Origin of the sequence: Amycolatopsis pittospori (assembly GCF_013870525.1) — a bacterium.
In the GTDB taxonomy this organism is placed as follows: domain Bacteria; phylum Actinomycetota; class Actinomycetes; order Mycobacteriales; family Pseudonocardiaceae; genus Amycolatopsis; species Amycolatopsis pittospori.
In genome coordinates this window covers 1-57,671 of the sequence record NZ_JACBXD010000022.1, presented here as the reverse complement: position 1 = coordinate 57,671, position 57,671 = coordinate 1, and the positions used below count along the sequence as shown (strand labels likewise).

General features: G+C 69.8%; 30 protein-coding genes and 3 pseudogenes (1 of these 33 running past the window's edge). 9 read left to right on the top strand and 24 right to left on the bottom strand.

Annotation, left to right across the window (positions count from 1 at the left end):
* Nucleotides 1-131, bottom strand: the start of a protein-coding gene (locus H5J31_RS15010; protein WP_181773174.1) for a flavodoxin domain-containing protein. Its footprint begins 397 nt before the window's first position; 131 of the gene's 528 nt are visible here — the first part of the coding sequence; its start codon is at nt 129-131; the stop codon falls past the left edge of the window.
* Nucleotides 132-599: 468 nt separating this feature from the next.
* Here H5J31_RS15010 and H5J31_RS15005 point away from each other — a divergent pair, with 468 nt between their 5' ends.
* The gene (locus tag H5J31_RS15005) at nt 600-860 is read left to right on the top strand and encodes a hypothetical protein (protein ID WP_207898075.1); all 261 of its coding nucleotides are present in this window, start codon (nt 600-602) and stop codon (nt 858-860) included.
* 156 nt (nt 861-1,016) lie between these two features.
* Here H5J31_RS15005 and H5J31_RS15000 read toward each other — a convergent pair whose 3' ends face one another.
* The 4 genes from H5J31_RS15000 to H5J31_RS14985 form a co-directional block, all read right to left on the bottom strand.
* Nucleotides 1,017-1,238 (bottom strand): DUF6480 family protein, encoded by a 222-nt coding sequence (locus tag H5J31_RS15000; protein ID WP_181773173.1) that lies wholly within the window; start codon nt 1,236-1,238, stop codon nt 1,017-1,019.
* 90 nt (nt 1,239-1,328) lie between these two features.
* Complete coding sequence (locus H5J31_RS14995) at nt 1,329-2,567, bottom strand: protoporphyrinogen/coproporphyrinogen oxidase (RefSeq protein ID WP_181773172.1); 1,239 nt, start codon at nt 2,565-2,567, stop codon at nt 1,329-1,331.
* The gene (locus tag H5J31_RS14990) at nt 2,554-3,582 is read right to left on the bottom strand and encodes a DUF5914 domain-containing protein (protein ID WP_181773171.1); all 1,029 of its coding nucleotides are present in this window, start codon (nt 3,580-3,582) and stop codon (nt 2,554-2,556) included. Before H5J31_RS14990 ends, H5J31_RS14995 begins: the two co-directional genes overlap by 14 nt.
* An 80-nt stretch (nt 3,583-3,662) precedes the next feature.
* Complete coding sequence (locus H5J31_RS14985; RefSeq protein WP_181773170.1) at nt 3,663-4,553, bottom strand: MerR family transcriptional regulator; 891 nt, start codon at nt 4,551-4,553, stop codon at nt 3,663-3,665.
* A gap of 386 nt (nt 4,554-4,939) precedes the next feature.
* Here H5J31_RS14985 and H5J31_RS14980 point away from each other — a divergent pair, with 386 nt between their 5' ends.
* From H5J31_RS14980 to H5J31_RS14950, 7 genes are read left to right on the top strand one after another with little or no spacing between them, the layout of a single operon-like run.
* Nucleotides 4,940-6,040, top strand: coding sequence for a polyprenyl synthetase family protein (locus tag H5J31_RS14980; RefSeq protein WP_181773169.1), 1,101 nt, complete (start codon nt 4,940-4,942; stop codon nt 6,038-6,040).
* Complete coding sequence (gene crtI, locus H5J31_RS14975) at nt 6,037-7,554, top strand: phytoene desaturase family protein (RefSeq protein ID WP_181773168.1); 1,518 nt, start codon at nt 6,037-6,039, stop codon at nt 7,552-7,554. The genes H5J31_RS14980 and crtI overlap by 4 nt, the downstream gene beginning before the upstream one ends.
* Nucleotides 7,551-8,513: a phytoene/squalene synthase family protein gene (locus H5J31_RS14970; protein ID WP_181773167.1), complete on the top strand. Its 963-nt coding sequence runs from the start codon at nt 7,551-7,553 to the stop codon at nt 8,511-8,513. Before crtI ends, H5J31_RS14970 begins: the two co-directional genes overlap by 4 nt.
* Nucleotides 8,514-8,855 carry a lycopene cyclase domain-containing protein gene (locus tag H5J31_RS14965; protein ID WP_181773166.1) on the top strand — a complete coding sequence of 114 codons (342 nt, stop codon included), beginning with the start codon at nt 8,514-8,516 and terminating at the stop codon, nt 8,853-8,855.
* Nucleotides 8,852-9,172 (top strand): lycopene cyclase domain-containing protein, encoded by a 321-nt coding sequence (locus tag H5J31_RS14960; RefSeq protein ID WP_181773165.1) that lies wholly within the window; start codon nt 8,852-8,854, stop codon nt 9,170-9,172. The genes H5J31_RS14965 and H5J31_RS14960 overlap by 4 nt, the downstream gene beginning before the upstream one ends.
* Nucleotides 9,169-9,900, top strand: a complete 732-nt coding sequence (locus H5J31_RS14955; protein WP_181773164.1) for a class I SAM-dependent methyltransferase — start codon at nt 9,169-9,171, stop codon at nt 9,898-9,900. Before H5J31_RS14960 ends, H5J31_RS14955 begins: the two co-directional genes overlap by 4 nt.
* Entirely contained in the window at nt 9,897-11,429 is a 1,533-nt protein-coding gene (locus H5J31_RS14950; protein WP_181773163.1) for an FAD-dependent oxidoreductase, read from the top strand. Before H5J31_RS14955 ends, H5J31_RS14950 begins: the two co-directional genes overlap by 4 nt.
* 150 nt (nt 11,430-11,579) lie before the next feature.
* Here H5J31_RS14950 and H5J31_RS14945 read toward each other — a convergent pair whose 3' ends face one another.
* Nucleotides 11,580-14,282 carry an AfsR/SARP family transcriptional regulator gene (locus H5J31_RS14945; RefSeq protein ID WP_181773162.1) on the bottom strand — a complete coding sequence of 901 codons (2,703 nt, stop codon included), beginning with the start codon at nt 14,280-14,282 and terminating at the stop codon, nt 11,580-11,582.
* A 156-nt stretch (nt 14,283-14,438) separates the two neighbouring features.
* Between H5J31_RS14945 and H5J31_RS14940 the strand changes: the two genes are divergently transcribed.
* Nucleotides 14,439-15,518, top strand: a complete 1,080-nt coding sequence (locus tag H5J31_RS14940; protein WP_181773161.1) for a hypothetical protein — start codon at nt 14,439-14,441, stop codon at nt 15,516-15,518.
* Between the two features lie 125 nt (nt 15,519-15,643).
* Here H5J31_RS14940 and H5J31_RS14935 read toward each other — a convergent pair whose 3' ends face one another.
* From H5J31_RS14935 to H5J31_RS14855, 18 genes and pseudogenes are all read right to left on the bottom strand, one after another.
* Nucleotides 15,644-17,392, bottom strand: a complete 1,749-nt coding sequence (locus H5J31_RS14935; RefSeq protein WP_328701490.1) for a hypothetical protein — start codon at nt 17,390-17,392, stop codon at nt 15,644-15,646.
* A gap of 1,010 nt (nt 17,393-18,402) precedes the next feature.
* Nucleotides 18,403-18,780, bottom strand: a complete 378-nt coding sequence (locus H5J31_RS14930) for a hypothetical protein (protein ID WP_181773160.1) — start codon at nt 18,778-18,780, stop codon at nt 18,403-18,405.
* Complete coding sequence (locus H5J31_RS14925) at nt 18,777-20,285, bottom strand: RHS repeat-associated core domain-containing protein (protein ID WP_328701489.1); 1,509 nt, start codon at nt 20,283-20,285, stop codon at nt 18,777-18,779. Before H5J31_RS14925 ends, H5J31_RS14930 begins: the two co-directional genes overlap by 4 nt.
* A gap of 15 nt (nt 20,286-20,300) precedes the next feature.
* Nucleotides 20,301-20,957 carry a response regulator gene (locus H5J31_RS14920; protein ID WP_207898073.1) on the bottom strand — a complete coding sequence of 219 codons (657 nt, stop codon included), beginning with the start codon at nt 20,955-20,957 and terminating at the stop codon, nt 20,301-20,303.
* Complete coding sequence (locus H5J31_RS40430; RefSeq protein WP_181773159.1) at nt 20,951-22,132, bottom strand: sensor histidine kinase; 1,182 nt, start codon at nt 22,130-22,132, stop codon at nt 20,951-20,953. The genes H5J31_RS14920 and H5J31_RS40430 overlap by 7 nt, the downstream gene beginning before the upstream one ends.
* 7 nt (nt 22,133-22,139) lie before the next feature.
* Complete coding sequence (locus H5J31_RS14910) at nt 22,140-23,855, bottom strand: thiamine pyrophosphate-requiring protein (RefSeq protein WP_181773158.1); 1,716 nt, start codon at nt 23,853-23,855, stop codon at nt 22,140-22,142.
* Complete coding sequence (locus H5J31_RS14905) at nt 23,855-24,844, bottom strand: zinc-binding dehydrogenase (RefSeq protein WP_181773157.1); 990 nt, start codon at nt 24,842-24,844, stop codon at nt 23,855-23,857. The genes H5J31_RS14910 and H5J31_RS14905 overlap by 1 nt, the downstream gene beginning before the upstream one ends.
* A gap of 69 nt (nt 24,845-24,913) precedes the next feature.
* Nucleotides 24,914-25,774, bottom strand: coding sequence for a 3-hydroxybutyryl-CoA dehydrogenase (locus tag H5J31_RS14900; RefSeq protein WP_181773156.1), 861 nt, complete (start codon nt 25,772-25,774; stop codon nt 24,914-24,916).
* Nucleotides 25,771-26,769 carry a 3-oxoacyl-ACP synthase III family protein gene (locus H5J31_RS14895; protein ID WP_181773219.1) on the bottom strand — a complete coding sequence of 333 codons (999 nt, stop codon included), beginning with the start codon at nt 26,767-26,769 and terminating at the stop codon, nt 25,771-25,773. Before H5J31_RS14895 ends, H5J31_RS14900 begins: the two co-directional genes overlap by 4 nt.
* A 1-nt stretch (nt 26,770) precedes the next feature.
* Entirely contained in the window at nt 26,771-28,099 is a 1,329-nt protein-coding gene (gene ccrA, locus H5J31_RS14890; protein WP_181773155.1) for a crotonyl-CoA carboxylase/reductase, read from the bottom strand.
* A 128-nt stretch (nt 28,100-28,227) separates the two neighbouring features.
* Nucleotides 28,228-29,169, bottom strand: a complete 942-nt coding sequence (locus tag H5J31_RS14885) for a quinone oxidoreductase family protein (RefSeq protein ID WP_181773154.1) — start codon at nt 29,167-29,169, stop codon at nt 28,228-28,230.
* Complete coding sequence (locus H5J31_RS14880; protein WP_181773153.1) at nt 29,169-30,368, bottom strand: FAD-dependent oxidoreductase; 1,200 nt, start codon at nt 30,366-30,368, stop codon at nt 29,169-29,171. The genes H5J31_RS14885 and H5J31_RS14880 overlap by 1 nt, the downstream gene beginning before the upstream one ends.
* Nucleotides 30,365-32,842 (bottom strand): annotated as a pseudogene (locus tag H5J31_RS40630) (SDR family NAD(P)-dependent oxidoreductase); the annotation flags it as partial. The pseudogene H5J31_RS40630 and the gene H5J31_RS14880, both read right to left, overlap by 4 nt.
* Before the next feature lie 864 nt (nt 32,843-33,706).
* Nucleotides 33,707-39,214 (bottom strand): annotated as a pseudogene (locus H5J31_RS40625) (type I polyketide synthase); the annotation flags it as partial.
* Nucleotides 39,211-45,579, bottom strand: a complete 6,369-nt coding sequence (locus H5J31_RS14870; RefSeq protein ID WP_407925045.1) for a type I polyketide synthase — start codon at nt 45,577-45,579, stop codon at nt 39,211-39,213. The gene H5J31_RS14870 and the pseudogene H5J31_RS40625, both read right to left, overlap by 4 nt.
* A 68-nt stretch (nt 45,580-45,647) precedes the next feature.
* A pseudogene (locus H5J31_RS14865) lies at nt 45,648-50,912 on the bottom strand (SDR family NAD(P)-dependent oxidoreductase); the annotation flags it as partial.
* A complete protein-coding gene (locus H5J31_RS14860; protein WP_181773149.1) occupies nt 50,909-56,464 on the bottom strand; it encodes a type I polyketide synthase in 5,556 nt (1,851 codons plus the stop codon). The pseudogene H5J31_RS14865 and the gene H5J31_RS14860, both read right to left, overlap by 4 nt.
* 11 nt (nt 56,465-56,475) lie before the next feature.
* Nucleotides 56,476-57,671: beta-ketoacyl reductase (locus H5J31_RS14855; protein WP_181773148.1), on the bottom strand; the 1,196-nt coding region annotated here is incomplete at its 5' end.

Sequence of the window (57,671 nt, the reverse complement as noted above, 5' to 3'; positions counted from 1 at the left end):
GCGACGTTCTCGGCGAAAAGCACCTCCACGACGGCCCGGGCACCCAGTTCCGATCGGAGACATCGGCCGATCTCGTCGGCGATGTCCCGCGTCGCGCCATGGCGACTCGCCACCGCCACGAGGATCTTCATCTTCGCCCTCCCGTCTGGTCGCTTCCAGCTTCGACCAGCGCGGGAGCGCACGGGAGGGCCCGAAGTCCCGTCGCCCCGGACCGAGGGTCCCGCGACGCGCCCAGACGAACAAGCCGACAGATGCGGAGGGATCACGACCGCCGTGCCGCCCCTGTCGGCCCGACCGGCGGAGCGTCGACGGGCGCCTGATCCCTCAAAGAGAGCAGATGCCAGCCAATGACGACTCTGTTTCACGGTAACGCCACTGCCACCATCCGAAGGACGCTTTGCATTCGCTCCTCAGCCGAGCCCCGTCGCGCCCGACGTTCTCGCGCACCCCGGTTCCGCTGCCCGAGCGCTCATCCCGAACGTTGGTGTTGTCCGCGACGACCTACGCCACCCGATAAAGGTGTCGATCGGCAGACCAGAACCGGCTTTGCTACGTTGCGTAACGTGTTCAATTCATCACGAATCGCAACCGTTCTTCTCATGGTCGCCGGCGCGGCCGCCGTCACGGCGGGCTCCGCGTCGGCCGACGACGACGTCCAGCAGTTCACCGAGGGCGGCATTCAGGCGGCCAACAATTTCGACCACGCGACCTGCATCTGCCCCGTGCCTCTCACCGGCGGCCAGCAGATCGCCGTCGTTCCAGTGCTCAGCAACTACAAGGGCACGCACCAGAACAACCTGTCCAACGGCAATCTGGTGCACGTCGACGGCAGCGTCGTCGACAGGCTCGTTCAAAACTGAGGCCACTCCGCAGACCCACTCCCCCGAGGGCCTGGCGTGTTCGTGACGCCAGGCCCTCGTTCAGGGTCCTGCCGCAAGCTTCACGTATCCGGCCGCCCTGTCCGACGAAGTGGGCCAAGGGCGGTCACAGAGTTCGTCCGGCAAGTCCTGGATCGGTCAAAGCAGATCCAAGGCGCGGAGGACGAAGAAGCCGGCGACGCCTACGACGAGAATGCCGATCACGACGAGCGCCAAGACCGCGGGCTTGCGCGAAGGTATCGGCTGAGGATGGGACAGCCCCGAGGTCTGCCCTGCGTCCGGCGGGGTGTCGCCGGGCGAAACGGAACCGCCAGGCTCCAACCCGGGTGCGTCCTGTGGCTCGGGTCCGGGTGTGGTCATGCCGTCCACGGTGACAGACCCGCCGCGTCCCGGCAGCGTGGCAGGGACCGGCGCTCTTTCTTCGCCCGCGGCGCGGGCTGAGTCGTGCACTCAAGACCGTCTCGAACCGAGGTCGCGGAGCACGGCTCGGGCTGTCCGGCCGCCGGACGCGAGAGCACCTTGCAGCGAACTGGTGTCCCGATGGTCGCCGCAGACGTAAAGCCCTTCACCGAAATGGATCTCGCGGCGGAGGTCGTGCGGTGCCGGCATCACAGGGAGCGCGTCGGGGATCTCGTAGCGCCCGACCAGTGGCCACCGGGACGCGTCCGTGCGGTACATCCGGCTCAGCTCTCGCCGCACTTCCTGTTCCTCGAGCGGTATCAGGGCCGAGGCGCTGACGAGCGCGGCGTCGTCCGGGGCGTAGGTGGGACACACCTCGCTGAGCACGGCGGTGTTGAGGATCGGTCCGCCGTGGGCGTCGATCATGATGACCGGTTCCGCCAAAGGTGACCGCGGCGGCGCGAAGTACCACGTCGTGACGCTGTTCCACCGTGGTTCCGGAACAGCGGGGACCAGGCGCGCGGCGGCGGATCCGTCCGTGGCGACGATGACCGCGCGGGCGTTCCAGACGTCGCCGCCGGCGGTACGCACCCGGCCACTGTCGACCCCCTCGACCACCGTGCCGGTCCGAACGGCGTCGACGGGCAGCCGCCGAGCCAGCTGTCTCGGCAGGTCTCCCATCCCGAGCGCGGGCAACGACGGCGCGGACCGGAGGAAGCTTCGCCACACGAGCCGGAAGAAGCGCGAAGAGGTACTCAAGCCGGATTCCAGGAAAACCCCGGCGAGAAACGGGCGGAGCACGGTTTCCACCGCTCGGTCCGACAGACCGGCCCGGTGAAGTTCGTCGGCTGTCGTGCCGTCGGCGCTCTGGACGATCGACCAGACCGGACCGCCCGCGACCCGCGCCGTGAATGCCCCGAGAGCGGCGAGGTCCTTGGCCGACAGGTAACGCCGTGCCGCGACGTCGCGTAACGCTTTGGGCGCGTCGAGGGGATTTCCGAGCAGGCTGAGACGATCGCCGTCGGACACCCGGACCGCACGCCAGAACTTCCCCAGCCGCAGCGCGTCGACATCCACCAGACGCCGAATGGCGGGATAGGCGGGGTTGAGGATCTGAAAACCGCGATCCAGCCGAAAACCGTCGACGAGGTCGGTGCGCACCCTGCCACCGACCTCGTCCCCCGCTTCGAGGACGACACAGGCGATCCCGGCGCGGTGCAGGTGCAGTCCGGCGGAAAGGCCGGCGAGCCCGGCACCGACGACCACGACGCCGGTTTCATACGAGGCCATCGGCGACACTTCCGGTTCGCAAGGCGTAACGCCGTTCGGCGTAGGCGAGGTCGTCCCGCCACAGACGTGCGGACGCACGGCGCATCAGGGGCCGCAGGACCGGTGCGATCCGGGCGGCCTTGGCGAACCCTGGCCGCCCGGACGTGGCTATCGTCGCCTCGATCACAGCGGTACGAGGGAGGCCGTCGGGACCCTTCCCGAGCGGGGTGGCATGGGTTTCGACCACGCTGCCCGCCCCCTCGCCGTCGACGATGGTCATCAGCACCGTGCGGGGTTCGGGACAGGTGAACTCGGCGATCACCGGCACGCCCAGTTTCCCGGCGAGCCGGAAGGTCACTTCGACCACGAACTTGTCGTCGGCGTCGGTGACGTCGTTCCCTTGTGGCGCCGACAGAACCCGCAGCCGCGTGAACGAGTACGGATGGAACCAGGCGCCGTGCCAAGGATCGAGCCGGTTGGCGACGATGTCCACCGGTTCGCAGGTCCCGGTCAGGGTCGCGACCGCGTCGACCGTGACGTCGCCTCGCGGGCGCTCCGGCACGATCGGCCGCTCTGTGGGGCTTTCGCCGCCGAGACCGTCGAGGCGGACCCAGGCGAGCACGCCGTCGTCGTAGGACGGCAACCGCGACCAGCCCGGCCGCTCGGGCCCGACCCGCATTCCGTGCCATCGGCAGACCAACTCTCCACAGTGGACACGAGCCTGGTCCAGCGGGGCGCCGAGGTGAGGGCAGGCGCCGGGGCCGATGACCAGATCACCGTCCGCTTGACGCCAGGCCACCAGTTCCCGGCCGCCCACCCGCGTTCCCAGCGGCTGGTCCTCGCCGATCTCCCGGCTGGCCGCGACGACGAACCAGTTACCGGCGGGCCGGACGTCGGCGCGTTTGACGGCGGCGTCGATCAGCGCGGGGCTGCATTCGCGGTAGGTCGGCTCCTGCCGTGCCCAAGCCGGTTCACGGAACGGCTGGACCGGCCATTTCGCCGGCCAGCGCTCGACCACCTGACGCCTGAGATCCACCGGAAATCCTTCCGCTCCGCGTTGCCTGCACAGTCATCCTCAGGTACTTGGAGCGTTCCCGCAACGGTTTGGGGCGCGATTCAGATCTTGAGGCGCGCGGCGGCGAGGTCCAGCGCGGCGGCCAGATCGTTGACCCAGGGGGCGCCATGGACGTTGAGTCCCTCCCAGCCGGGACCGGCGACGACGACCTCGACCCCACCGCGCTGAAGACGTCGGCACAGCAGGTCGTCGACGGTGGTGGCGGACATCGACCACAGCACGACCAGCACCGGATCCAATTTGGACGCCAGACCGGCCAAGGTCTCCGCGGGCACCATCTGCCCCAGGTAGACGGCGGGGATACCGACCTCCGCCAACGACGCGCGGAGAACCTCGACCGGCAGGCTGTGCCGCTCGTCCGGGCAGCAGGCGATCAGCACTCCACGCTCGGACGGCGCGGAGGCGAACCGGGCGACATAGCGGTGGAGTGCCAGGGAAATCTCGCTGGTGAGCACCCACTCCGACTCGAAGCACACGTCACCCCGGACCCAACGGCCACCGAGGCCGCGCAGGATCGGCAGGAGCACGTCGACCCACGTCGCCGCCGCGCCGATCGAGTCGAGGGTCTCGTCCAGCAAGGCCGCGACGGAGGCGAACTCGAGGTCTTCCGCCGCCTGCTCGAGTTCGTCGGCCAGCCTGTCGGCGGGCACACCGGGAGCCGTCTCGTCGGGGCCGGCGAACGCCGCCGCGGCCGCCTCCCTGGCGCGCATCCCGCGGTCGATCAATCGCCGCATATGCTGCAGCCGACGGACATCCGCGTCCGAGTAGCGGCGATGACGTCCGCCGGCCCGCAAGGTGGGCCCGATGTCGTAGCGCGCGGCCCAGGTCCGGAGCGTGACCGGCGAGACGCCCAGCACTTCGGCGACCTTGCCGGGCGTCCACGAACCGCCGGCCGGGGCGCCGCCCCGGCCGCTCATCTCGTCGACATCCATCCAGTACCACATTTCCGGCGTAGTGCCGCGCTCACGCGGATATCCACTACGGCCAGCTTACGAGGTCACCGGATGGAGGCCGGGCGGGTGTTCGACCGGGTCGTGACAGCGAAAGTCCGACGGCACCAGGGCGCGACCAGGAGGGGACCGTCCACGCCGGGACACCGCCGGACTCCGGAGGGTGGCGGGGGCTCGACCATCCTCATTTCACAAGGCGGGTTCTTCGCCGATCCGGGTTTGAGTGGAGCACCGCCGGGAACCCCGGACTCCTTGCACTACAGGCAATATCGCCCAAGTTGCGGGGGTGCCGCCGGATCTAGTAGACAAGGTACACCAACGTGAAACGGTTATGAAACGAATCACCGGATCGGCGGAGGGACACTCGGATGGCGTCGATCATGGCGGCCGAAGCGACGCCATCGGAGAGGACGCCTACCGCGTGGCTGGACGCCGTGGCTGAGCGGTGCCTTGCCGAAGCACTCGGCTTCGTCGCGGCACGTGCCGTCGAGCACTTCTCCGGCCGAAACGAAGGCCGGCTCGCGGAATCCGTTCTTCCCCAGTTCCTCGCCGGCGGGAAATTCCTCCGCCCGATGTTCGCCTACGTGGGTTGGCGGTGCGGCGGCCCGGACTCGATCGCCGCGGTGCGGGCGGCGTCGAGTTTGGAGTTGCTTCATTGTTTCGCGCTGGCACAGGACGACGTCATGGACGGTTCGGACCTGCGCCGAGGCCGTCCGTCGCTGCACATCCGGTTCGCGCGATGGCACGCCGAACAGGGCTGGAGCGGTTCCGCCGACCGGTTCGGCGAATCCGCGGCGACGTTGTCGGGCGATCTCTTCCTGGTCTGGTCGGAGCAGCTGCTCCGGGAATCCGGTCTTGACGCGGACACGTTGTCGCGGGGCTGGCCGAGATACGATCAGATGCGCGCGGAGCTGGCCGTCGGGCAGCTCGCCGACCTCGTGAACGACGCCCGGTCGCTCCCCCGCTGGGACGAGCTGCTCGATGTGCTGCGCCGGAAATCCGGTAACTACACCGTCCGCAGACCCTTGGAGTTCGGCGCGGCGCTGGCCGGTTGCGATCGGGACGTCCTGGCCGCTCTCGCCGAGTACGGCGGGCTGGTGGGTGAGGCGTTCCAGTTCAAGGACGACCTCCTCGGCGTGTTCGGCGACCCCGCGGTCACCGGTAAACCCGTCGGCCAGGATCTGCGCGATCGCAAGGCGTCCAGCGTGGTGGTGCTCGCCACCGAGATGGCCGACCGGTCACAGCGCCGCGAACTCGACGAACTGCTCGGACTGACAACGGTGGACGACGACGCCGTCTCCCGCTGGTGCGGGCTGATCACCGCGACCGGGGCACGCGGACGACTCGGCGAACTCATCCGGGAGCACGTCGAGAAGGCACTGGCGGCGATCGATCCGGCCGTGTTCCCACGAGAAGCCGCAGACGCCCTGGCCGTCCTCGCGACCAGGTGCACGGAGCGCGAACAGTGAAAACGGTACCGGGGCGGACGGACCGGATCGTCGTGGTGGGGGCGGGGCTGTCGGGGCTGGCCGCGGCCCTGCACCTGGCGGGCCGCGGCCGTGAGGTCACCGTCCTCGAACGCGACTCCGGCCCGGGCGGACGCGCGGGCCGCGTCGAACGCCAGGGCTACCTGCTCGACACCGGTCCGACAGTGCTGACCATGCCGTCGATCCTGCAAGACACCTTCGGCGCAGTCGGTGCCGAGCTGAGCCGGGAGTTGCCGCTGACCCGGCTCGATCCGGCCTATCTGGCGCAGTTCGCCGACGGCAGCACCCTGCCCGTGCACACCGAGGCCGAGGTGATGACGGACGCGGTCCGGGAGTTCGCCGGTCCCGCCGAGGCCGCGGGCTACCTCCGGCTGCGCGAGTGGCTGACCCGGCTCTACCGGACCGAGTTCGGCCGGTTCATCGACTCCAACATCGACTCACCGCTGGGCATGCTCAACCCGGACCTGGCCCGGCTGGTGGCGCTCGGCGGATTTCGTCGCTTGGATCCCAAGATCGGGTCGTTCCTGTCCGACGAACGACTGAAGCGCGTGTTCACCTTCCAAGCGCTCTACGCGGGCGAGTCGCCGATGCGCGCGCTGGCCCTCTACGCGGTCATCTCGTACATGGACACCATCGGCGGCGTGTACTTCCCGCCCGGCGGTGTCGCGGCACTCCCCCGGGCGCTGGCCAGGGTCGCCGCCGAGAACGGCGTCACCTTCCACTACGGCGATCCCGTCCACGCACTCGAACGCGACGGTACCCGGATCCACACGGTCCGGACGGCCGCCGGCGTCCGTCATCCGTGCGACGCCGTCGTCCTCACCACCGAACTCCCCGAGAGCTACCGTCTGCTGGGCCGGCACCCGAAACGGCCGGTTCCGCTGCGGCCGGCGCCGTCGGCGTTGATCCTGCACACCGGAGGCCGCGACGCCCGACCGGCGGTGGGGCACCACACCATCTCCTTCGGGCGGGGGTGGCGCTCGACCTTCGACGAGCTCATCACCTCCGGCCGCCGGATGTCCGATCCGTCCCTGCTGATCACCCGGCCGACCGCGACCGATCCGGGCCTCGCGCCGCCAGGTCGTCAGCTCTATTCCATCCTCGCGCCGGTACCGAACCTCGACCGCGGACCCGCCGATTGGACGACGGACGCGGGACCGTACGCGGAGGAAATCCTCGCCGTCGCACGACAGCGAGGACTGCCCGACTTCGACTCCGAGTTCACCGAAATCATCAGCCCCGCCGACTGGGCCGACCGCGGGCTGGTGGCCGGCACTCCTTTCAGCTACGCGCACTCGTTCGTGCAAACCGGGCCCTTCCGGCCACGGAACCTGCCGCCCGGCACCGAAAACGTCGTCCTCGCCGGCGGCGCGACGGTACCGGGAGTGGGGGTACCGACCGTGCTGATCTCAGGGAGGCTGGCCGCCGACCGGATCACCGGGACATCCGGCCGTCGCTCACGGGTACTCGACCTGGCCGCGGAGGCGAACCGATGACGCGACGCGAACTCGACGCCGCCGAGATCCACGATCCGAACCTGCGCGCCGCCTATTCCTGGTGCCGCGACGTCAACGCCAGGCACGGCAGGACCTACTTCCTGGCGACACGGATGCTGACCCCGGCCCAGCGGCCCGCCGTCCACGCGCTCTACGGCTTCGCCCGGTGGCTGGACGACATCGTCGACGAGCCGGATCCCCGCGACACACCGGAATCCCTGGCCGTTCGGCTGTCCGAAGTGGAGGATCGTTTCCTCGCCGACCTGACGGCGGGCACCAGCGACGATCCCCTGCTGAGGGCGGTGATCGACACGGCGGCCAGGTACACGCTGGACGAGCAGCTCTTCCGCGACTTCTTCACGTCGATGCGGATGGACCTGAGCGTGACCGACTACGCCACCAGGGACGACCTCGACACCTACGTGCACGGCTCGGCCGAGGTGATCGGCCTGCAGGTGCTCCCGATCCTCGGCGCGGTGGCCCCTCGCGAGGAGGCCGCGCCGCGAGCCGCCGCACTCGGCAAGGCCTTCCAGCTGACCAACTTCCTCCGCGACGTCGCCGAAGACTTCGCGCGCGGACGGGTCTATCTCCCCGCGGACGAACTCAAGGACCACGACGTCGACCGCGAACGGCTGTCCTGGTGCGAGGAGCAGGGCCGGGCCGACGCACCCGTACGGGCCGCGATCAGAGAGCAGATCGCCACCACACGAAGGATCTACGCCGAAGCCCGGCCGGGGATCGCGATGCTCCATCCGGTCTCGCGCCCCTGCGTGGCCACCGCCGCGACCCTCTACGGGGAGATCCTCGACCGAATCGAGGACGCGGATCACGACGTCTTCGCCGGACGGGCCAAGGTGTCCCGTCGCCGTCGGATCGGTGTCGCCTGCGGGGCGCTCGCCCGTTCGCAGTGGGCTCGCACACGGCATCCCGCCCCCGCTCCCCCGTCGGCGGTGGGCTGAGTGGGCAAGGTCGAATACCTGCTCGTGCTGGCGGCGTGCGTCCTGTCGACGCTGCCACTGGAGATGGCCGGTGCCCGCGTCTACCGGCGGCCGAAACGGCTCGCCCGCGCACTGCTCCCGGTGGCCGCGGTGTTCCTCGTCTGGGACGCGGTGGCGATCGCGGGCGAGGTCTGGGGTTACGCGCCGGAGTTCGTCACCGGTGTCCACGCACCGTTTTCCGTTCCGCTGGAAGAGATCCTGTTCTTCGTCGTCATCCCGATCTGCGGATTGCTGACCTACGAGGCCGTCCAGCTCGTCCTGACCGCGGTCCGGCGGCGCGAGAAAACGGCGGTCCGGCGATGATCCCCTGGGGCTACACCGTTCCAGCCGTCGCCGCGGTGATCGTGGTCGTACTCGTCGAAGCCGCCGTGCTGAAGACCGGTCTGTTCCGCAAACCCGCCTACTGGCTGACGATGGCCATCGTCACCGGCTTCCAGATCCCCGTCGACGGCTGGCTGACGAAGTTGTCCGCCCCGATCGTCCTCTACGCGCCCGAGCACATCACCGGCTGGCGCTTCCCGTGGGACATCCCGGTCGAAGACTTCTTCTTCGGCTTCGCGATGGTGACGGCCGTACTGCTGCTGTGGGAACGAGCCAAAACACGCGAGGAGACACGATGAACGCGATGGCCCGAGACGGCTTGCCGCGCGAGACCGTCCCCTCGGCCTTCGACACCGAAGCCCGGTTCTACGACCGCCTCGTGGGCGCGAATCCCGGCTACCACGAACATTTGCGCCTGTCCGCCCGCAGACTGGAGCTCCAGACCGGGGACCCCGGATTGCGGGTGCTGGACGCCGGTTGCGGAACCGGCGCGTCCACCGCGGCACTTGTGTCGGTGGCGCCGCACGCCAGGATCACCGCCTTCGACGCCTCCGGCGAGATGCTGGAGCGAGCCCGGAGCAAGACCTGGCCCGACGGTGTCGAATTCGTGCATACGCCGGTCGAGGACCTGGCCGGGATCGACGGCCCCTTCGACGCGATCCTGGCGGCGTACCTCCTGCGCAACCTCACCGACCCGACCACGCAGCTGCGCCGGCTTCGCGCGCTGCTGCGGCCGGGTGGACGGATCGCCGTGCACGAGTACTCCGTCCGTGATTCCCGGCGCGCCCGCTGGGTCTGGAACGCCGTCTGCGCGGGCGTGATCATCCCGCTGGGGAAGCTCGCCACCGGCGACGCGACGCTCTACCGCCATCTTCGCCGCAGCGTCCTCGAGTTCGACGGAATCACGTCACTCGCCCGGCGCCTCACCGACGCCGGATTCACCGACGTCCACACCGCGACCGTCGGCGGCTGGCAGCGGGACATCGTGCACACCGTCGTCGGCATCGCCCCACTGGAGAAACCGTGACCTCTCCCCGGGATCCCCGCCGCGTCACCCTGCCCGCACCGCGAGGCCTGCCCGATGCCGGACTGCTCGGACGGCGTCCCACCGCGGCGGTGGTGGGCGGTGGCATCGCCGGGCTCACCGCGGCGACCGGGCTGGCCGAACGCGGCGTCGATGTCACCGTCTTCGAGCGCGAGCACCATCTCGGCGGAAGGGTCGGCGGCTGGCGGGAACGGCTGCCGGACGGCACCGCGGTGACCATGAGCCGGGGTTTCCACGCGTTCTTCCGCCAGTACTACAACCTGCGCACCCTGCTCTCTCGCACCGATCCGCGGCTGGATCGGCTCATTCCCTTGACCGACTACCCGCTGCTCGACGCGCACGGCCGCATCGACACCTTCGCCGGGCTTCCGCGTACTCCGCCGTGGAACGCGGCGGCGTTCGCGTGGCGGAGCCCGACCTTCACGCGTAAGGACCTGCTGCGTCTCAGCGGACGTAACGCCCTGCCGCTGGCGACGGTCAGCGTGCCGGAGACCTATCACCTGCTCGACCGCGTCGACGCCTCCTCCTTCCTCGAAACGATCAACTTCCCGGAAGCGGCCAAACATCTCGCGTTCGAGGTCTTCTCCCGCAGCTTCTTCGCCGACCCGCGAGAGCTGTCCGCCGCGGAGCTGGCGACGATGTTCCACCTGTACTTCCTCGGGTCCAGCGAAGGTCTCGTCTTCGACGTGCCGACCGAGCCGTTCCCCCAAGCACTCTGGGACCCGCTCGCGAGCTACCTCTCCAGCCGTCGTGTCGACATCCGCACCGGTACGCCGGTCACCGGCATCGGCCGGACCCGGGACGGCTTCGCGATCGAATCCGGCGGCCGCACGAAGAACTTCGACGGTGTGGTGCTCGCCTGCGACGTCCCCGGCCTGCGGAAAATCGTGGACGCTTCCCCAGACCTCGGCACCGAAGCCTGGCGTGCCTCCATCGACGGTCTGCGCACCGCACCGCCGTTCCTGGTCCGGCGACTCTGGCTCGACCGCCCGGTCGAGCCATACCGGTCGTCGTTCCTCGGTACCGGCAGCATCCCGCCGCTGGACAACATCAGTCTGCTCGACCGGTACGAGGGAGAAGCACGCAGCTGGGCCACCCGCACCGGCGGGGCGGTCGTGGAACTGCACGCCTACGCCGCTGCCACCAAGGACTCGAGCGGTTTGGAAAAGGCCTTGGAGAAACGGCTCCACGAGATCTACCCGGAGACACGGGACGCGCGCGTCGTCGGCGACCTCACGCTGTGGCGCGAAGACTGCCCGTTGTTCGGAGTCGGCGATTTCGCGCGCCGTCCGACTGTCGAAACCCCCGAAACGGCACTGGCACTCGCCGGGGACGGCATCCGCATCGATCTGCCGGTCGCCCTCATGGAACGCGCCGCCGCCACCGGCTGGGCCGCGGCCAACTCCCTCCTCGGGCATTGGGGCCTTGCCGGGCACCCGATCCGCTCGGTTCCCAACCACGGCCGGATCGGCCTGCTGAACCGGCTGGCGAGGTCAAGGTATCCGAAATGATCATGGCCCGACTCGGCTGCCGCCCACTTCATCGCAGCCGGCTCGGAGCGGTTCGGCGCCGCGGCGTTCATCGACCGGTGGATCTTCACCACCGAACACACACGCTGCGAACCCCACATCGTGCTAGACCGGAAGACCACTTCGCGGACTTCAGTTTTCCGACGCCGTTAGTTTGGCCCGGGCGGCTGCGGCGTCCGGGTGCCCGAGGCCGCTGAGCAGCGTTTCTGCCCGCTGCCAGGCCTGACGTGCCGCGTCGATGTCTCCTTCGTGATGCCGGGCGTCGCCGAGTTGGTCGGCGGTTGCCGCTTCGCTGTATGTGTCACCCAGGGCGTGGAAGAGGTCGCCTGCCAGCGCGTGATACTCGGCGGCGAGGCCGTATTCGCCGCGGCGGTGGTGCACGTAGCCGAGGGTGCGCAGGACGTGGGCCTCGCAGTCGCGGTCGCCGACGTCGCGCAGGAGCTCCAGCGCTTCCGAGCTGTAGGCGAGCGCGGGTTCGTCCTGGCCGAGCCGGGCGCTGTACCAGCCGAGGGCGCTCACACTGAATGCCTCCCAGGGGCGGTTCTCCTTGGCGCGGAACAACTCCAGCGCTCGGTGTGCGTGATTCAGCGCGGTCTCGTGGTCTTCGCGACCCGCTCCGGCGAGGCCGAGGGAGAAGTGGGTCGTGGCTTCTCCGGTGAGGTCACCGATCTCTTGATACAGCGTCAGCGCGCCGGTCAAGTCCGCCAAGGCCCGCGGATGGTCACCGGCCATGCTGTGCACGCGGCCGAGCAGGTGCAGGGCGGCGGCTTGCGCGGCGCGATCACCGAGGCGCTTCGCGGCGTTCAGGGCGGTCTGCTGGGTCGCGGCCCGCTGATCCCAACGGCCGGTGCGGGTGAGGAACGTCGAGATCGTCCACGGTATCTGCCACGCGTGCGTGTCGAATTCCCCGGAGACGACGGCGAGTTCGGTCGCCGCGAGTATCGCGGCGTGCTCGGCGGTGAACCAGTCGATCGCCTCGTCGTAGGTCTCGATCGCGCGGGGCGCCGCCCCGGCGCGCGGGGTGGCGAGGGTGATCGGCGGCCAGTGCGGGGACAGTCGCCGTTCCGCGGCGAATCCGGTGTGGAGGTAGTGATCCAGCACACGCCCAAGCGCTTCTTGTGCTTCGTCGTCGGACGCCTGTTCCCGGGCGAAGGCGCGGAGCAGGTCGTGGGAGCGGAACCGGCCAGGTTCGCGCTCGTCGACCATGTGGGTCCGGTTCAGCTCCGCGAGCAGTGGCCGCACATGGGCGATGGTCACGCCTGCCAGCGCGGCCGCGGCGGCCAAGCCGATGTCCGGTCCGGCGTGGAGGCCGAGGAGCCGGAACAGCCGGGCCGCTTCCGGGGAAAGCCCGTGGTACGACCACGAAGTCACCGCACGCACGCTGGAGGCCGGGTCGCCCGCGTCCAGACGTCCCTGTTCGTCCCGTAGTTCCGCGACGAGCGCCCGTAACGGGAACCCGGGATGCGCAATCGCCCTCGCGGCCACCACGGCCAGCGCCAGCGGCAGTCCCCCGGTGAACCGGACCAGGTCCTCGACGGCGGCCTCGTCGGCGAGCCCTCGCCGGTCGATCCGGTGGGTCAGCAGCGCCGCGGCGTCGGACACCTCCAGCATCGGCATCCGGAGAGGGTGGGCCTGCTCCACGGCGACGAGCCCGGTCAGCTGGCTGCGGCTGGTGACCACCACCAGGCAGTCGCCCCCGCCGGGCAGCAGCGGCCGAACCTGGCTCTCGTCCCGCGCGTTGTCCAGCACCATCAGCAGTCGCCGTCGCGCCACCAAACCCCGCAACAGCGTGCTGCGCGCGTCGACGTCGTCCGGAATGCGCTCCGCCGGAACCTGGAGCGCGTCCAGGAAGCTCCGCAACGCGACAGCGGGTTCGAGGGGTACCGCGGTGGGGTCGAAACCCCGAAGGTTGATGTACAGCTGGCCGTCGGGGAACCGGTCCAGCCGGTCGTGGGCCCAGCGCAGCACGAACGACGTCTTGCCGACCCCGCCGGGGCCGCCGACCACCACCACTCCGGACGACCTGGCGTCCAACGCCGCGAGTTCACTCGCGCGACCGACGAACACCGGTGGCCGGGCAGGCAGCTGACACGGCGCGGCCCGCCCCACCGGGGCGGCGATCGCCGCATCGGCGGAAAGGACCTGCAAGTACAGGCTTTGCAGGGGCGGGCTCGGGTCCACACCCTGTTCGTCGGCGAGACGACGACGCAACCGGTCGTACAACGACAGCGACTCGGCCTGGCGGCCGTCCCGATACAGCGCGAGCATCAACTGGCCCGCCAGCCGTTCGTCCCGAGGACATTCGGCCGTCGCGGCCAGCAGGTCGGGAATGAGTTCCGCGTGCCCGCCGCGACGCAGCACGATGTCGTTGCGGTGCAACCGCGCGGCGAACCGTTCCTTGACCAGCCGGCCGCGCAAGGCCGCGAACCACGGGGTGTCCAGCGCACCGAACGGCTCGCCGCGCCAAAGACCCAACGCCTCGTCGAGCAGAACGAGAGCCTCGGCGTCCGCCAGGCCGCGCGCCTCATCGAGCAGTGCCCGGAACCGGTGCAGGTCGACGGCATCAGGAGCGACGTCGAGCAGGTAACCGCCCTGCCGGCGGACGATGTCGACACCTTCGATCCGCCGCAGCCGAGAAATGTAGGTGTAGAGGTTGTCCACGGCTCGATGCGGCAGGCGGTCGCTCCACACCCGATCGAGGATCTGATCTGGCGGCACCACCTGGCCGGCCTCGACCAGCAGGGCGGCCAGCACACCCTGCTGTACCGCGTGGCCCAGGTCCACCGGCCGCTCGTCCACGTAGGCCTCGATCGCCCCGAGAACAGCGAAACGCATGATCACTCTCCCCCGTCGGACACATCCTAGGACGGGCGCACCGGAACCGCGTCCCGGTCTTGCCGAAACCTTGAATTCGCAGCTCAGAGGCACGGGACCGGATCACTGAGTGTCAATAAACTTAAGCCCACTCACCACGAAGGGAGCCCATTTTCCGTGAATCGCACAATACTGAAAACACCGCTTTTGGGGCGCACGCCGTACAACCAAATAGCGGCGGCTCTCTCACTCGCCTTGTTCATCGCGACGCTGGCGTACGCGGGGTGGACCGGCTTTCTCGTCGTCTTCAGCCTGTGGTCGGCGGCCCTGATGTACGGAGGATTCGCCTCCAGCCGCCGGGAGTTCGCCAAAGTGGCGCGAGCCCGCGAGGAGGACCGGCACGCCCACGACGAACTGATCGCCCGCCGCGGAAGGCTGGTCGAGTTCGCGGACACGACCTTCCAAGAGCGTTCGACGACGCTGGCCGCCCGTTTCGGGCGCGTCGACCAGGACGTCGCGGGCGTGGTGGTCCCACGGAAGGCGGTCCGTGCCCGGCACGCTGCCGAACTCGCTGCCGAGGGGGTGACCGGCATGCGGTTCTGCGGCTTCCCAGTCACCGTCTTCGACCTTGATGTGATCAACGAGGCCGATTTCGACAGCCTCGTCAAAATGGGCAAGGCCGAACGGGCGATCGAGGCCGCGACGGGGTATTTGACCGTGTGCGCAGTGACGCTGCCCTATCCCCTGCCCTACCTGTCGTCGCTGGCCGCCTGGGAACCCGGCATGCTCGCGGAACTCGAGGAATCGATGGACAGCGACGTTCCCGCGGAGCTGCGGCATACCGACGACCCGGATTTCGCAACCCTGCTTCTGTCCGTACCGAAGGTTCTGCGGGCGGCGCACGACCTGGATCTGCTCTGGACCATCAGCGGAGATCAACTGGTCGCGGCGGCGATGAGCAACACCGGGATCAGCCAGGAGAGCGCGTTGCGGCGCGCAACCGACCTGACCGCGGTGGCCGCCGCCCTCCCGTGGGACCGGCTGGAACCGTTCCGGCGGCGCACCGCCGACGTTCCGGTGCCGTGGCCGCTGCACCGAAGCCGCTTCGTCGCCCACCAGTGGTGGGTGGGGGACACCGAGTCCGGCCCCACCGTGCGTCGCTGGGCCCATTACCCGATCGGCAAGACCGGTACCTACGCCTTCGTCGGCGTCGGGACGGACCTCGCCCAGCCGCGCGGCGCGTTCCCAGTGTCCTGATCCGGCCGAGCAACGGCACCTGGCGCGGAGTTCCCCAGCGAGGAACGCAGCCGCAGAAGACGCGGCGCTACCACGAGATAGCGGCTGCGCCCAGCGAAGCCCCCAGAATTGGGCACCGTTACAGGTCAAGGAGTGGGTGTCTGGCCGGGGCGAAGCCTGTCCCCGCAGGACCGCAGGTGCGCAACCGAGTTGGATGCGACGACTTTCCCGGTCTCGATGGTGACGTAGTTCTGTGCCTCGGCCAGCAGCGCGGAGTCGTTGCGCACGAGGTCCTTGCGTACCCACACCCCGACATCACCAAACGCGGCCGCGTTCCGAGGGCTGCGGTAGAGCACCTCGTACTCCTGCGCGAATCGCGGATCCTGGGCGAAGCCGAGCGTCGTGTCCCATGTGCCGATGAGCGAGATGAGTTCAGGCCGGACCTCGTTGAAGACGTACTGCCGCTCGCCCGCGAAATCGGCTGTGCGCAGATAGTCGGCGATGACTCGGTCGGCGAGACCGGCGAGGTCGATCACCTGGAGCCTGCTGACCAACGCCATCCCGCCGAGGTCGATCACGCCGATCTTCGCCGAGTTCGGCAACTTCAGGAGATCCGCAACGCCGTTGGCGACCCTGGCATCACGCTCGACAACGCTGCAGAACGGTGTCTTCGGGGCTGCGCGGTAGCTCTTGCCTTGGGTATAGAAGCCACTGACCGACGACACTGTCGCGACGACGAGCGCACATGCCAACAGGGCCCGTCCGCGGATACGCGCCTTCCGTACCGTCTCAACGATCACGATCGCCCCACCGAGCGTGCCGAGGGCCCAGATCGGGGTGGCGAACCGCAGCTGTCCCATCCAGTCGGCTTGGAGCACGCAGAAGGCGACCACCGACAAGCCGAACGGGACCAGGAGCGCCACCATGCTCGCGCGGAGCTTGGACGGCTTCTGCATCACCAGCGCGAGGCAGACGATCGCGACCGCGACCAACAACCAACCCGCGTACTGAAGAACCGTTCCGGCCTTCGCGATGTCCTCGATGGTCGGGAGCGGTTGTGCCTTGGCGATCGCAGTGTTGGGCAGCAGGCGTCCGTACTCGATCCAGCGGAACAGCAGATAGCCTCCGAAGGGAACGATGAACCCAGCGGCGGACAGCAGTACAGCCCGGATAGCGGCGGGGAGGCCACCGCGGCGGGTGAACAACGCGACCACGATCGGGAACGCGGCCGCGTAGATGACACCGTCCGGACGGCTCAGTCCTGCGAGTGCGGCGAGCGCACCGGTCGACACGGCGATTTTCGTGGTCAGAAGAGTGCCAGAGTTCACGCCGCACAAGATGACCACGGCGAGCGCAGTGGCCACGAGGGCGTAGACCGAGTTCTCCAAGCCGGAGAAGCACCAGATGATGAACGAGGAGTTAACGGCGAGCGCCACGCCGGCGATCAGGGTGACCAGAGCCGGCCGCGGCGTCACACGCTTCGCCGCGACGTAGACCAAGGTCAGGATGGCCGCGCAGCACAGCAGCGCCAGCCCCTTAGGGAACAGGACGTAGTCGGGCACACCGAAGACCGTGCCGTGGTCGAACAGGCCGACCAGCTTCCCGAAGGCCAGCAGCAGCATCCACACCGGGTTCGAGAAGCCCTCGACCGGCTCAACTCCAGGCTGCAGCACCGGTCCGAATCCGTCGGCGAGGTTGCGGGAATAGGCGAAGGTGATAGCCGCGTCGTCGATCATCCAGTTGCCGTAGAAACTCGCGTGGACGGCGATCAGCGCCGTGCCAGCGATGACGGAGGCAAAAGCGCCAAGGAAGTCTCGACGCACGAACGCACGGCCGTTACCCATCGACCGCGCCTGGGCGCGGTCTGGTTCCGCCACCGAGGGCGGGTCGGTCACCTTAACACTGCTCACGTGATGAACCCCCATAGCCAAGTTTGAGAACCCCGCAGCTGCGCCCCGCGTCACTACGCTCCGGCCACATCGCCCAGCTCGGCACCCACACGGGTAACCCCAGGAACCCGTCGACCTCGACGGATGCGCCAACTTCAGAGTTTGAGTCTTACGTCAACACCCAGAAGCGTGATTCTACCGCACGAGATAGTGCTCTTTGAGACGCGGGCTTGACGTCGCAGTGAGGCCCACGGCCTCAGGTGAATTACTTACATTCAGAACGGGTTTCGCGGTAAAGATTCACGTTGCCGGTTCTCGCGGGCCTGAAAATCGGAGAATTTCGGATTTTTCGCACGAACGGTTGACGAGTCACGGCTTCCAGCAACCCGCTCGCGCGGACAAATTCACTGAATTATAAGTGCCGATTCCCAACCGGCGGATTATCGACAGTGCTCGGCAAGAATGACGAAGCCGCCGCGTGCATGACGTTATACACTTGGATAGGTCCGCCGACGGGCTGCCAGCGAGCGTCAAATGCGCTATCCGGACCTGATGATGACTACGCTTCACCGTCGTCACGAGTGTGTCCAGATCAGCGCTACGGCACCACATCGCCGCGCCCCGGCGTCCGGCAAAGCCTGAGCCTGCCCCTCACCCAGGCGCTACCCCTCGGCGACGGCAAGCAAATCTCTCCTGCGATCAGCAGCTCGGCACGTTCAACGCCAACAGTCACCGCGCTCGCGAAAACAAGGACCCGCTCCATGTGCCGCCAAGCGGCGAATCGCCAAGAGCAACGCCACGACCGTCAGGTCTACCGCGGGCGCAACCAACGGCGCGACCCACACCGCAGACTCTTCACAACCGAACGCGACCACGACTCGGCGACTATCCGCAAGGCGCTGCTGCTCCAACAGCCGGTCAACTGTCTCGCGGAGCTCGCCCCTGTCCGACAGCACACAACTCTCGGCGCACGCCGCATCGCAGAGATCGTCAGTACAGGGCGAGACAACCGACCCCTAAATCTTCCTAATGTTCTCAAGCAAGTCGACCAAGTCCTCATTAGCCAATTTGCAAAACTCTTGATCAGCATGAGCAAGGTCGGCTACAACATCAACATAAGTCGGGTCAGCGTTATCAAATTCATCCTGAAGAACTACTGGCATCAGAGTCCAGTTAACGCCGTTCAAATTCATCGACCACTTAACATTTCCGCTAAATTCTTCAACGCAAGACCTGAGCTTACTTTTCACACGCTCATCAGGCTCTACATAGCGCCAGACAACAAGGGGTGGATTGATAAGCCCGCTCAACTTATCGCGCCCCACCGAAATTCGATACCATCCCACCATGCCGTGCACGGTAAGCGACTCGACCACAATCTTGCTATCAATCACGAGAACATCCCCGCGAATCCAGGGTTACCCCAGCGCAAGCCCGGATTCAATGATTTCATCGTTCGCATATAGTCTCCCCACGGTATGGCATCCGCACTCATGCGAGGATCATACGCGTAGCGCCCGTCGGTATACACATGGTGGTAAGAGTAGTTGCTGACCGAGCTTCCCTCTCGAACCAGCAGGTCATCTCCCGCACCTTTGAACGAGACAACCTTCCCTTCACCCCCGGCAGCTCGCTGAAGATTTGTGGCAATTTCAGAACAATCGAATCCGAACACATTGATTGGCTGCTCCTTCATCGCGCCCATCACTCGCGCATCGGGGGGAAACGCCGGATTCGGAGCTCGAAACCCGCCTCCTCCCCTGCCTGCATCTTCGGCGAATCCGGCACCTCGCCCAGCGTTGGCCGCGCTGAAGGTTCTCGCTCCGGCAGGTATGGTGCCACCAGCTATGACAGAGCTTGCCCGGGCGCCGACCGCCGCAGCTACCAGCTCTCCACCGATTCTGGCAGCCCCACCCCAAGGCAAGAAGAAGATCGCCGCCTGGAGAGTTTCCTCCCAACCAGGCGGGCTGGGATCGCAGCTGCGGACGTCAGGGAACTCAGAACAGAAGGCGAATTCGAACTGGGCAAAGTCGGCGGGGCGTTGAGCGACCGGTAGGTGTTTCCAGGAAGAGAAGCGGTTCTCCCACGTCGCGCGACGCTGTTTCGGCGACATCTTGGGCGTGTCTTTGCCCACCGAGGTCGGGTAGGCATGCTTCGTGTCCTTGGGTGACGGAGGTGGGGCCACTGGAGGTGTCCATCCGCCGCTGCCACCGCCGCAGTTGCCGGTGTACATACAGTCGCAGTTGGTGCGGCACGGCTCCGTGCCACTTGGGTCACTCAGGCTGACCGGGGAGTTGTTCGCATAGTTGTAGCCGTTGATCTGCTGTGGGTCGGTCGGCCGCATGATCGGGTCGAGAGAGATGAACCGGCCTAGGTCGGCGTCGTAGTCACGGGCCCCGAGATGGAGCAGGCCGGTGGAAGCGTCGTTCGTGCCACCGACGAAGGCACGTTCGCCAGGCATCGAGACAGCCGGACCACGCTGGGCTCCGAACGGCGTTTGGCGTCTTTGCCTGACCGTCAGGTCGTTGGCGTTGATCGCGACCTGCGTAGTCCCTTGATGGTCGCCGGCTAGCCAGCTCAGGGTACCGGCCGAGCGCATCGCGATGGTCAGGCCGCCGTGGGTGTAGTAGCGGGTGGTAGTCGCGGTCCCGCTCGCTTTGTCGAGCCGCACTTCCTGTGGCCCGAGGTACAGGGTCGTCCCGGTCGGGTCGCGGCGGACGAGCCGGTCGCCGTCAGCGGCGTGGAATGATCTCACGGTCGTTCCGGCGCCGGAGTCGGTGCGGGACTGGACCACGATGTCGCCGAACCCCGGCAGCGGCAGTTCCTGTACCGCCGAGGCGGGAGGCACCGCGAGGGTGGAAACCGGCATGGCCACCACCACGCCCGACTCCGCCGGCACACTTTGTCTCGTTGCTCAGCAGCCCGGCAGGACCAGGCCGGTCTCGTAGGCGAAGATCACCGCCTGAGTACGGTCCCGCAGCTCGAGCTTGCCGAGAATCCGGCCGACGTGCGTTTTCACCGTCTGCTCGGCGATACCCAGGTCCGCGGCGATCTCCGCGTTGGAGCACCCGCGGGCCAGCAGAGAGAGCACGTCGGTCTCGCGATCGGTGAGTTCCTCGACGCGCTGCCTGCTCGACAGGCGCATCGGCCCCTGCCGAGCGAACTCGACGATCAACCGCTTGGTCACCGAGGGCGAGAGCAACGCACCGCCGGTGGCGACCACCCGGACCGCTTCCGCGAGTGTCCTGGCGGAAGCGTCCTTCAGCAGGAACCCGCTGGCGCCCGCCCGCAACGCCTCATAGACGTACTCGTCCAAGTCGAAGGTGGTCAGCACGAGAACCTTCGTAGCGTCCCGGTCGGTGATCATCCGGGTGGCCCGCAAGCCATCGAGCACCGGCATGCGGATGTCCATCAGCACCAGATCCGGGGCCAGCGTGCCGACCTGCTCCACCGCGTGCCGCCCGTCGACGGCCTCACCGACGACCTCGATGTCGGGCTGTGCGGACAGCACCACCGAAAGCCCTTCCCTGACCAACTCCTGATCGTCGGCGATCAGGACCCGAATCAGCATGTCCCCTCCCCCGGCGGCACCGGCAAGACCGCCGACACCCGATAGCCACCCTCCGGCGTCGCGCCGACCTCCAGCGACCCCCTGAGCATGCCCACCCGTTCCCGCATGCCGACCACACCGTGCCCGGAGCCCGCCCCGCCCGAACCGGGGCCACCCGGGCCGTTGACCACTTGGAGCCGCACCTCCTCATGCCGGTATTCCAAGTCCACCCGGACCGCCGCGTCCGGTGCGTGCCGCATCACGTTGTTGAGCCCTTCCTGGATGATCCGGTAGGCGGACAGCTCGAGTCCGGACGGCAGGGCGCCGGGCTCGCCGGTGACCACGGTGGTCACGGCCAGGCCGGCCTCCCGCACCCCGGCGATCAACTCCGGAAGGCGTCGCAGACTCGGCTGCGGCTGGGAGTCCGGACTTCCGCCCTCGGCGCGAAGAACGCCCAGAACCCGGCGGACCTCGTCGAGCGCGTCCTGCGCGTGATCACGAATGGTGGCGAAACTCCTGGTCAGCGGCTCGGGCGAGGCTGCCACCCGATAGGGCGCGGCCTCGGCGAGGATCGCGATCACCGACATGTGGTGCGCCAGCACATCGTGCAGCTCGCGCGCGATCCGGCTGCGTTCCTCGAGTACCGCGCGGCGTTTCCGTTCGGTGGCGTTGATGTCGAGCTGCTCGGCAAGGCGCCGCCACGCCTCGCCGCGGCTGCGCAGGGCACCCGCGGCGATCAGCACCACGGCGGACAACGCGGTCATCTCCTCGACGTCGGCGAGGTCTTCGGCGGCCGGGAGGCGGAGCACGAGACCGGCGGCGAGCGTGAGGATCCAGATCTCCAGCAGCACTCGCGGCCGCACCCGCCAGCCGGCGAAGGCGAGCACGCACAGATGCGACAGCAGGCTAACCTCCGTCCACATCGCCTCGCTGAGCACCGGGTTCAGCACCAGCGAAAGCCAGACGCCCGCCAGCGGACGGTAAAGACAGGCCAGCAGCGGTACGCCGTGCAGCACACCGGCGAGCGTCCATGCCGGATCGATCTGCGACAGCCGCGCGCAGCTCCCCACCCCGAGCACCACGGCGATGGCGGACACCAGCAGGTGCGGCGCCCACCCGAGCCGGGCATGCCGAGGCAGCGCCGCACCGGCCAGCGGATTCAGGTCGCGCCCCAGCGCGACGATCCAGGGCCTCACCCGTTCCTCATACCGGCTCACACCGCACGGCCAGCACTGCTCCGCGTCCACTCCGCACCATCTCGACCGCGTCCTTCAGCAGCACCGGCAACTCCGCCGGATCCGCCACCGTGCGACCCCAGGCGCCGCCCGCTGCCATCGCGATCCCCGGCAGATCCGCCGACGGCGCGAAGCTCACACCGAAATCGTCGTTCCGTGCCGCCGCACCGGTGGGATGTACCGCGAGGGTGGACTGTTTCGGCGCCTTCCAGCCCTGGTTGTCGATGATCACCGTCAGACTCGGCGCGCCGTAGCGACGGGCCACCCACTGGGCCGAGGACGGCACGCCGAAGAGATAGGTGCCGTCACCGACCAACGAGACCACCAGGCTGTCCGGCGCGGCCAATTTGACGCCGATCGCCGCGCCCGCGTGCCAGCCGAGCGAACCGCCGCCCGATCCGAGCAGGGTGCCGGGTACCGACCGGCGCAGATGTTCGTTCACCACCTGGAATCCGGTGATCGCCTCGGAGAGCACGATGGTGTCCTCGGTGATCGCTTCCCGCACGCAGGACACGAGATACTCCGGGGTGATCTCGTCCGGCAGCGCGGTTTCCGCAAGGCTCCGTTCGACACCCTGACGTTCGTACCCGGCGACAGCGGCGGCCCGGCGCGTCGCCACCAGCTCGGCGTCGATCTCGCTCGTGGCGACGGCGTCGGCGAGCTGGCCGAGCGCGGCGCGAAGATCGGCGCAAGCGAACAGTTCGGCGGGAACCTGCCACAGTGGCATCTGTTCCTTCAACGGATCGATGTCCACGACGAACACCCGCGCGTCCGCCGCGGGACGATTACTCACCGGGATCCACGGTACGTCGCTGCCGAGCACCAGCACCATGTCCGCCTCGGCCAGCACCGGATTCGGTTCGCGGGTGTTCCACTGGTACCCGGCGTGCAAGGGATTCGACGCCGGGAAATTGACGTAGGTCGGTACCGATTCGAGCACCGGGATCGCGAGCTGTTCGCAGAGCCGGACCAGTTCCGGCACGGCGAGGGGATCCCGTCCGGCGTACGAGGTGACGACCACCGGCTTCTTGGCCGTCGTCAGGGCTTTCGCGATATGCCGCACGGTCGACGGCGCCAGCACCGCGGGTTCCACCGCGGGCAGCGGGACCCCCGGCCGCGAGTCGAGCACCTGCTCCATCACCTCGCGCGCGCCGACCAGGTAGACCGGACCGGCCGGTGAGCTGCGGGCGATCTGCAACGCCCGGTGCACCAGTTGTTTGACGTTGTGCCCAGTCCGGATCTCGTTGTCGTACTTGGTGTAGCCCCGGACGATTCCCCGCTGATCGTGCACGTCCTGTATCCAGTGGATGAACTCGTTGCGCCCACCGGGAAGCTCGCCCTCCTGGGTCACCGGGGAGGCACCGGCGAACAGCAGCACCGGGATCCGCGCCTTGGCGGCGTTGTGCAGCATTCCGCCGACGTTCTGCGTGCCACAGTCCACATGGACCACCACGGCCTGCGGTTCGCCGGTGACCTGGGCGTATCCCTGCGCTGCCGAGAGTGCGACACTCTCATGTGGACAGATCACGATCTCCGGGAAACGGTCCGCCCGGCCTTGGGCGCGCGCCAACGCGTACGCCTCGATCAGCCCGGGGTGATCGCTGCCGAGGTTGGCGAACAGGTACCGGACCCCGGCCTCCCCCAGCGCTTCGAGAAAGGCCGTGCTGGTCGTGTACTCCGGCATCAGGACTCCTCCGGGCCGGGTACGACGAGCACTTTGCCCCGCGCGCCCGATTCCAGCGCGCGAAAGGCATCGGCGGCCCGGTCCAGCGGAAAACGTCCGGCGATCGGGCCCGCCACCCCCGGCTGGGCGACGGCCAGTTCCAACGCCTCGCGGATCAGCGCGGCCACGTCCGCGTAACCGTCCACATAGGCCCCGGCGTTGAACTTGGTGACGAAAACCCCGCCCGCCTTGAACAATTCGCCGAATTCCGCACCGACCGGTCCGGTGAGCTGCCCGTAGTTGATCAGACAGCCCCTCGGCGCGAGCATGGCCAGGCTGGTACGGAAGGTCTCTCCGGCTACCGGGTCGAAGATCACGTCCGCGCCACGGCCACCGGTGACCGCGCGCACGGCCGCCGCGACGTCCCCGGCGTCGCGGTCGATCACGTGCTTGGCACCGAGATCGCGCGGGATCGCCACCCGGCTCCCGCCGGCGACACCGATCACCTCCGCGCCTTTCCGGCTCAGCCAGGTGACCAGCAGCCGTCCGACCGCGCCTGCCGCACCCCACACCACGGCCCGGGCCCCGTCCAGCGGCCACACCCGGAGCAGCGCGCCCGCCGCAGCGCCGGCGTGCGCCACGGACGCGGCCTCCTCGAAACCCAGACCGTCGGGAATGGGCACGAGTCTCTCTTCGGGCACCACGACGTGGTCCGCGCAGGAACCGAGCCAGCCGGTACCGCACACCCTGGCCCCCACCTCGGCGGCGACCCCCTCACCGGTGGCGATCACCGTGCCCGCCGCCTCCACGCCCACCGCGAGGGGAAAGGGCATGGTCACCACGTAGTCGCCACCCCGGATCAGGCTGTCGGCGTGATTGAGCCCGGTGGCCGCGACCCGCACCAGCACCTGCCCTGGTCCGAGCGGGGGCAGATCCTCGGTCACCGTCTCGATCACCTCGGGGCCGCCGGGTCGGCCCGCCACCGCGACACGCCGGGTTTTCGGTTCCATGGCTCGTTCCGTTCGATCAGGTCGCCTCGGCCGTGTTTCATGCCTCGGCGAGGGATTTCGATGACGCTGTCACGGGTAGGCGTAGAAGCCTCGGCCGGACTTCCGGCCGAGGAGTCCGCCGTCGACCATGCGGCACAGCAGCGGCGGGGCGGCGTAGAGCGGTTCCTTGAATTCGGCGTAGAGTCCGTCAGCCACCGCCACCAGGGTGTCCAGCCCGATCATGTCCGACAGGCGAAGCGGCCCCATCGGATGCGCGCAGCCCAGCATCATGCCCCGGTCGACGTCTTCGGCCGAAGCGAAGCCGGACTCCACCATCCGCATCGCGGAAAGCAGGTACGGCACCAACAGGGCGTTGACGACGAACCCGGCCCTGTCCGGTGAACGGATCACCTCCTTGTCCAGGAACTTCGTGGCGAACAAGGAGAACCGCTCGAAGGTCTCCTCGGTGGTGAGCAGTGAACCGGCCAGTTCCACCAGTGGCAGCACGGGTACCGGGTTGAAGAAGTGCGTGCCGAGAACCTGCCCGGGGCGGGCGGTCGCGCCGGCGATACGGGTGATCGGCAGCGAAGAGGTGTTGGTGGCGAAGATCGCCGAGGGCGCCTCGACGATCCGGTCCAAGGTGGCGAACAACGCCACCTTCTCGCGCTCGTCCTCGGTGATGGCCTCGATGACCAGTTCACGGTCGGCGAAGGCGGCGAGTTCGGTGGTGAACTCGATCCGCCCGAGGATCGAATCCCGCTCGTCGGCGCTCATCTTCCCCTTGCCCACCGCGCGGTCGAGCGAATCGGTGATCCGCCGCCGTCCCGCCACCCCGGACTCGGGCGAGCGCACCGCGACCAGCACGTCCAGCCCCGGCCGCGCGCAGATCTCGGCCAGTCCGGCGCCCATCAACCCGCAGCCGACCACGCCGACCTTGCTGATCTCGTTCATCCCGGCTCCTCCGCCTTCCAGCGCAGCAGGCAGGTGCCCACCGCCATCCCGCCGCCGAATCCGGCCAGCAGCACCAGATCCCCGTCCTTCAGCGCACCCGAACGGGCCGCGTGGTCGAGCGTGACGGCCATCGAGGCCGCGCCCGAGTTCCCGTACTCCTCCAGCGTGAGATGCGTACTTGCCCGCTCGAACCCGATCTGCTCGGCGAGTTTGCCCAACAGCACGCCATTCGCTTGGTGTGGGACGAAATGCGCGACGTCGTCGTGGTGGACGCCGGTGCGCAGGAGCAGTTCCTTCACCGCCTGCGGCACCGTGCCCAGCGCGAACTCGGTGACCTCCCGGCCGCGCATCCGCAGTACGTGACCGATTTCGTCCACGGTCTCGTGCGAAGCGGGCCGCCTGCTGCCCCCGGCCTCGACCACCAGCAACGAGGACTGCTCCCCGTAGCCGACGAGGTCGGTGCCGAGAATCCCGTACGGCTCGGCCACCGGACCGACCAGCGCCGCACCTGCCCCGTCGCCGAGCAGCACCGTGGTGGACCGGTCGGCCGGGTCGATGAACCGGGACCACAGATCCGCGGCGATCACCAGCGCGTGCGCACCCGGCCGGGTCGCCACCAGGCCATTGGCCACGGCGAGCGCGTAAGCGAACCCGCTGCAGGCGATGTTGATGTCGAAACAGGCCGCCCGGCGCGCGCCGATCCCGACCTGTACCAGTGAGGAGGTCGGCGGGAGCGGGGCGTCCCCGGTGGACGTGGCGACGATGAGGAAGTCCAGCTTCTCCGCCGGAAAACCGATCCGGTCGAGAGTGGCCCTGGCGGCATGCACCGCGAGGTCCGACGTGGCCTCCTCCGGCGCGGCGTAGCGCCGCGCGCGGATCTTCGTCTTGCGCTCGATCCACTCGCCGGTCACGCCGAACCGAGGCGCCAGCTCCGCGTTGGTGACCGAACGGGCGGGCACGTAGGACCCGGTGGCGAGAATCCCGGTGGCGACCATGTCAGCCACCCGCCAGCGGGTTGATCCGGTGTTCCCCGATCCGGGCGCGTTTGGCCGGGTCGGTGACGCCGAGCCCGCGTTCCGGAGCCAGGCACAGGACGCCGACCTTGCCGATATGCCCGTTGGTCTGCACCAGGCGGCCCGCCTCGCCGATCTCCGCGAGCGGGTACACAGTGGACAGTGCGGGCTGGATCCGGCCGAGGTCGATCAGCCGGTTGCTCTCCCACTGCTCCTGCAGGTTCGCCGCGTGGCTGCCGATCACCCGCTTCAGCTTCATCCACAGGTACCGGTTGTCGTACTCGTGGTGGTAGCCGGTGCTCGACCCGCAGGTGACGATGACGCCGCCGCGCCGCACCACGAACATGGAGATGCCGAAGGTGGCCCGGCCGACGTACTCGAAGACGATGTGCGGGTCCTCGCCGGTCTCGCGGCGGATGGCCTTGCCGAGCCGCTTGCCGGCGGCGATCACCGCCTCGGGACTGTCCGCCGCGTCCGCGATGTCGATCTCCTCGCGGTTGATCACCACATCACAGCCCAGCCGCCTCATCCGCTCGGCCTTCTCCTCGGAGCTGACCACTCCGACGGGAATGCCGCCGCCCTGCTTGACCAATTGGGTGGCGTACACACCGAGCCCGCCTGCCGCACCCCAGATCAGGACGACGTCGCCCTGCTTCATCCGCGCGCCGCGGTCGCTGATCAGCATGCGGTACGCGGTCCCGGCGCAGGCGGGCGTGCTGGCCGCCTCCTCCCAGGTCAGATGCGCCGGTTTGGGGATCAGCTGGCTGGCGCGGACCACGGCGTACTCCGCCAGCCCGCCGAAGTTGGTCTCGTAACCCCAGGCCTTCTGGCCCTCGCCGAGCATTCCGTCGGCGTGGGTCATCGCCTCCTGGTCGTCCACCTGGATCGGGCTGGCCAGCACGTGGTCGCCGACCTTCCACCGGCGCACGCCGACGCCGGTGCGCACGATCACCCCGGCCGCGTCCGAGCCCAGTACGTGGAAAGGCTGATCGTGGCGGGTCTCCCAGCGACCGCGCTTCCCGTACGCCTTCAGGAACTCGAAGGTGGAGACCGGTTCGAAGGTGCCGGACCAGACGGTGTTGTAGTTGATGGAGCTGGCCATCACCGCGATCAGCACCTCGTCCGGCGCCAGCTCCGGCATCGGCACCGCGCTCACCCTCAGCGACTTCCGGACGTCCTTGTCCTCCACGCCGCGGAACATGTCCACGTCCTCGATCCGGGTATGCGCGGCGACGTACTCCGCGGGCACCGGGTGACGTTCGAGTTCCTCGGGTCCGGCCCCGCGGACGGCGGCCTCGGCCAGGGAATCCATCTCTACCTACTTTCTCCGACATACGGTCCTGAGTCGTTGGTTCGTACCGCGAGTTCGTCCGTGCACCCGACGACCCAGCGCGCTCCGATGGGAAACGGTGTTGCGAAGGGGCGCGATCGGGCCGGTGGTCAGGGGACGAGGACCAGACGGCGGCCCGGCGACTCGCGTCGCCATGCCTCGGCGACCTCGGCCAGTGGCACGGTTTCGGTCTCCACCCGCACTTCACCGCGTACGGCGTGGGTCATGACGGTGGAGTGCAGACCCTGGATGAACTCGATCGGCGGTGGGCTGCCCGCACCGAGGGTGACGCCGGCACGGCGCAGGACGTTGGCGTGTACCGAGACCTCGGTCCCGGCGCTGCTTCCGAGTTGCAGATAGCGGATCTCCTTGCGCGCCAAAAAGGTGCGCGGCAGGGAGTCCAGCAGCACCTGCGCCGGGCGGCCCCACAGGTAGTCCAGTACCACGTGGTAGCCGTCCACCCCGGCCTGGGCGCGGAAGTCCTCCGCCAGTGCCGCGTCCTCCTGTCCTAAAAGGATAGTCGTGTCGGCACCGGTTTCGCGGAGCACGCTTTCGTTACGCCCGGCGGCGACCACCCGGCCGGCGCCGAGCAGCTTCGCGATCTGCACGGCGGTCCGGCCTGCCACCCCGGTCGCGCCGAGCACCAGCACCGTCTCCCCCGGCTGGAGTTTCGCGCCCCAGGACAACGCGCTCCATCCGGAGAGTCCCGGGTTCATCAGCGCAGCGGCGGCGATGTCGTCGATCTCGCCGGGAATGGGGGTGCACAGCCTTTCCGGTGCCACGGCGTATTCCGCCATCGCACCGTACGGCCCACGCGGAACACCGAAGGAGACCCTGGTGCCGTTCTCCAGTTCGCCGATTCCCTCGGTGCCGCAGACGAACGGCACCTCGCGGCCCCTGGCGTAGTCGGGGTCCTTCGACACCCAGCGGGAAAGCTGGGTGAGCGCGGCGGCCTTGACCCGGACCAGCACCTCGCCGTCTCCGGGGACCGGCCTGCCGAACTTCTCGTAGCGCGGCACGGCGCCGAACTCGTGCAGCACCGCCGCGCGCATCACGCGACCTCCTCGGGCAGGTCGTTGTTCAGGTAGTTGCTCGATCCCCTGACCTGCGCCATGTTGAGCTTGGTGACCGGCAGCAGGCGACCGAACGCCCGGAGCAGCCACGGCGGTGCGGGCACGGTCTTGCGTCCCAGCGCCCGCGCGGCCTTCTGCATACCGCGCACCCGCTTGATCCGGACCTGCTCGTAGGCCCGGACCCTGGCGATGGGGTCTCTGCCGCCGCCGGCGAGCGCGCGGCTGAGCACCCACGCGTCCTCCAGTGCCTGGCTCAGCCCCATGCCCACCCGCGGCGGCACCACATGCGCGGCGTCGCCGACCAGGGTGATCGGGCCTTCGCCCCACTGCGGCAGCTCCCGGTGGATGATGTGGGGGAAGACGCTGACGTCCTCGTCCTTCATCGCGTCGAGCAGATTCCGCAGACCGGGCGCGGTCCACTGCCCGAACCGGGCACGCAGGTTGGCCACCGCCGAGCCGGGCTCCTTGAGCGAGGCGGTGTCACCGGGCGCGCCGGGCGGCAGGATGTCGCCGTCGTCGAACGGCAGCTCGAAAGCCCAGTAGACCTTTCCGTCGCCTACGGGGTGCATCACGCAGATGCCCTCATTGCCGAAGATGCTGTGGACCGCGTGCCCCTCGGCGAAAGCACCGGGAAGTTCGGTGATCCCGTGCCAGGTGGCGTCACCGAGATAGACCGCCGGATCCTCGCCGAACAGCTTGGTGCGGACGACCGAACGCTGCCCGTCCGCGCCGATCACGAGATCGGCCTTGACCTCGGAGCCGTCGGCGAAGGTGACGCGCACCGGCCCGTCGCCGTTCTGCTCGATGCCGGTGCAGCGCATGTTCAACCGCAGCGAGCCGTCGAGCAGGCACGCGGCCATCCGCTCGACGATCAGGCCACGCGAGCCCACGAGCACCGGCGAACCGAATTTGGCGGCGATCTTGGACAGCTGCACCCTCAGCGACAGCGATCCGTCATGATAGAGCCCGTCCACGGAGTCCATCCGCGCGCCGAGCCCGGACAGCTCCACACCGAGATCACTCAGCAGGCCGGTGCCGTTGGGCAGCAACAGCACCCCGTTGCCGCTGGTGCGCAGCTGAGGGGCCTGCTCGTACAGCTCGACCTCGTGCCCGGCCTCGGCCAGCCAAATGGCACAGGCCATACCGCCGAACCCGGCGCCGATGATGACGATTTTCATGCGGGGGAACCTCCAATTCGAACCGGATTCTCTTGGAGCCACTGGTCGACGGCTTGAGCCGTGGAATCGGCGTGCTTCTCCAGAATCGTGAAATGGTCACCAGGAACGTCCACGGCGGTATGCGGCAACTCCCAGAAAGACCGCCAGTCGTTCTTGTGCGGGTTGTCCTCGTCCAGCAGGGCCGGGGAGAACGGATTGAGCGCGCTGAGCAGCAGGGTCGGCGCGTCGATGGGTTTCGGCCGCCAGCCGTCGAAGATCCGCGAGTAACCGCCCATCGCCGCCAGCCGGATGTCGCTGAGCAGATCGAATCCGCTCTCCCGATCGGCCATCGCGCCACCCATCGCGTTGGCCACGCCGGTTTTCGCCATATGTTCCGGCGAAGAGCTGTCCATCAGCACCACCGCCCCGGCCAGAAGCCCGCGCTTTTCAAGCTGATAGGCGATCTCCTGGGCGAGCCAGCCACTGGCGGACCGTCCCACGAGGACGAACGGGCGGCCGTCGGCACGATCCACCACCGCTTCGGCGTGCATCAGCGCCAGCGCCTCGATGGTGTCCGGCAGCCGCTGTCCCTTCATGAACCCCGGCTGCGGAATGGCCCAGACCTCACGGGGCTCGGCGAAGGAACCGGCGAACCGGGCGAACTCGTGCGGTCCGGCGACCGGGGCGAAGGACGGGAAGCAGATCAGCAGCGGGTCCGCCGCGCCGCGGGCGAGCCGGACCGTGGGCGGCGCCTCGTCCAGCTCCCGGGCGGTGAACGCGGGACGCAGCCGGGAGGCGGCCTCCAGCAGTTTCACCGACTCCTCGACCTTGCCCAGTTGCGTGGCCTGCCAGTACAAGGCGGCCAGCGGACCGGCGACGTCGGAATCGAGTGTGACCGCGGCAGAGGTCGTCACCGGGGACGCGGCACGTTGCACCTCGGCCGCCAGATGCTCGGCCAGCGCGGCGGGATCGGGGAAGTCGAAGACCAGGGTGGCCGGCAGGCTCAACTCCGTCGCGGTGGTGAGGTGGTTGCGCAGCTCCATCGCGCTGAGCGAGTCGAAACCCTGTTCCAGGAAGGCCGCTCGCGGTTCGACGGCCTCGGCGGACGCGTGCCCGAGCGCGGTGGCGGCGTGCGTGCGCACCAGCTTCAGCATCGCGGCGACCCGGTCCTCTTCGGACAGTGCCGCCATCCCCTCGGTTACGGAGGCAGTGGTCTCGCCACCGGCCTTCGAGCGTGCGACCCTGCGGGTGTTCACCAGTCCACCGAGGACCGGGGGCAGGGAGCCCGCGCGAGCCTGCTCGGCCAGCACGGCCAGGTCCACCCGCATCAGCACCGGCGCCGGGTCCGCACCCCGGCAGGCCAGGTCGAATTGCTCCAGCGCTTCGCCGGTCTCCCAGGGAATCGCGCCGCCTCTGGTGATCCGGGCGCGGTCCTTCTCCGCCAGCCGGCCGGTGATACCGCCGGGTTCCAGCCAAGGTGCCCAGGCGAGCGACGTGCCGGGCAGTCCCTCCGCCCGGCGGCGGCGGGCCAGCGCGTCCAGAAAGGCGTTGGCAGCCGCGTAGTTGCCCTGCCCCGGGCTGCCGACGGTGGCTCCAGCGGAGGAGAAAACCACGAACGCCGAGAGGCCCAGGTCGCGGGTCAGTTCGTGCAGCACCAGCGCGCCGTCCACCTTCGGACGCAGTACCCGGTCGAACTTCGCTGTGGTAAGCGAGCCGATCAGACCGTCGTCGACCACTCCGGCCAGATGCACCACACCGGTCAGCGGCCGGTCGGCGGGAATCTCAGCCAGCACACGGGCCACGGTCGGGCGATCGGCGACGTCGCCGGCCACCTGCCGGACATGCTCGGTCGAGAGCGCGGGATCCGCGCTGCGGGAGAGCAACACGAGATGACGCACCCCGTGTCGCTCGGCCAGATGCCGGGTGAGCAGGCGGCCGAGGCCACCGGTCGCCCCGGTGACCAGCACCGTGCCCGCCGGGTCGAACACCGGATCTTCCCGGCCGCTCTCCTCGGCGAGGGTCACCCTGGTGAACCTGGGCACTCTGATCTCTTCGCCTCGCACCGACACCTGGGGCTCGCCGAGACCGCAGGCCTGTGCGAGCGCAGTCGGCGACCAGCCGTCCCCGCCGACATCGGCGAGCACGAACCGGTCCGGGTGCTCCAGCTGCGCGGATCGCAGCAGACCCCAGATCGGCGCCGCCACGAGGTCCGTGGAGGCATCCCTGGTGACGAAGACCAGCCGCGAGTGCTGGAAACGCTCGTCACCGGCCCACTGCCGGAGCAGGTCGAGTACGGTCGCCGTGGCTTCACGCACGTTCGCGCCGATGTCGCCGGACCACGGCCCGCAGGGCACCAGCACGAACTCGGGCACGGGCTCCTGCAACTCGACCAACTCGGCCGGCTCGGGCGCCGTGCGGACCGTGATGCCGGCCCCTGCCAGCCCGACTGCCAGCTTCAGCTCGTCGAACCCGAGAACGGCAAAGGAATCCGGTGTTCCCGAAGCGGCGCGGACCGTCCACTCCAGACTCAACGTCGACCTCGCGACCCGGTGCTCGGCCGGCAGGTCCCGCAACGAGACGGCAGCGGCCGTGAGCACGGGAGCACCGGTCTCATCGGCCAGCAGCAGCTCGAGAACGCCGGGTTCCGGCTCGGTGATCCGGGCGCGGACGGTGGTCGCGCCGGTCGCGTGCAGCCTCACGTCCTGCCAGCTCCCCGGCATCTTGCCCTCGGCTCGCACCAGGACGTCCAGTATCTCCGGGTGAATGCCGAAACCGCCGGCCTCGTCCTCGACGGACACTTCCGCGAAGATCTCGCCGTCGCGCTGCCAAGCGGCGGTGGCGCCGTCGAGCCAAAGTTCCCCGGATCCGGCGGGAGGCCATTCGGTCAGATCGGTCGACGAAGCCGTCCCGGCCGTCAGGAATCCGGTGGTGTGTCTGGACCATGACCCGTCGCCGTCCGCCCGGGAGTGGACGCTCACCGCACGCCTGCCCGCCTCCTCGGCGCCCAGGAGCACTTGGAGCCTCCGGTTCTCACCGGCGATCGGGCTGTCCACGGTCAGCGTCTCGATCCGGTCGAGCCCGACTTCCTGCCCGGCGCGGAACGCCAGTTCCACCAGTGCGGAGGCGCTCAACGCGGACGCCGTCCGGCCGGTCAGCATCAACCCGTCACCTTCGGCGAACCCGACCGCCGCCCCCAGCAGGGGGTGCCCGGCCGAGGCCAGGCCCAGTCCGTCCGCGTCGGCGGCGACCGGCTCACTGTCCTCCAGCCAGTAACGCTGCCGCTGGAACGCGTAGGTCGGCAGGTCGACACGACGCGCGCCGGTCCCGGCGAACACGGCCGCCCAGTCGACGGAAGCACCGTCCACATGCAACAGGCCGACCGCACCGAACAACGCCTCCACTTCCGGACGATCCCGGCGCGCGGTGGCGACGGCGAGCTCCGCCGAGCAGTCCAGTGCCATCGCGGTCAGGATCCCGTCGGGGCCCAGCTCGACGAAGCGCCGCACGCCGTCGCTTCGCAGCCGGTCCACGGCCTGCTGGAAATGGACTCCCCTGGACACGTGCCGGACCCAGTGGCCGGCATCGATCCGCACCGGCGCGCCGTCCATAGTGGACATCAGCGGGATCTTCGGTTCGGCGTGGTCGAGGGATTCGGCGACCCGGCCGAACTCCTCGAGCATGTCGTCCATCAGCGGCGAATGGAACGCGTGGCTCACCTTGAGCCGCTTGGTACGACGGCCTCGCGCCGCCAGGGCCTCCGCGACGGCCAGCACAGCGGCCTCCTCGCCGGAGAGCACCGTGGCGGCCGGGCCGTTGATCGCGGCGATCGCCACACCGTCCCCGAGCAGCGGGAGAACCTCGGCCTCGGACGCCTGCACGGACACCATCGCCCCGCCACGCGGGAGTTCCTGCATCAGCCGTCCGCGAGCGGCGACCAGCTTCGCCGCGTCGTCGAGGCCGAGCACCCCGGCGGCGTGGGCGGCGGCCAGCTCGCCGATGGAATGGCCGAGCACGTGGTCGGGACGGACGCCCCAGCTCTCCAGCAGGCGGAACAACGCGATCTCGAAGGCGAACAAGCCCGTTTGCGTGAAGACCGTTTCGCCGAGCTGGTCGGCGTCCGTACCGAAGACGACCTCGCGCACGGACGCGCCGAGGTGAACTTCGAGGCGTTCACAAACCTCGTCGAAGGCCCGAGCGAAAACGGGGAACGTGTCGTAGAGCTCCCGTCCCATTCCCGGCCGCTGGGAACCCTGACCGGAGAACAGGAACGCGGTCCCACCGCCCACGGTTTCCGGCAGGCTCGCCCCGGAAGCGAGCGCGTCCAGCCCGGTGAGCAGGCTTTCCCCGTCGCCCACGACGACAGCGCGATGAGTGAACCGAGATCGGGTGGTGGCCAGTGAGAAGGCGACGTCCAGGGGATTCATCCCCGCCACCGCGGACCGCAGCCGGGCGGCCTGCGCCCGCAGCGCCACCTCCGACTTGGCCGAGAGCAGCCAGGGCACCGCGGGCAGATTCGCCGTGGTCACCGGCTCCTCCCGCTCGGGCGCCTGCTCCAAGATCACGTGGGCGTTGGTGCCGCTGACCCCGAAGGACGACACCGCCGCCCGCCGTGGACGGCCCGTCTCCGGCCAGGGAGCCGACTCGGTGAGCAGCTTCACCGCACCCACCGACCAGTCGATCTCCGGTGAGGGCTCGTCCACGTGCAGCGTCTTCGGCCAGACGCCGTGTCGCAGCGCGAGCACCGCCTTGATCACCCCGCCGACACCGGCGGCGCCGAGGGTGTGCCCGATATTGGACTTCAGCGAGCCGAGACCCACGGGCTCGTCACGGTCCTGGCCGTAGGTGGCGAGCAGGGCCTGTGCCTCGATCGGATCGCCGAGCCTGGTGCCCGTGCCATGCGCCTCCACGAGGTCGATGTCTCGCGGTTCAAGTTTCGCGGTGGCCAGTGCCTGGCGGATCACCCGCTGCTGCGACGGCCCGTTCGGCGCGGTCAGGCCGTTCGACGCGCCATCGGAGTTCACCGCCGAACCCCGCATCACCGCGAGGATCTCCCGCCCGTTGCGCAGCGCGTCGGAGAGCCGTTCGACCATCACCACGCCGACGCCCTCGCCCCAGCTCGTTCCGTCGGCCGCGGCGGCGAAGGATTTGCAGCGGCCGTCCACCGCGAGCCCGCGCTGGCGGCTGAACTCGATGAACGCGGCCGGGGTGGACATGATGGTCACCCCGCCGGCCAGCGCGAGCGAACACTCCCCCGATCGCAGCGCCTGCGCGGCCAAGTGCAACGCGACCAAGGACGACGAGCACGCGGTGTCGACCGTCATGGCCGGTCCCTCGAAGCCGAACAGGTACGAGATCCGTCCGGAAAGGACACTCGCCGCGCTGCCGTTGCCCAGATAGCCCGCGAGCTCGTCCGGCACCACCCGCAGGCGGCTGGCGTAGTCGTGGGACACGACACCGGCGAACACCCCGGTCCGGCTGCCCCGCAGGGACACCGGGTCGATACCGGAGCGTTCCACCGCCTCCCAGGCGGCTTCCAGCAGCAACCGCTGCTGCGGGTCCATCGCCAGCGCCTCACGCGGGCCGATACCGAAGAAGCCGCTGTCGAAGTCGGCGGCGTCCAGCACGAATCCGCCGTGCTCGGTGTAGCTCTTGCCCGCCTTGTCCGGGTCCGGGTCGAACGACCCGGCCAGATCCCAGCCGCGGTCGGCCGGGAAACCGGAGATCGCGTCGGTGCCCGAGTCGACCAGCCGCCAGAGGTCTTCCGGGGTGGCCACCCCACCGGGATAGCGGCAGCTCATGCCGATGATGGCGATCGGCTCGTTTTCGACGGCGCCGGTGGTGGTCACGGTGATCTCGCCGGTCTCGCCCGCGAGCACCGAACGAAGATGACGAGCGAGCACCTCGGACGTCGGATAGTCGAACACCAGCGTGGCGGGCAGGGCGACGCCGGCGGCGTCGGCTAGCAGGGTGCGGAACTCGACCGCGGTCATCGAGTCGAAACCGAGGTCGGCGAACGGTTCCGCCGGGTCGATCTCGTCCGGCGAATCATGGCCGAGCACGGTGGCCGCGCTCCGGCGCACCAACGCCAGCAGTTCGGGAAGTTCACGTGGTGGCGACGTCACCCTAGGCTCGGGAACCTGCTCGGCGGACGCGATCGGCTCGTGGGAACCGAACTGCGCCGCCGGCCAGTAACGCTTGCGCTGGAAGGCGTACGTCGGGAGATCGACCGTGCGGCCCGCGTCGCCGAGCACGGCGAGCCAGTCGACCTTCACCCCGTCGGCATACAGCCGCCCGAGCGCCCTCAGCAGTGTGAGCGGTTCGGACCGGTCCTTGCGGCAGGTCGCCGCGAGCACCGCCTTCCGCCCGCCTTCCGGTTCGACGACGCAATCACGCGCCATGGCCGTCAACACGGCGTCCGGCCCGATCTCCAGGAACCGTCCGGCGCCGTGAGCACGCAGCCAGTCGATGCCGTCGTGGAACCGCACGGCCTCGCGGACATGCCGTACCCAGTGCCCTGCGGAGAACGCGGTCACCGGCTCACCGGTCAGATTGGACACCACAGGGAACCGAGGCCGATAGAAGGTCATGCCCTCGGCGACGCGACGGAAGTCCTCCAGCATCGGTTCCATCAAGGGTGAGTGGAACGCGTGGGAGACGTTGAGGCGCTTGCATTTGCGGCCTTCACCGGTCCAGTGCGCGGCGATCCGCTCGATCGCCGTCGCCGCGCCGGAGACCACAGTGGACCGGGGACCGTTCAGCGCAGCGATCGACACCTCGCCATCCAGCAGCGGCAGCACTTCCGCTTCGGACGCCGCCACCGCCAGCATCGCTCCCGCGTCGTGCCCACCGGGCAACGCCTGCATCAGCCTGCCGCGGGCCGCGACGAGCCGGGCCGCGTCGGAGAGGGAGAGCACTCCGGCGACGTGCGCGGCGCTCAGCTCGCCGATCGAATGTCCGGAGACGAAATCCGGGCGGACGCCCCAGTGCTCCACGAGCCGGAACAGCGCCACCTCGAAGGCGAACAGGGCGGCCTGCGTGTACTCCGTGCGGTGCAACGCGTCCGAGTCCACCACCGTGTCCAGCGGCTGGTCGAGATGCCGGTCCAGCTCGGCACGGACCTCGTCGAAGGCGGCGGCGAAGACCGGGTACTCCCCGGCCAGTTCACGTCCCATGCCCAGCCGCTGGGAACCCTGACCGGAGAACAGGAACGCCAGCTTCCCGGAACCGGCCGAACCACGGACCACGGCCGCGTCCGGCTCGCCCGCGGCCAGTGCGGCGAGACCCCGGCGCAGCTCGTCGCGACTCCGGCCGACCACCACCGCACGATGGTCCAGTGCGGACCGGGTGGTCAGCAGCGAGCGTGCGATGTCCACGATTGAATCCACAGTGGACTGTCCATCGGCGGCGAGCAGCCGTCCCGCTTGGGCGTCGAGCGCCTTGGCGCCGCGCGCGGACAGCACCCATGGCACCACGCCGTCGGGCTCCGGCGAGGAGACCGCCGCCTGCTCCGGCACCTGTTCGAGGATCACGTGCGCGTTGGTGCCGCTGATCCCGAACGAGGACACCCCGGCCCGGCGCGGACGTCCGGTCTCCGGCCAGTCCCGCGCCTCGGTGAGCAGTTCGACCGAGCCCGATTCCCAGTCGATGTGCCGCGAAGGCTCGTCGACGTGCAAGGTGCGCGGCAACACGCCCTTGCGGAGCGCCATCACCGTTTTGATCACTCCCGCCACTCCGGCGGCGGCCTGCGCGTGCCCGATGTTCGACTTCAGCGAACCCAGCAGCAGCGGGCGTTCGCGGCCCTGGCCGTAGGTGGCCAGGAGCGCGTGGGCTTCGATGGGGTCGCCGAGCGAGGTCCCCGTGCCGTGCGCCTCCACCGCGTCGACGTCCGCCGTGGTGAGGCGCGCGTTCGCCAGCGCCTGCCGGATGACCGCTTCCTGTGATCGTCCGTTGGGCGCGGTCATGCCGTTCGACGCGCCGTCGGAGTTGACCGCGCTGCCCCGCATCACCGCGAGCACGCGGTGACCGTTGCGCCGGGCCTCCGACAGCCGTTCCACCGCGAGCATGCCGACGCCTTCGGCGAAGCCGGTGCCGTTCGCCGCCGAGGCGAACGCCTTGCACCGGAAGTCCGGGGCCATCCCGCCCTGTTTCCGGAAGGCGGCCAGCCCGTCCGGCATGCACACCACGGAAACCCCGCCGACGAGCGCCAGGGAACACTCCCCCGCCCGCAGCGCCTGTGCCGCGAGGTGCAGCGCCACCAGCGAGGACGAGCAGGCGGTGTCCACTGTGACCGCGGGCCCTTCGAGACCGAAGGTATAGGCGACGCGGCCGGACATGATGCTCGCGCTGGTGCTGGTGGCGAGGTAGCCGTCGCTCTGCGCGGCGCTGGTCAGCAGGCCGAGGTAGTCCTGTCCGTGGGTCCCGACGAACACGCCGGTCCGGCTTCCCCGCAAGGTTCCCGGATCGACCCCGGCGCGTTCGAGCACCTCCCAGGACACTTCCAGCAGCAGCCGTTGCTGCGGGTCCATCGCCAGCGCCTCACGCGGGCTGATCCCGAAGAACGCGGCGTCGAACTCCCCGGCGTCGGGCAGGAAACCGCCGCTGCCCTCCTCGGGCCAGCCGCGATCGGCGGGGAACTCCCCGACCGCGTCCACCTCGTCGGCCACCAGCCGCCACAGTTCCTCGGGCGAGCCGACGCCGCCGGGGAACCGGCAGCTCATCCCGACGATCGCGATCGGCTCGGCCGGCGCGTCCGAGAGCTGCTGGTTCCGCGCGCGGAGCCGGTCGATCTCCTTGAGCGAATCCCGCAGCGCGACGACCACCTGCTCGGCCGGTGCCTCCATGACTGGTTTCCCCATTCCGTGGTTCAGGAGCCGAGGCTCTGGCTCGCCTTGCGCAGCAGGCTCTGCACGTCCATGTCGTCGATCTCGCCCTCCGAAACCGGCGCCGCGGGCTCGCCACCCTTGGCCAGGCGCAGCAGGGCGTCGAGCAGCCCGGCTTCCCGCACCCGGCTCGCCGGGATGGTCGACAGCAGCCGTTCGATCTCCGCGTCCCCGCTTTCGGCCGCCGCCACCGGCCGCGCCTGCGAGTCGGGAGCGAGGTCGGTCAGCAGCCGCCGCGCCAGCTCGACCGGTGTCGGATGGTCGAAGATCAGCGTGGCGCGCAGTTTCAGCCCGGTGGCCGAAGTGAGCCGGTTGCGGAGCTCGAGCGAGGTCAGCGAGTCGAACCCGAGGTCCTTGAAGGCCCGTTCCGGTTCGACGCCATCGGCCGAGTGGTGGCCCAGCACCGCGGCGGCGTGGGAGCGCACCAGGTCCAGCACCGCGCGGTCGCGTTCCTCCTGAGGCATTCGCGGAAGCTCGGTCCGCAAAGACCGGGCACCGGAGGCGTCGGCCCCGGCCACGCGGCGGGACCGGGTACGGACCAGACCGCGGAACAGCGCCGGAAGACGGTCACCCTGACCGCGCAGGACGGCGAGATCCATCCGGACCGGCACCAGCATCGGTTCGTCCGTGGCCAGCGCGGTGTCGAACAGTGCCAGTCCGTCCTCAGTGGACAGTGCGACCGCGCCGCCGCGGGCCATCCGGGAGAGATCGGCCTCGTCCAGCCTCGCGGTCAGCGCACTGCGCTCGGCCCACAGGCCCCAGGCCAGCGAGATCGCCGGAAGTCCGCTGCCACGCCGGTGCGCCGCCAGCGCGTCGAGGAACGCGTTCGCCGCGGAGTAGTTCCCCTGACCTGGCGAGCCGAAAGTGGCCGCACCCGAAGAGAACAGCACGAACATCGACAGATCGAGGTCCCGCGTCAGCTCGTGCAGGTTGAGCGCGCCCTTGACCTTGGGCCGCAGCACCTGCTCGACCTGCTCCGGGGTGAGCTGGCCGAGTACGGCGTCGGCGAGCACGCCCGCGGTGTGCACCACGCCGGTCAGCGGCCGGTCCGCCGGGATTCCGGCGAGCAGAGCCGCCAGCGCCGCACGGTCGGCGACGTCGCAGGCGGCGAACCGGACCCGGGCGCCCAGCTCCTTCATCTCGGCGGCCAGTTCCGCCGAGCCCCGGCCGCTACGGCTGGCCAGGATCACGTCGCGGGCGCCGTACTCGCGGACCAGATGCCTGGCGACGAGGCCGCCGAGCGTGCCGGAACCGCCGGTGACCAGGATCGTCCCTTGTTGACGATGAGACGGCGGGCAGGTGAGCACCACCTTGCCGACGTGCTTCGCCTGGCTGAGATGGCGGAACGCCTGCGGCGCGCGGCGCACGTCCCAGGCCCGTAGCGGAAGCGGTCGGAGCAACCCCTGCTCGAACAGCCCGGCCAGCTCCACGAGCATGGACTGGATCCGGTCCAGACCGGCTTCCTGCAGGTCGTACGCCTCGTACCGGACGCCGGGGTGATCGGCCGCGACCTGCTCCGGGATCCGCTTGTCGGTCTTGCCCATTTCCAGGAACCGGCCGCCGCGCGGCAGCAGCCCCAGCGAGGTGTCGACGTACTCGCGGGCCAGCGAGTTGAGCACCACGTCCACCCCGAGCCCGCCCGTGGTCTCCAGGAATTTCGGCGCGAAGTCGAGGGAGCGCGAGGAGCCGATGCGGTCGTCCGCGAACCCGGTGGTCCGCAGCGCGTCCCACTTCCCCTCACTCGCCGTGCCGTAGATCTCCGCACCGAGATGGCGGGCGATCTGCACGGCCGCCATGCCGACACCGCCGGCGGCGGCGTGCACCAGCAGCGTCTCCCCCCGGCGCAGACCGGCGAGGTCCACCAGGCCGTAGTACGCGGTGAGGAAGGCGATCGGCACGGTGGCGGCTTCGGCGAAGGTCAGCCCGGCCGGGATCTTCGTCATCATGCGGTGGTCCGCGACGGCCACCGGGCCGAAGGCGCCGGCGAGCGCGCCCATCACCCGGTCGCCGGGCCCCACGTTCGTCACACCGGGACCGACGTCGAGCACCACACCCGCGGCCTCGCCGCCGAACGAGCCCTCCCCCAAGGAAAGCCCGAGTCCGTAAAGGACGTCGCGGAAGTTCAACCCGGCCGCGCGGACCTCCACCCGGACCTGCCCGTCCGCCAGCGGTTCCAGCACTTCCGGGCAGGGGCTGAGCACGAGGTTGTCGAAGGTGCCGGTGGTCGGGATGTCCAGACGCCAGGCGGGTTCGTCCGGCGGGGTGAGCACTCCGGCGGTGTCGGCACCGGCCAGCCTGGGGAGCAGGATCGCGCCGCCGCGGATCGCCGCCTGCGGTTCTCCGGTGGCCACCGCCTCGGCCAGCTTCGCTTGTGACGAGTCGTGGTCGTCGACGTCCACCACCACGAACCGGTCCGGGTTCTCCGACTGGGCGGACCGCAGCAGACCCCACAGCGGAGCGTGCAGGAGGTCCGGTTCGCCGTCCTCCGGAGTCGCGGCGACCGCGTTGCGGGTGACGACGACCAGCTTGGCGTCGGCGAACCGTTCATCGTCCAACCAGGACTGGAGCAGCCCGAGTGTCTCGTTCACCGAAGTGCGGACGGCTTCCTCGTCCGGTACGCCGGAGCCCACCGGGCAGGAGTACACGACATGGTCTCCGGTGTCCGAAATGGACTCAAGATCGAGTGAGTCGAGCCCCACTCCCCGACCGGCGTCGGTCGAGGTGGCGGGTGCCGGAATCCAGTCGACGCGGTAGAGGGAACCGCCGCTACGGGCCGCGCGGAGTTGCTCCGCGGCGACCGGTCGCACGACCAGTGAGTCCACCGTGGCCACCGGAGTGCCCGCTTCGTCGGTGACCAGCACCGAGATCCCGTCCGACATCAGGTCCCCGGCGGGCGCGAGCCGGACCCGCACCGCGGTGGCGCCCGAGGCGTGCAGGCTCAGGCCGTTCCAGGAGAACGGCAGCAGCACCCGGTTCGGGTCCTTGCCGGTGTCGATCAAGGTTCCGAGACCGATTCCGTGCAGCGCGGCGTCCAGCAACGCCGGGTGCAGCCCGAACCGCGCGGCGTCGGCGTGCTGGGTCTCCGGCAGGCCGACCTCGGCGTAGATCTCCCGGCCACGCCGCCAGGCGGCCCGCAAACCCTGGAACGCGGGCCCGTAATACAAGGTGGTCTCGTTGATCCGGTCGTAGAACTCGGCGAGGTCGATCTCCTCGGCGTCCTCGGGTGGCCAGGCGGTCAGGCGGTCGGGCGACTCGTCACCTTGCGGAGCAAGGATTCCGCCGGCGTGGCGGGTCCATACGTCCGCACCGTCCGGCCGGGCGTACACGCTCAGCGAACGGGAACCGGTCTCGTCGGCCGGGCCGGCCAGCACGCGCACCGCGACCCCGCCCTGCTCGGGCAGGAGCAGCGGCACTTCGATGGTCAGTTCCTCCACCACCGGGCAGCCGACCTCGTCCCCGGCGCGCAGGGCGAGCTCGCCGAACGCGGTCCCCGGCAGGATCACCTCGCCCATCACCGAGTGGTCGGCCAGCCACGGCTGGCCGTGCCGGGAAAGCAGGCCGGTCATCAGGAACCCGTCGGTGTCCGGCAGGTCCGCCGCCGCACCGAGCAGCGGATGCCCGGCCGGGGTGAGCCCGAACCCGGCGGCGTCGGCCACGTCGGTGGTCGTGTCGTGCCAGTACCGCTCGTGCTGGAAGGCGTAAGTGGGCAGGTCGATGCGCCGCGCTCCGGGGAACACCGCGGGCCAGTCGACGGTGGCCCCGTGCACCTGGGCCTGACCGACCGAGAGCAGGAACCGTTTGAGACCGCCTTCACCTCGGCGCAGGGAGCCGACGGCGGCGATCCGTTTCCCGGCGACCTCGGCGGTCGCCTCCACCGACATGGCCAGTACGGGATGGGCACTGACCTCGACGAACACGGTGTGCCCCTCCTCGATCAGAGCCGTCGTCGCCGCTTCGAACCGGACCGTTCGCCGCAGGTTCCGGTACCAGTACGCAGCGTCCAGCTCGGTTCCGGTGAGCCATCGCGAATCGGTGGCCGAGTAGAACGGGATCTCCGCCTTTCCCGGCGTGATCGGTTCGAGGACCTGGTGCAGCACATCGGAAAGCCGGTCGATCGACGCGGAGTGGGCGGGGAAGTCGACGCCGGGAATCTCCCAGCGCAAAGCGCGCTCGGCGGCGAGGATCCGGCCGAACTCGGTGAGCGCGTCCCGCTCTCCGGACACCACCACCGAGGTGGGGCCGTTCACCGCGGCGACGGCGAGCCGGTCCGCCCAGGGTTCCAGCCAGGCGGCCACTTCCTCGTGGGTCCGCTCCACCGAGATCATGCCGCCCAGCCCGGCGAGCGCGACCAGCTCCCGGCTGCGCAACGCCACTACCCGGCAGGCGTCACGCAGGCTCAGCGCGCCGGAGACGTAGGCGGCGGCGATCTCGCCCTGGGAATGCCCGACCACCGCGTCCGGCCGCACCCCCATCGACTCCCACAGCTTCGCCAGCGACACCATCACCGCGAACGACGACGGCTGGAGCACATCGACCCGTTCCAGGGGCGGCGCTCCAGGTGCCTCCCGCAGGACGTCGAGCAGGTTCCAACCGGTGAATTCGGCGAGTGCCTCGGCGCAGGAGTGGAGCGCCTCGGCGAACACGGGCGCGGTGTCCAGCAGCTCGCCCGCCATCCCCGCCCAATGCGTGCCCTGGCCGGGGAACACGAACACCACGCGGGCGGCGGACGGCGCCATGCCCTGTGCGATACCCGGCCCTGGCCGGTCCTCGGCGAGCGCGGACAAGGACGCGCGCAGCTCGGCCCGGTTCTCGCTGACGAACGCGGCCCGATGTTCCAGCGCGGACCTGGTGGTCGCCAGCGAGAAACCGATATCCGCCCGCGACGCGTCCGGATTCTCGTCCACGAAGGACAGCAGTTTGGCCGCCTGACCGCGCAGGGCGTCACGTCCCTTGCCGGAAAGGACGACCAGTGAAGTACCAGTGTCCTTTTCGGACGGTTTCGGCTCAGTCGTGGCGGCGACACCTTCGAGGATGACGTGCGCGTTGGTACCGCTGATCCCGAACGAGGATACGCCCGCCCGTCGCGGCTGCCCGGTCTCCGGCCACTCTCGCGACCCGGTCAGCAGCTCGATGTTCCCGGCGTCCCAGTCGATTCGCGGCGAGGGCTGGTCGACATGCAGGGTTCGCGGCAGCACACCGTGCCGGATCGCCTGCACCATCTTGATCACCCCGGCCACCCCGGCCGCGGCCTGCGCGTGGGCGATGTTCGACTTGATGGTGCCCAGCCACAACGGCCGCGGACGATCCTGGCCGTAGGTGGCCAGCAACGCGTGCGCCTCGATCGGATCGCCGAGCGAGGTCCCGGTGCCGTGTGCTTCGACCGCGTCGATGTCCTTGGTGGTCAGGCGTGCGTCCTCCAGCGCCTGCCGGATCACCTTCTCCTGGGAGTTGCCGTTCGGCGCGCTGAACCCGTTGCTCGCGCCGTCCTGGTTCACCGCCGTCCCCCGCACGACGGCCAGCACGCGGTGGCCGAGGCGTTCGGCGTCGGACAGCCGTTCCAGAAGCAGCAGCCCGGCCCCCTCGGAGAACCCGGCGCCGTCGGTCGCGGCGGAGAAGGCCTTGCAGCGTCCGTCCTTCGCCAGTCCGCGCTGACGGCTCAGCTCCACGAACAACCACGGCGTGGACATCACCGCGACACCGCCCGCCATGGCGAGCGAACATTCGCCCTCGCGCAGGGACCGGACGGCCATGTGCAGCGCCACCAGCGAGGAGGAGCAGGCGGTGTCCACGGTGACCGCCGGCCCCTCCAGGCCCAGCGCGTAGGCGATCCGGCCGGACACGAGACTGCCGATGCTGTCGTTGCTCAGGTAGCGGCCGGTGCCCTTCGGCACGGGCGTGAGCCGGACGCCGTAGTCGTGATACATCGCCCCGGCGAACACCCCGGTACGGCTTCCGCGCAGGGTCGCCGGGTCGATGCGGGCGTGTTCGCAGACCTCCCAGGCCGATTCCAGCAGCAGCCGTTGCTGCGGGTCCATCGCCAGCGCCTCACGCGGCGAGATGCCGAAGAACCCGGCGTCGAACTCGCCCGCCTCGTCGAGGAAGCCGCCCTCCTTCGCATAGGTGGTGTCGGCGTGGTCCGGATCCGGGTCGTACAGCCCGCCGACGTCCCAGCCTCGATCCGCCGGGAACTCGGTGACCGCGTCGACCCCGTCGGCCACCAGCCGCCAGAGCTGCTCGGGATCGCGCACCCCGCCGGGGAACCGGCAGCTCATCCCGACCACGGCGATCGGTTCGTGGCGTCGGTCCTCGACATCGGTGAGCCGCTGCCGGGTGGCGTGCAGATCGGCCGACACCCGGCGGAGGTAGTCGCGCAGTTTGTCCTCTGTGGACATTCCAGTGCCCTTCGGTTCGCGCTGCGGCATCAGATTCCGAGCTCTTGGTCGATGAAGGCGAACATCTCGTCGTCGCTGGCCGAGCTCAGCCGGTCGCTAGCGGTCTCTTCCCGTTCGCCCGCGTTCCTGGCGGCCAGCGCCCGCAGCCGGGCGGTGACCCGGCCGCGGTCGCCGTCGTCCAGTCCGGTGAGCAGGAGCTCGATCCGGTCGAGCTGCGTCAGCACCTCGTCGGCGGCCCCGACCTCGTCTACGGAGAACTGGTCGGACAGGTACGCGGCCAGCGCGGTCGCGGTCGGCTGGTCGAAGGCGAGGGTGGCCCGCAGCCTGAGCCCGGTGGCCGCGCTCAGCCGGTTCCGCAGTTCGACCGAGGTGAGCGAGTCGAAACCGAGCTCCTTGAACGCCCGGTCCGGTCCGACCGCGCCTTCCCCCTCAGCGTCGTGCCCGAGCACGTCGGCGGCCTGCTTCCGGACGAGGTCGAGCAGTTTGCGCACCCGGTCGCCGGCCGGGAGTTCCGCCCACGAAATGTCCTCGGTGGCCTGGGAACGGGAGGCGGCGGGGAGCCGGACGAGACCACGCAGCAGCGCGGGAAGGGTGCCGGCCTCCGCCTGTTTCCGGAGCACGCGGGAGTCGAACTGGATCGGCACCAGTACGGCGGGCTCCGCGGTCAGTGAGCGATCGAACAAGGCCAGTGCGTCCTCTGTGGACATCGGAGCGGAACCGCTGCGCGCCATCCTGGCGAGGTCGGAGTCGGTGAGATCGCCGGTGAGCCCGCTGCGTTCGGCCCAGAGCCCCCAGGCGAGGGACACGGCGGGGAGCCCGTCCGCCTTGCGTTGCTGCGCCAGCGCGTCGAGGCCGGCGTTGGCGGCGGCATAGTTTCCCTGCCCTGGTGCCCCGAACGTGGTCGCACCGGAAGAAAAGAGCACGAACGCGGCCAGGTCCAGCCCCGCGGTCAGCTCGTGCAGGTTGCGGGCACCGTCCAGTTTCGGCCCGAGCACCCGCTCGAACCGGTCGGCGGTCAGCGACTCGATCACCCCGTCGTCGACCACGCCCGCGGTGTGCACCACCCCGGTCAGCGGATGCCCGTCGGGGATCGCGTCCAGCGCCGCGGCGAGAGCGTCCCGATCGGCCACGTCACAGGCGACCGCGGTGATCTCGGCGTTCTCGACGCCGTTCAGGGCTTCCGGGAGCCGTCCGCTGCGGCTGGCCAGTATCAGGCGCTCGACGCCGTGCGTGGTCACCAGATGCCGGGCGAGAAGGCCGGCGAGCGTGCCGGAGCCACCGGTGATCAACACCGTCCCACCGGCCGCGAACACCGTCTCCCCGGTCGCCGGGAGCACCGTTTTCGCGAGCCGGGGCACGAAGAGCCGACCACCGCGGACGGCCAGCTGCGGTTCGTCCGGCACGAACGGCACCGACTCCGGCGTCGCGGTGTCGACGAGGACGAACCGGCCGGGATGCTCCGACTGAGCGCTCCGGACCAGGCCCCAGACGGCGGCCTGCGCCGGATTCCTCGGCGCGGGCTCGTCGCCGACCGCGACCGCGCCGTCGGTCACCAAGACCAGTGGCGCGTCCTCCCGCAACCAGGACTGAAGCAGGCCGAGCACCTGGCCGAGCGTTTCGCCGACCGAGTCGGCCACCGGGCACTCCACGATGACCCCTGGCGTTCCGGCCATCGTGTTCACCGGGGTCACCGGTGTCCAGTCCACCCGGTACAGCGGGTTTCGTCGCTGGTCGGAAAACAGGCTTCGCGACACCGGGCGCAGGACCAGCGAGTCCACGGAGATCACCGGTGCGCCGGATTCGTCGAACGCGGTCAGCGAAAGCGTGTCCTCGCCACCGGAGGCGATCCGGACCCGCAGAGTCGAGGCGCCGTTCGCGTGCAGGGTCACCCCGCTCCAGCTGAACGGCAACCGCGCGTCGTCGCCGTCCCGTTCCAGGACCGGATCGGCCGGATGCAACGCCGAGTCGAGCAGCGCCGGGTGAATGCCGAACCGACCGGTTTCGGCTTCCTCGGACAGCCCGACTTCGGCGAACACGGCGTCCTCGGTCCGCCAAGCCGACCGCAGACCGGTGAACAGGGGGCCGTAGCCGATCCCTGCTTCTTCCAGGCGCGGGTAGATCTCGTCCACCGCGAGCGCCGTCGCGCCGGCGGGCGGCCACTCCGGGATCTTGGTGTCCATGGTGGACAGAGCGGCTTCGGTCAGTGTGCCGGTGGCGTGCCGCGTCCACGGCTCGTCGTCGCGTCGCGAGTGGACGGTCACCTCCCGCCGCCCCGCTTCCTCGGCACCCACCAGCACCCGCAGCTGGACCGGCCCGTCCTCGGGCAGCGTCAGCGGGGTCTCCAGAGTCAGCTCCTCGATCCGGCCGAGGCCGGCTTCGGCCCCCGCCCGCAAGGCCAGCTCGACGAACGCCGTTCCCGGCAGGATCACCGTGTCCAGCACCGAGTGGTCGGCCAGCCACGGATGCGTCCGCAGCGAAAGCAGTCCCGTCAGCAGGAACCCGTCCGGGAGTTCGACCACCGCGTCCAGCAGCGGATGCCCGGCGAGACCGAGCCCGACCGCGCCGAGATCGCCGGCGCCGCCCGGCTCCGGTTCGGGCCAGTACCGCTTGTGCTGGAAGGCATAGGTGGGCAGCTCCACCGGCACGCTCGCGGGGAACACGGTCGACCAGTCCGGCGAGATCCCGCGCGTGTGCAGTTCACCGACGGAAAGCAGGAAACGGTCCAGCCCGCCGTCGTCGCGACGCAGGGTGCCGAGCGCGATCGCCGTGTCCGAGCTCTCCTGCACGGCCGTGGTGAGGACCGGATGCGGACTGGTCTCCAGGAAGATCCCGTGGCCCTGCGCGGCCAGTCCGCCCACGGCGACGTCGAAACGCACCCGCTCGCGGAGGTTCGTGTACCAGTAGGTGGCGTCCAGGCCCGAGGTGTCGAACCAGTCCCCTGTCACCGTCGAGAAGAACGGGATCTTGCCGCGGACCGGGGTGAGATGGGCGAGTGCGTCGAGCAGCCGGTCCTTGATGCGCTCCACATGCGCGGAATGCGAGGCGTAGTCCACCGGGATCTTCTTCGCCCGCACGCCCTCGGTGGTGCAATCGGCCACCAGCTCGGCCAGCGCGACGGGGTCGCCGGACATCACGACGGAGTCCGGGCTGTTCACCGCGGCGATCGACAGGCTGCCCCGGTCCTTGATCCGCACGGCCACCTTTTCGGCGGGCAAGGCGATCGAGACCATGCCGCCGTGCCCGGCGAGCACCTCGGCGATCAGCTTCGACCGCAGGGCGACCACACTCGCGGCGTCGGCGAGGGACAGCGCGCCCGAGACATACGCGGCGGCGATCTCGCCCTGCGAGTGGCCGACCACCGCGGCGGGCTCAACACCGTGCGAACGCCAAAGCCCGGCCAGTGAGACCAGCACCGCGAACAACACCGGCTGGACGACATCGACGCGGTCCAGGGTCGGCGCTCCTGACTCACCACGAAGCACGTCTGTCACGGAGAAGTCCACGTGGGCCTCCAGCGCCGCGGCGCAGTCGGCGAAGTGGGCGGCGAACACAGGCGAACTTTCCAGCAGCGAGACGGCCATCCCGGCCCACTGCGAACCCTGACCGGGGAACACGAACACCACCCGGTCCTCAGCGGACGCCGTACCCAGCACGACTCCCGCCGCGGTGTTGCCGGAGGCGATCGAGACGAGCCCTTCCCTCAGCTCCGCCGGCCCGGTTCCGACGACGACCGCGCGCTCTTCGAACGACGTGCGGGCGGCGAGGGAAACACCGACCTCGTCGATCCGCGCCTCGGGATTCGCGTCCACATAGGACACCAGGCGATGAGCCTGAGCGCGCAGCGCCTCGGCGGACCGGGCGGAGAGCACCCACGGCACCACCGAAAACCGCACCGCTGGGACTTCGGCGGATTCGGCCGGCACCTGTTCGAGAATGACGTGCGCGTTGGTGCCGCTGATCCCGAACGAGGACACCCCGGCGCGACGCGGCCGGTCCGGCACCGGCCACGGCTTGGCCTCGGTCAGCACCTCGACCGCGCCCAGACTCCAGTCCACCTTCGACGACGGCGTGTCCACGTGCAGGGTCGGCGGCAGTACGCCGTGGCGGATCGCCTCCACCATCTTGATCACCCCGGCCACCCCGGCGGCCGCCTGCGTATGGGCGATGTTCGACTTGACCGAACCGAGCAGCAGCGGATGCTCCCGGTCCTGGCCGTAGGTGGCCAGCAGCGCGTGGGCCTCGATCGGGTCGCCCAGCGAGGTTCCCGTGCCATGCGCCTCCACGACGTCCACTTCGGACGGCCGGAGCCTGGCGCTCGCCAGCGCCTGGAGGATCACCTTCTCCTGGGAAGGACCGTGGGGAGCGGCGAACCCGCTGCTCGCCCCGTCCTGGTTGACCGCGGAGCCCCGCAAGACGGCGAGCACCCGGTATCCGCGTTCCCTCGCCACCGAAAGCCGCGCCACCACCAGCACGCCGACCCCTTCGGCGAGGCTGAAACCGTCGGCCGCCTCGGCGAACGCCTTGCACCGGCCGTCGGCGGCGAGCCCGCGCTGACGGCTGAAGGTGACGAACGGATCGGGCACCGACATCACCGTGACACCGCCCGCCAGCGCGAGCGAGCATTCGCCCGCGCGCAGGGCCTGCGCGGCGAGATGCAGTGCCACCAACGAGGACGAGCACGCGGTGTCGACGGTGACCGCCGGCCCCTCCAGCCCCAGGGTGTAGGCGACCCGGCCGGACACCAGGCTGCCGCCGGTGCTCATCGCGAGCGTGCCGTCACGGCCCTTCGCCGTCTTCGCCAGCGCGGCGCTGTAGTCCATCCCGCTGATCCCGGCGAACACCCCGGTTCTGCTGCCCGGCAAGGACGACGGGTCGATCCCGGCCCGCTCGAACGCCTCCCACGACGTCTCCAGCAGGAGCCGTTGCTGCGGGTCCATCGCCAGCGCCTCACGCGGTGAGATGCCGAAGAAGGCCGGGTCGAACAGGCCCGCCTCGTGCAGGAAGCCGCCCTCGGTGACATACGCGGTGCCGGGATTGTCTGGGTCGGGGTCGAACAACCCGGCGACGTCCCAGCCGCGGTCGGCGGGAAAGCCGGAGACGCCGTCCCGTCCGGTCGACACCATGCGCCACAGGTCGTCGGGCGAGGACACCCCGCCGGGGAACCGGCAGGCCATCCCCACGATGGCGATCGGCTCGTGCGCCGCCTCGGTCACCTCGCGCAACCGTGCCTTGGCGTCACGGGCGTCGCTGATCGCCCGCTTCAGATAGTCGCGGAGTTTGCCGTCCTCGGTCACGTGATGTCCACTCCTCGCTCGGACTCGTCGTCGACCAGCGCGAACAGTTCCTCGTCCGTCGCGGAGTCGAGATCATCGGCAGGTTCCCCGCAGGAGGCCAGCAACGCGCGCAGCAGCGCGGCGATCCGGTCGCGATCGTCCACATCGGACACGATGGCGGGCAGTGCTTCGCCGATCTCGTTCAGTCCGGCCAGTACCTGGTCCGCCGGCGACACCGGGACGGGCTCGGTGAGAGCGAACCGCTCCCGCAGGTGCGCGGCCAGCCGTACCGGGGTCGGGAAGTCGAAGACCAGCGTGGTGCGCAGTTTCTCGCCGCTGGCCCGGACCATCCGGTTACGCAGTTCGACCGCGGTCAGCGAGTCGAACCCCATCTCCAGGAACGGACGCTGGGGGTCGACCGCCGCGGCGGAGGAGTGCCCCAGCACCGCGGCCGCGTGGAGGCGCACCAGGTCCAGGAGCGCGCGTTCCCGCTCCGGCTCGGTCATCCCGGCCAGACGCTGCGCCAGCGAGCCCTCGTCGGCGGCCGGATCCGTGGTGGCGGGGGGAATCAGCTCGGCGAACAAGGTGGGCAAGGTGCCCGCCTGCGCCCGCAGCACAGCCAGGTCCAGCCGGACCGGCACCAGGTTCGCCTGCTCGAGACCGTGGGTGGCGTCGAGCAACGCGAGACCGTCGTCGACCGAGAGCGGCAGTGAGCCGTTGCGGGCCATGCGTGCGAGCGCGGCCTCCCCCAGCCTGCTGCCCATGCCGCGGTCCTCGTCCCACATTCCCCAGGCGAGGGAAACCGCGGCGAGACCCCGCGTACGCCGATACGAGGCGAGCGCGTCGAGAAAGGCGTTGGCAGCCGCGTACCCACCCTGCCCCGGACCGCCGAAAGTGGTCGCACCGGAGGAGAAGAGCACGAACGCGGCCAGGTCGAGCTCCTTGGTCAGCTCGTGCAGCAGCCAGGCTCCCCGCGCCTTCGGCAGCAGCACCCGCGCGATCTGCTCGTCGGTGAGCTGGTCCACCACGGCGTCGTCCACGACACCGGCCGTGTGCACGACGCCGGTCAGCGGATGCGCGGCGGGAATGGCGGCGAGTACTTCGGCGAGTCCGTCAGCGTCGGCGACGTCGCAGGCCGCATACCGGACCTCCGCACCCAGCTCCCGAAGCTCGGCGGCCTGCTCGGCGGCGCCCGCGGCCTCGATCCCCCGGCGAGACAGCAGCACGAGGTTCCGCACCCCGTGCCGCTCCACCAGGTGCTTCGCGACCAGCCTGCCGAGGCCGCCGGACGCGCCGGTGATCAGCACCGTACCGTTCTCGGCGAAGCCGAATCCGGAGCCCGCGGGCGGGCCGACCTTGACCAGCCTCGGCGCGAGCAGCTTCCCCGCCCGCACGGCGACCTGCGGTTCTCCGGTGTCGAACACCGACGGCAGCACGCCGACGGCGGCGTTCTCGTCGTCGATGTCCACCAGGACGATCCGGTCCGGGTGTTCGGATTGCGCGCTGCGGACCAGGCCCCAGACCGGCGACGCGCTCAGGTCGAGATCGGCGCCGTCGGTGGTCACCGCCCGGCGGGTCACCACGGCGAGCCGGGTGTCGGCCAGCCGCTCGTCGGTCAGCCACCGGCGAAGCGCGGCGAGCACCCCGGCCAGGACGTCGCGCATCGCGGCCGTCGTCTCCCCCGACAGGCCGGGAACGGGCAGCACCACGATGTCCGGCGGCGAAGCACCCCATTCGAGCGCGTGGGCGAGCTCGGGCATCGACGCGAAACTCCCGGTGTGGGCCCCGAGTTCGAGCCAGTCGCCCCAGCCCCATTCGTCCGCGCCCACCAACGCGAGACGCCAAGGTTCGGCGGGCAAGGCGGGCAGTTCCGTCCAGTCCACGGCGAACAGCGAGTTGCGGGGCAGCCTTCCGGTGTCGCCGAGCTGCGCCGCCGTCACCGGGCGCATCACCAGCGAGGCCACCGAAGCGACCGGCTTGCCCGCTTCGTCGGCGACTTCCACCGACACCGCGTCGGTCCCGGCCGGAGTCAGCCGCACCCGGACCGAGGACGCGCCCGCCGAGTGCAGGGTCACCCCGGTCCAGGCGAAGGCGACCGAGCCCTGGGAATCCTCGTCGGGGCCGGCGAACACCGAGCCCAGCCCCATTCCGTGCAGGGCCGCGTCCAGCAGCGCTGGATGTACGCCGTACCGGTCCGCCGAGACGTCCTCCGGCAAGCGGATCTCGGCGAAGATCTCGTTCTCCCGCTGCCAAGCGGCTCTCAGGCCACGGAAGGAAGGTCCGTAGTCGATGCCCGACGCGGCGAGCCGCGGATACAACTCGGCGGCGGGCAGCGGTTCGGCTCCCGGAGGCGGCCACTCGGCGGCGAACCCGGCGGCCGTTTCCTGTTCAGAACCCAGAATTCCGCCGGCATGCCGGACCCACGGCTCGTCCGCCTCGGCGTCGGCGGGGCGGGAGTGGATGCTCACGCCGCCGTCGTCGACGATCACCTGGACATGGAAAGCGGAGTCCTCCGTGAACACCAGTGGCGCTTCGAGGGTCAGTTCCTCCAGGGTGCGGGCACCCAGCTCGGCCCCGGCATGCAAGGCCAGCTCCGCGAACAGCGAACCCGGCGCGATCACCGTGTCGAGCACGGAGTGGTCGGCCAGCCACGGGTGGGTGCCCAGCGAGAGACGTCCGGTGAACACCGCTCCGGCGCGCTCGGCGAGGCGGACCGCCGCGCCCAGCAAGGGATGCGCGGCGGAGCGCAGCCCCAGCCCCGCGGGGTCGCCGCTCCCCGCGTGCCAGGGTTCCGGCCAGAAACGCCTGTGCTGGAACGGGTAGGTGGGTAGATCGAGCGTCCGCGTCGAGTCGCCGAACGCGGAGGAGAACTCGACCGGCAGGCCGTTGACATACGCTTCGCCGAGGGAAAGCAGGAAGCGCCGGAGGCCACCGTCGTCACGCCGGAGCGAGCCGAGCACCACTCCCTCGCCGAGGGTCTCCTCGACGGCCATGGTGAGCACGGGATGCGGGCTTGTCTCGACGAAAGTGCCGTAGCCCGCTTCGGCCAGGCTCCGGACCGCCGTGTCGAACTCGACGGTCTGACGCAGGTTCCGGTACCAGTACTCGGGGTTCATGGTGGTGGTGTCCAGCCAGTCCCCGGTCACCGTGGAGAAGAAGGGCACCTCCGACTCGCACGGTTCGATCCCGGCGAGCACCTCGATCAGCGACGTCCGGATCCGTTCCACCTGGACCGAGTGCGAGGCGTAGTCCACGGGAACGGCCTTCGCCCGGACCTTGTCCGCCCTGGCCTCGGCGATCAGTTCGGCCAGCGCGGCCGGTTCACCCGAGACGACCGTGGAGTTCGAGCCGTTGACGGCGGCGACGGAGATCCGGCCGTCCCAGCGCTCGATCCTGTTCCGGACCTCCTCGGCGGGAGCGGCCACCGAGACCATGCCGCCGTACCCGGCGAGCTCGGCGCCGATGAGCCGCGAGCGCAGGGTGACCACCCGAGCGGCGTCCTCCAGGGACAGCGCGCCCGCGACACAGGCCGCGGCGATCTCGCCTTGCGAGTGCCCGACGACGGCGGCCGGTTCGACACCGTGGTGACGCCACAGCTTCGCCAGCGAGACCAGCACCGCGAACAACAACGGCTGCACCACGTCGACCCGGTCGAAGTCCGGTGCGCGCAACCGTTCGGCCACTTTCCAGTCCACAAAGGATTCGATGGCCCTGGCGCAGTCGGCCATCGACTCGGCGAACACCGGCGTGGTCTCGATCAGCTCCAGCGCCATACCCGGCCACTGCGAGCCCTGTCCGGGGAAGACGAACACCGGCCGGTGACCGCCCCGCGAAACCCGGCCCTTGACCACCGCGGCGTCCGGCAGGCCGTCGGCCAAGGACAGCAGCGCGCCGCGAAGGTCGGCCACGGTCTCGCCGACGAGCACCGCACGCTCCTCGAACGCGGTGCGGGTGGTCACCAGCGACCTTCCGAGGTCGGCCGGGTTCAGGTCCTCCTCTAGTGTCGCGTGATCCCTTTGTCTTGCGTCCGCCGTGGGCCGCAGCGGCGTAAGACAAGCAGGGTCACGCGACACTAGCTCCAGCAGCCGCCGCGCCTGGTCACGCAGGGCGGCCTCGGTCCGGCCGGCCAGCGCGAGGGGCACCGGGCCGGTGACCGAGGCCGGCGGCGGTTCCACCGCGGCCGGTGCCTCTTCGAGAATCACGTGGGCGTTCGTGCCGCTGACTCCGAACGAGGAGACCCCGGCGCGGCGCGGGCGGTCCAGCTCCGGCCACGGCGTCTGTTCGGTCAGCAGCTCCACCGAGCCCGCCGCCCAGTCCACCTCGGGTGTCGGGGCGTCGATGTGCAGCGTGCGCGGAAGCGTGCCACGCCGCAGTGCCTCGACCATCTTGATCACCCCGGCCATCCCGGCGGCGGCCTGGGTGTGCCCGATATTCGACTTGATCGACCCCAGTAGCAGCGGGGTTTCCCGATCCTGGCCGTAGGTCGCGAGCAGCGCCTGCGCCTCGATCGGGTCACCGAGAGTGGTACCCGTACCGTGCGCCTCGACGACGTCCACCTCGGCGGGAGACAGCCTCGCGCTCGCCAGCGCCTGCCGGATCACCCGCTCCTGCGAAGGTCCGTTCGGCGCTGTCAGGCCGCTGCTGGCGCCGTCGGAGTTGACCGCGGATCCACGTAATACGGCCAGCACCCGGCGTCCGTTCCGGACCGCGTCGGACAGCCGCTCGACCACGACCGCGCCGACGCCCTCGCCCCAGCCGGTGCCGTCGGCCGCGGCGGCGAAGGGTTTGCACCGGCCGTCGGCGGCGAGTCCGCGTTGACGGCTGAAGCCGATGAACCCCTCCGGTGTCGTCATCAGCGAGACACCGGTGACCAGCGCCAGTGAGCATTCCTTGCCCCGCAACGCTTGCATGGCCAGATGCAGGGCGACCAAAGAGGACGAGCACGCGGTGTCCACGGTGACCGTGGGACCTTCCAGGCCCAGTTCGTAGGAGATCCGCCCGGAGGCGACGCTGGCCGCGTTGCCGATGCCGATATGTCCTTCGAGCTCTTCCGGCGCGTCCAGCAGCAGCATCGGGTAGTCCCGCCCGTTGGTGCCGACGAACACCCCGGTCCGACTGCCGCGCAGGGACGCCGGGTCGATGCCGGAGCGTTCGATGGTCTCCCAGCCGACCTCCAGCAGCAGGCGGTGCTGCGGGTCCATCGCCAGTGCTTCCCGCGGCGAAATCCCGAAGAACTCCGCGTCGAACTGTCCGGCGTCGTGCAGGAAACCGCCGTCGCGGACGTAGGAGGTGCCGGGGTGGTCGGGGTCGGGGTGGTACAGGTTCTCCAGATCCCAGCCACGGTCGGCGGGGAACCCGGACAGCGCGTCCCGGCCCTCGGCGAGCAGTTCCCACAGCCGTTCCGGCGAGTTCGCGCCGCCGGGGAACCGGCAGCCCATGCCCACGATGGCGATCGGCTCGCGGGCCTCGGCGGCCAGCTGCCGGTTCTGCCGCCGGAGACGGCTGACTTCCTTCAGCGAGTCCCGCAAGGCGCCGACGACTTCGGCCTGGGACGTGTTCGTACTGTCCGACACAGTTCGCTCCGTCAAGAGTCGAGGGTTTCCCGGGCCATGCGCACCAGGCTCGTGACATCCATTTCGTCGATCAGCTCCACGCCGTCCGGTACGGCCGCGCCGCCGCCGTCCAGTGCGAGCAGATCGTTGAGCAGCCCGGCCTCCTCCAGTCGTTCCAACGGGATGGCGGCGAGGATCGCGCGCACCCGCGCCTCGCGGGGGTCGATCTCCCCCTGCTCGCCCGCCAGCTCCGTGAGCAGCCAGTCCGCGAGAGCGACCGGGCTGGGGTGATCGAAGATCAGCGTCGGCGGCAGGCGGAGCCCGGTGCGGGCGGCGAGCTGGTTGCGCAGCTCCACCGCGGTCAGCGAGTCGAAGCCCAGTTCCAGGAAGCCCCTGGTGACCTCGACCGTGTCACGGGAGTCGTGGCCGAGTACGTCCGCGACATGTGCGCGGACCAGATCCAGCAGGATCCTCGTCCGCTCCGCCGCCGGAGCCGCCGCCAGGTGCTCCGGCAACGCCGGTCCCGTCTCGGTCACAGCTCGTTCCGGACCGGCCGCCCAGCCGGCGACCGCCAGCATGTCCAGCAATGGACTGGGCCGGGTGGTGGTGAAGGCGGGCACGAAACCCGCCCAGTCCACATTGGACACCAACAGGGTCGGCCCGGTACCGGGAACTGCACGGACCAGTTCGGCGACCGCTCGTTCGGGCGCCATCGGCCGCACGCCGTTGCGGCGCAGGCGGCTTTCGTCCACCCCTTCGAGCTGGGCCATCCCCTCGCCCTCCCACCAGCCCCAGGAGACCGACAGTGCGGTCAGCCCTTCGGCCCGGCGGTGCTCGGCGAGTGCGTCGAGGTACGAGTTCGCGGCGGCGTAGTTACCCTGCCCCGGGCTGCCGACCGCCCCGGCCATCGCCGAGTACAGGACGAACGCGTCCAGCTCCAGATGACAGGTCAGCTCGTGCAGGTTCCTCGCGGCGTCCACCTTGGGCCGCATGACCTCCTGGATGCGGTCCGGGGTCAGGGAGTCGAGTACGCCGTCGGCGACCACACCGGCCGTGTGCACCACGGCGGTGAGCGGATACCGCTCCCCCGCCGTGGTGAGCAGGTTCGCGAGGGCGTCACGATCGGCGACGTCGCAGGCGACGACCGACACCGTGGCGCCCAGTGCTTCCAGCTCCGCCGCCAGTTCCGCCGCGCCCGGCGCGGCCGGGCCGCGCCTGCTGACCAGAA

Coding starts and splice junctions, on each gene's coding strand:
- H5J31_RS15005 (WP_207898075.1), top strand. CDS start 600: ATGGTCGCCGGCGCGGCCGCCGTCACGGCGGGCTCCGCGTCGGCCGAC.
- H5J31_RS15000 (WP_181773173.1), bottom strand. CDS start 1,238: ATGACCACACCCGGACCCGAGCCACAGGACGCACCCGGGTTGGAGCCT.
- H5J31_RS14995 (WP_181773172.1), bottom strand. CDS start 2,567: ATGGCCTCGTATGAAACCGGCGTCGTGGTCGTCGGTGCCGGGCTCGCC.
- H5J31_RS14985 (WP_181773170.1), bottom strand. CDS start 4,553: ATGGATGTCGACGAGATGAGCGGCCGGGGCGGCGCCCCGGCCGGCGGT.
- H5J31_RS14980 (WP_181773169.1), top strand. CDS start 4,940: ATGGCGTCGATCATGGCGGCCGAAGCGACGCCATCGGAGAGGACGCCT.
- H5J31_RS14970 (WP_181773167.1), top strand. CDS start 7,551: ATGACGCGACGCGAACTCGACGCCGCCGAGATCCACGATCCGAACCTG.
- H5J31_RS14960 (WP_181773165.1), top strand. CDS start 8,852: ATGATCCCCTGGGGCTACACCGTTCCAGCCGTCGCCGCGGTGATCGTG.
- H5J31_RS14955 (WP_181773164.1), top strand. CDS start 9,169: ATGAACGCGATGGCCCGAGACGGCTTGCCGCGCGAGACCGTCCCCTCG.
- H5J31_RS14945 (WP_181773162.1), bottom strand. CDS start 14,282: ATGCGTTTCGCTGTTCTCGGGGCGATCGAGGCCTACGTGGACGAGCGG.
- H5J31_RS14920 (WP_207898073.1), bottom strand. CDS start 20,957: ATGCTGATTCGGGTCCTGATCGCCGACGATCAGGAGTTGGTCAGGGAA.
- H5J31_RS14910 (WP_181773158.1), bottom strand. CDS start 23,855: ATGCCGGAGTACACGACCAGCACGGCCTTTCTCGAAGCGCTGGGGGAG.
- H5J31_RS14905 (WP_181773157.1), bottom strand. CDS start 24,844: ATGGAACCGAAAACCCGGCGTGTCGCGGTGGCGGGCCGACCCGGCGGC.
- H5J31_RS14900 (WP_181773156.1), bottom strand. CDS start 25,774: ATGAACGAGATCAGCAAGGTCGGCGTGGTCGGCTGCGGGTTGATGGGC.
- H5J31_RS14895 (WP_181773219.1), bottom strand. CDS start 26,769: ATGGTCGCCACCGGGATTCTCGCCACCGGGTCCTACGTGCCCGCCCGT.
- ccrA (WP_181773155.1), bottom strand. CDS start 28,099: ATGGATTCCCTGGCCGAGGCCGCCGTCCGCGGGGCCGGACCCGAGGAA.
- H5J31_RS14885 (WP_181773154.1), bottom strand. CDS start 29,169: ATGCGCGCGGCGGTGCTGCACGAGTTCGGCGCCGTGCCGCGCTACGAG.
- H5J31_RS14880 (WP_181773153.1), bottom strand. CDS start 30,368: ATGAAAATCGTCATCATCGGCGCCGGGTTCGGCGGTATGGCCTGTGCC.